Source organism: Corynebacterium sp. HMSC29G08 (assembly GCF_001806875.1).
GTDB lineage: Bacteria > Actinomycetota > Actinomycetes > Mycobacteriales > Mycobacteriaceae > Corynebacterium.
This window is the reverse complement of record NZ_KV786253.1, coordinates 761-58431: the sequence shown is the minus strand read 5'-3', so window position 1 is coordinate 58431 and position 57671 is coordinate 761. Positions and strand designations below refer to the sequence as shown.

The 57671-nt window shown below is 61.0% G+C and carries 50 protein-coding genes (1 of these 50 cut by a window edge); 27 read left to right on the top strand and 23 right to left on the bottom strand.

Annotated features, from left to right (window positions below):
- From HMPREF3101_RS06840 to HMPREF3101_RS06830, 3 genes are all read left to right on the top strand, one after another.
- Positions 1 to 392 carry the 3' end of an exodeoxyribonuclease III gene (locus HMPREF3101_RS06840; protein WP_070463832.1) on the top strand. The gene continues 511 nt to the left of window position 1, outside the view, so only the last 392 of its 903 coding nucleotides appear in the window; the start codon falls outside the window, past its left edge; it ends in the stop codon at positions 390 to 392.
- Between the two features lie 635 nt (positions 393 to 1027).
- Positions 1028 to 2131: a biotin synthase BioB gene (gene bioB / locus HMPREF3101_RS06835; RefSeq protein ID WP_070463816.1), complete on the top strand. Its 1104-nt coding sequence runs from the start codon at positions 1028 to 1030 to the stop codon at positions 2129 to 2131.
- On the top strand, positions 2131 to 2334 hold the full coding sequence (locus HMPREF3101_RS06830) for a biotin synthase auxiliary protein BsaP (RefSeq protein WP_052205284.1): 204 nt from the start codon (positions 2131 to 2133) through the stop codon (positions 2332 to 2334). Before bioB ends, HMPREF3101_RS06830 begins: the two co-directional genes overlap by 1 nt.
- Here the strand turns inward: HMPREF3101_RS06830 and HMPREF3101_RS06825 are convergent.
- From HMPREF3101_RS06825 to HMPREF3101_RS06800, 7 genes are all read right to left on the bottom strand, one after another.
- Positions 2331 to 3014, bottom strand: a complete 684-nt coding sequence (locus HMPREF3101_RS06825) for a hypothetical protein (protein WP_070463815.1) — start codon at positions 3012 to 3014, stop codon at positions 2331 to 2333. The two genes, HMPREF3101_RS06830 and HMPREF3101_RS06825, sit on opposite strands and share 4 nt — an antisense overlap.
- Positions 3011 to 3685, bottom strand: a complete 675-nt coding sequence (locus HMPREF3101_RS06820) for an ATP-binding cassette domain-containing protein (RefSeq protein ID WP_070463814.1) — start codon at positions 3683 to 3685, stop codon at positions 3011 to 3013. The genes HMPREF3101_RS06825 and HMPREF3101_RS06820 overlap by 4 nt, the downstream gene beginning before the upstream one ends.
- Positions 3682 to 4035, bottom strand: a complete 354-nt coding sequence (locus HMPREF3101_RS06815) for a GntR family transcriptional regulator (RefSeq protein ID WP_070463813.1) — start codon at positions 4033 to 4035, stop codon at positions 3682 to 3684. The genes HMPREF3101_RS06820 and HMPREF3101_RS06815 overlap by 4 nt, the downstream gene beginning before the upstream one ends.
- Before the next feature lie 98 nt (positions 4036 to 4133).
- Positions 4134 to 5927, bottom strand: coding sequence for an acetyl/propionyl/methylcrotonyl-CoA carboxylase subunit alpha (locus HMPREF3101_RS06810; protein ID WP_070463812.1), 1794 nt, complete (start codon positions 5925 to 5927; stop codon positions 4134 to 4136).
- 16 nt (positions 5928 to 5943) lie between these two features.
- Positions 5944 to 6105 carry a hypothetical protein gene (locus HMPREF3101_RS12140; RefSeq protein WP_168160172.1) on the bottom strand — a complete coding sequence of 54 codons (162 nt, stop codon included), beginning with the start codon at positions 6103 to 6105 and terminating at the stop codon, positions 5944 to 5946.
- Positions 6106 to 6128: 23 nt separating this feature from the next.
- Entirely contained in the window at positions 6129 to 15167 is a 9039-nt protein-coding gene (locus tag HMPREF3101_RS06805) for a type I polyketide synthase (RefSeq protein WP_070463811.1), read from the bottom strand.
- A gap of 31 nt (positions 15168 to 15198) precedes the next feature.
- Positions 15199 to 16830, bottom strand: coding sequence for an acyl-CoA carboxylase subunit beta (locus HMPREF3101_RS06800; RefSeq protein WP_070463810.1), 1632 nt, complete (start codon positions 16828 to 16830; stop codon positions 15199 to 15201).
- 100 nt (positions 16831 to 16930) lie between these two features.
- Between HMPREF3101_RS06800 and HMPREF3101_RS06795 the strand changes: the two genes are divergently transcribed.
- From HMPREF3101_RS06795 to HMPREF3101_RS06785, 3 genes are all read left to right on the top strand, one after another.
- Positions 16931 to 17329, top strand: coding sequence for a holo-ACP synthase AcpS (locus HMPREF3101_RS06795; RefSeq protein ID WP_070463809.1), 399 nt, complete (start codon positions 16931 to 16933; stop codon positions 17327 to 17329).
- Between the two features lie 182 nt (positions 17330 to 17511).
- Positions 17512 to 18519, top strand: a complete 1008-nt coding sequence (gene trpS, locus HMPREF3101_RS06790; RefSeq protein WP_070463808.1) for a tryptophan--tRNA ligase — start codon at positions 17512 to 17514, stop codon at positions 18517 to 18519.
- Positions 18520 to 18646: 127 nt separating this feature from the next.
- The gene (locus HMPREF3101_RS06785; RefSeq protein ID WP_070463807.1) at positions 18647 to 19732 is read left to right on the top strand and encodes a YhjD/YihY/BrkB family envelope integrity protein; all 1086 of its coding nucleotides are present in this window, start codon (positions 18647 to 18649) and stop codon (positions 19730 to 19732) included.
- 10 nt (positions 19733 to 19742) lie between these two features.
- On the opposite strand, the gene HMPREF3101_RS06780 is transcribed toward HMPREF3101_RS06785, so the two are convergent.
- Genes HMPREF3101_RS06780 through HMPREF3101_RS06760 form a run of 5 tightly spaced genes read right to left on the bottom strand, consistent with a single transcriptional unit; the run spans position 19743 to position 24734 of the window.
- A complete protein-coding gene (locus HMPREF3101_RS06780; protein ID WP_070463806.1) occupies positions 19743 to 20984 on the bottom strand; it encodes a D-alanyl-D-alanine carboxypeptidase family protein in 1242 nt (413 codons plus the stop codon).
- On the bottom strand, positions 20985 to 22100 hold the full coding sequence (locus HMPREF3101_RS06775; protein WP_246816683.1) for a TRIC cation channel family protein: 1116 nt from the start codon (positions 22098 to 22100) through the stop codon (positions 20985 to 20987).
- A gap of 4 nt (positions 22101 to 22104) precedes the next feature.
- The gene (locus HMPREF3101_RS06770) at positions 22105 to 23343 is read right to left on the bottom strand and encodes a hypothetical protein (RefSeq protein ID WP_070463805.1); all 1239 of its coding nucleotides are present in this window, start codon (positions 23341 to 23343) and stop codon (positions 22105 to 22107) included.
- A gap of 42 nt (positions 23344 to 23385) precedes the next feature.
- Positions 23386 to 24456, bottom strand: a complete 1071-nt coding sequence (locus HMPREF3101_RS06765) for a C40 family peptidase (RefSeq protein WP_246816682.1) — start codon at positions 24454 to 24456, stop codon at positions 23386 to 23388.
- Complete coding sequence (locus tag HMPREF3101_RS06760; RefSeq protein WP_070463804.1) at positions 24453 to 24734, bottom strand: hypothetical protein; 282 nt, start codon at positions 24732 to 24734, stop codon at positions 24453 to 24455. The genes HMPREF3101_RS06765 and HMPREF3101_RS06760 overlap by 4 nt, the downstream gene beginning before the upstream one ends.
- A gap of 105 nt (positions 24735 to 24839) precedes the next feature.
- Here HMPREF3101_RS06760 and upp point away from each other — a divergent pair, with 105 nt between their 5' ends.
- The 4 genes from upp to HMPREF3101_RS06740 all read left to right on the top strand — a co-directional run bounded on the left by upp (position 24840) and on the right by HMPREF3101_RS06740 (position 28701).
- On the top strand, positions 24840 to 25475 hold the full coding sequence (gene upp / locus HMPREF3101_RS06755; protein ID WP_070463826.1) for a uracil phosphoribosyltransferase: 636 nt from the start codon (positions 24840 to 24842) through the stop codon (positions 25473 to 25475).
- A gap of 88 nt (positions 25476 to 25563) precedes the next feature.
- Entirely contained in the window at positions 25564 to 25962 is a 399-nt protein-coding gene (locus tag HMPREF3101_RS06750) for a helix-turn-helix domain-containing protein (protein WP_070463803.1), read from the top strand.
- Positions 25963 to 26068: 106 nt separating this feature from the next.
- On the top strand, positions 26069 to 27253 hold the full coding sequence (locus HMPREF3101_RS06745) for an amidohydrolase (RefSeq protein ID WP_070463824.1): 1185 nt from the start codon (positions 26069 to 26071) through the stop codon (positions 27251 to 27253).
- A gap of 41 nt (positions 27254 to 27294) precedes the next feature.
- The gene (locus HMPREF3101_RS06740) at positions 27295 to 28701 is read left to right on the top strand and encodes an NAD(P)H-quinone dehydrogenase (RefSeq protein WP_070463802.1); all 1407 of its coding nucleotides are present in this window, start codon (positions 27295 to 27297) and stop codon (positions 28699 to 28701) included.
- Here HMPREF3101_RS06740 and HMPREF3101_RS06735 read toward each other — a convergent pair.
- A complete protein-coding gene (locus HMPREF3101_RS06735; RefSeq protein ID WP_070463801.1) occupies positions 28676 to 29956 on the bottom strand; it encodes a short-chain fatty acyl-CoA regulator family protein in 1281 nt (426 codons plus the stop codon). The genes HMPREF3101_RS06740 and HMPREF3101_RS06735 overlap by 26 nt on opposite strands.
- A 216-nt stretch (positions 29957 to 30172) precedes the next feature.
- On the opposite strand from HMPREF3101_RS06735, the gene prpD reads away from it, so the two are divergent.
- The 9 genes from prpD to HMPREF3101_RS06690 all read left to right on the top strand — a co-directional run bounded on the left by prpD (position 30173) and on the right by HMPREF3101_RS06690 (position 42398).
- The gene (prpD, locus tag HMPREF3101_RS06730; RefSeq protein ID WP_070463800.1) at positions 30173 to 31684 is read left to right on the top strand and encodes a 2-methylcitrate dehydratase PrpD; all 1512 of its coding nucleotides are present in this window, start codon (positions 30173 to 30175) and stop codon (positions 31682 to 31684) included.
- On the top strand, positions 31684 to 32604 hold the full coding sequence (prpB, locus tag HMPREF3101_RS06725; RefSeq protein ID WP_070463799.1) for a methylisocitrate lyase: 921 nt from the start codon (positions 31684 to 31686) through the stop codon (positions 32602 to 32604). Before prpD ends, prpB begins: the two co-directional genes overlap by 1 nt.
- A gap of 14 nt (positions 32605 to 32618) precedes the next feature.
- Complete coding sequence (locus HMPREF3101_RS06720; RefSeq protein WP_070463798.1) at positions 32619 to 33764, top strand: bifunctional 2-methylcitrate synthase/citrate synthase; 1146 nt, start codon at positions 32619 to 32621, stop codon at positions 33762 to 33764.
- Positions 33765 to 33940: 176 nt separating this feature from the next.
- Positions 33941 to 37369, top strand: a complete 3429-nt coding sequence (locus HMPREF3101_RS06715; protein WP_070463797.1) for a pyruvate carboxylase — start codon at positions 33941 to 33943, stop codon at positions 37367 to 37369.
- Between the two features lie 115 nt (positions 37370 to 37484).
- A complete protein-coding gene (locus HMPREF3101_RS11740; RefSeq protein WP_083280130.1) occupies positions 37485 to 38357 on the top strand; it encodes a siderophore-interacting protein in 873 nt (290 codons plus the stop codon).
- Between the two features lie 208 nt (positions 38358 to 38565).
- The gene (locus HMPREF3101_RS06705) at positions 38566 to 39444 is read left to right on the top strand and encodes an ABC transporter substrate-binding protein (protein WP_246816681.1); all 879 of its coding nucleotides are present in this window, start codon (positions 38566 to 38568) and stop codon (positions 39442 to 39444) included.
- Positions 39445 to 39469: 25 nt separating this feature from the next.
- Positions 39470 to 40534 carry an iron chelate uptake ABC transporter family permease subunit gene (locus tag HMPREF3101_RS06700; RefSeq protein ID WP_070463795.1) on the top strand — a complete coding sequence of 355 codons (1065 nt, stop codon included), beginning with the start codon at positions 39470 to 39472 and terminating at the stop codon, positions 40532 to 40534.
- The gene (locus HMPREF3101_RS06695) at positions 40531 to 41589 is read left to right on the top strand and encodes a FecCD family ABC transporter permease (RefSeq protein WP_070463794.1); all 1059 of its coding nucleotides are present in this window, start codon (positions 40531 to 40533) and stop codon (positions 41587 to 41589) included. Before HMPREF3101_RS06700 ends, HMPREF3101_RS06695 begins: the two co-directional genes overlap by 4 nt.
- Complete coding sequence (locus tag HMPREF3101_RS06690) at positions 41589 to 42398, top strand: ABC transporter ATP-binding protein (RefSeq protein WP_070463793.1); 810 nt, start codon at positions 41589 to 41591, stop codon at positions 42396 to 42398. The genes HMPREF3101_RS06695 and HMPREF3101_RS06690 overlap by 1 nt, the downstream gene beginning before the upstream one ends.
- On the opposite strand, the gene HMPREF3101_RS06685 is transcribed toward HMPREF3101_RS06690, so the two are convergent.
- On the bottom strand, positions 42395 to 42874 hold the full coding sequence (locus HMPREF3101_RS06685) for a GNAT family N-acetyltransferase (RefSeq protein WP_070463821.1): 480 nt from the start codon (positions 42872 to 42874) through the stop codon (positions 42395 to 42397). The two genes, HMPREF3101_RS06690 and HMPREF3101_RS06685, sit on opposite strands and share 4 nt — an antisense overlap.
- 60 nt (positions 42875 to 42934) lie before the next feature.
- On the opposite strand from HMPREF3101_RS06685, the gene HMPREF3101_RS06680 reads away from it, so the two are divergent.
- Positions 42935 to 43825 carry a chymotrypsin family serine protease gene (locus HMPREF3101_RS06680; protein WP_070463792.1) on the top strand — a complete coding sequence of 297 codons (891 nt, stop codon included), beginning with the start codon at positions 42935 to 42937 and terminating at the stop codon, positions 43823 to 43825.
- Positions 43826 to 43843: 18 nt separating this feature from the next.
- Here the strand turns inward: HMPREF3101_RS06680 and HMPREF3101_RS06675 are convergent, their stop codons facing one another.
- The gene (locus HMPREF3101_RS06675) at positions 43844 to 45607 is read right to left on the bottom strand and encodes an acetyl/propionyl/methylcrotonyl-CoA carboxylase subunit alpha (protein WP_070463791.1); all 1764 of its coding nucleotides are present in this window, start codon (positions 45605 to 45607) and stop codon (positions 43844 to 43846) included.
- Between the two features lie 55 nt (positions 45608 to 45662).
- Positions 45663 to 46511, bottom strand: coding sequence for a sulfurtransferase (locus HMPREF3101_RS06670; RefSeq protein WP_070463790.1), 849 nt, complete (start codon positions 46509 to 46511; stop codon positions 45663 to 45665).
- A 271-nt stretch (positions 46512 to 46782) separates the two neighbouring features.
- Between HMPREF3101_RS06670 and HMPREF3101_RS06665 the strand changes: the two genes are divergently transcribed.
- The gene (locus HMPREF3101_RS06665) at positions 46783 to 47844 is read left to right on the top strand and encodes a Cj0069 family protein (RefSeq protein WP_070463789.1); all 1062 of its coding nucleotides are present in this window, start codon (positions 46783 to 46785) and stop codon (positions 47842 to 47844) included.
- Positions 47845 to 47924: 80 nt separating this feature from the next.
- On the opposite strand, the gene HMPREF3101_RS06660 is transcribed toward HMPREF3101_RS06665, so the two are convergent.
- The gene (locus HMPREF3101_RS06660; RefSeq protein ID WP_070463788.1) at positions 47925 to 48638 is read right to left on the bottom strand and encodes an RAD23 family protein; all 714 of its coding nucleotides are present in this window, start codon (positions 48636 to 48638) and stop codon (positions 47925 to 47927) included.
- Between the two features lie 2 nt (positions 48639 to 48640).
- Positions 48641 to 49051, bottom strand: coding sequence for a DUF3151 domain-containing protein (locus HMPREF3101_RS06655; RefSeq protein WP_070463787.1), 411 nt, complete (start codon positions 49049 to 49051; stop codon positions 48641 to 48643).
- 100 nt (positions 49052 to 49151) lie between these two features.
- Between HMPREF3101_RS06655 and HMPREF3101_RS06650 the strand changes: the two genes are divergently transcribed.
- Positions 49152 to 50012, top strand: a complete 861-nt coding sequence (locus HMPREF3101_RS06650) for a DUF4282 domain-containing protein (protein ID WP_070463786.1) — start codon at positions 49152 to 49154, stop codon at positions 50010 to 50012.
- Positions 50013 to 50274: 262 nt separating this feature from the next.
- Here the strand turns inward: HMPREF3101_RS06650 and HMPREF3101_RS06645 are convergent, their stop codons facing one another.
- Genes HMPREF3101_RS06645 through HMPREF3101_RS06630 form a run of 4 tightly spaced genes read right to left on the bottom strand, consistent with a single transcriptional unit; the run spans position 50275 to position 52978 of the window.
- The gene (locus tag HMPREF3101_RS06645; RefSeq protein WP_070463785.1) at positions 50275 to 50865 is read right to left on the bottom strand and encodes a Maf family protein; all 591 of its coding nucleotides are present in this window, start codon (positions 50863 to 50865) and stop codon (positions 50275 to 50277) included.
- 24 nt (positions 50866 to 50889) lie between these two features.
- The gene (locus HMPREF3101_RS06640; protein ID WP_083280129.1) at positions 50890 to 51087 is read right to left on the bottom strand and encodes an acyl-CoA carboxylase subunit epsilon; all 198 of its coding nucleotides are present in this window, start codon (positions 51085 to 51087) and stop codon (positions 50890 to 50892) included.
- 10 nt (positions 51088 to 51097) lie between these two features.
- Positions 51098 to 52531, bottom strand: coding sequence for an acyl-CoA carboxylase subunit beta (locus HMPREF3101_RS06635; RefSeq protein ID WP_070463784.1), 1434 nt, complete (start codon positions 52529 to 52531; stop codon positions 51098 to 51100).
- Positions 52532 to 52564: 33 nt separating this feature from the next.
- Entirely contained in the window at positions 52565 to 52978 is a 414-nt protein-coding gene (locus HMPREF3101_RS06630; RefSeq protein ID WP_070463783.1) for a DoxX family protein, read from the bottom strand.
- A gap of 190 nt (positions 52979 to 53168) precedes the next feature.
- Here HMPREF3101_RS06630 and HMPREF3101_RS06625 point away from each other — a divergent pair, with 190 nt between their 5' ends.
- Positions 53169 to 53891, top strand: a complete 723-nt coding sequence (locus HMPREF3101_RS06625) for a biotin--[acetyl-CoA-carboxylase] ligase (protein ID WP_070463782.1) — start codon at positions 53169 to 53171, stop codon at positions 53889 to 53891.
- 11 nt (positions 53892 to 53902) lie between these two features.
- Positions 53903 to 54361, top strand: a complete 459-nt coding sequence (locus tag HMPREF3101_RS06620; protein ID WP_246816679.1) for a hypothetical protein — start codon at positions 53903 to 53905, stop codon at positions 54359 to 54361.
- Between the two features lie 43 nt (positions 54362 to 54404).
- Here the strand turns inward: HMPREF3101_RS06620 and budA are convergent, their stop codons facing one another.
- A complete protein-coding gene (gene budA, locus HMPREF3101_RS06615; protein WP_083280131.1) occupies positions 54405 to 55124 on the bottom strand; it encodes an acetolactate decarboxylase in 720 nt (239 codons plus the stop codon).
- A gap of 67 nt (positions 55125 to 55191) precedes the next feature.
- Here budA and HMPREF3101_RS06610 point away from each other — a divergent pair, with 67 nt between their 5' ends.
- Genes HMPREF3101_RS06610 through HMPREF3101_RS06600 form a run of 3 tightly spaced genes read left to right on the top strand, consistent with a single transcriptional unit; the run spans position 55192 to position 57374 of the window.
- Positions 55192 to 56385, top strand: a complete 1194-nt coding sequence (locus tag HMPREF3101_RS06610; protein WP_083280128.1) for a 5-(carboxyamino)imidazole ribonucleotide synthase — start codon at positions 55192 to 55194, stop codon at positions 56383 to 56385.
- A gap of 4 nt (positions 56386 to 56389) precedes the next feature.
- Complete coding sequence (gene purE, locus HMPREF3101_RS06605; RefSeq protein ID WP_070463778.1) at positions 56390 to 56890, top strand: 5-(carboxyamino)imidazole ribonucleotide mutase; 501 nt, start codon at positions 56390 to 56392, stop codon at positions 56888 to 56890.
- Positions 56883 to 57374: a YdcF family protein gene (locus HMPREF3101_RS06600; RefSeq protein WP_070463777.1), complete on the top strand. Its 492-nt coding sequence runs from the start codon at positions 56883 to 56885 to the stop codon at positions 57372 to 57374. The genes purE and HMPREF3101_RS06600 overlap by 8 nt, the downstream gene beginning before the upstream one ends.
- Positions 57375 to 57671: the final 297 nt, after the last annotated feature.

Sequence of the window (57671 nt, the reverse complement as noted above, 5' to 3'; positions counted from 1 at the left end):
ACCACAAAAAGTCCGGCTTTTTGCCGCACGAGCGCGCCTTCATGGATTCCGTCTTCGGCGCCTTCCCAGATAGCGAAGCCCAGGATCTGGACCTGAAATCGGTTCCCGGCTGGGCGGGTGCGGTGGAGTACGTCTCTGAGCTTCCGGCACGTGTGGCCTGCGAGAACCCGAAGTGGTTCGACGTGGCGCGCCGCCTGAACCCGGATGATGCGGGCTATTCGTGGTGGACCTTCCGCGGCCAGGCGTTTAACAACAACGCCGGCTGGCGTATCGACGTCCAAGCCGCCACCGCCAACATGCTCGAACGCGCCCAGCGCGCCTGGGTGGACCGGGTTGCGACGGTGGAGGAGCGCTGGTCTGACCACTCGCCGGTTGTGGTGGAGTATCGCTAGCTTCGGCTGCTTTGCTCTGGCCTTTTAGCCTTCTGGCTCCGGACCTCGGCTTCGGCTTCGGCTTGGCGGTCCAGCCGGACCTCGGTGCCCTGGCTGGCCGGACCTCGGGGGGACCTTTTTTGGATTCCGGCAGCATGTTGCCAAACCGGGGATATCTGCCGCATTTGCCAGCTGGCCCACAGGAATCGGAGTGCCGCGCCACACTGGGCCTCGCCGTATTTCGTTGCAACTCGCCGTACCTCGCTGCTCCGATCGCTGTCTCACGCGGGGTCTACTGGCAGGGGTCTACTAGAGGGCTACTGGCAGGGGTCTACTAGCAGACAATGTAAAAATCGCGATGAGTCAAGACAACTGACCTGGGGAAATGTAGGGCCGAAATCGTTATCTGCTAGGAGTGTGCCCTTGCAACAGCCTGAACCTGGCAATCACCTTGCAATTGCGGCAACTATCCCCGGTTTGGCAACATGCTGCCGCAATTCAAGAAAGCTCCCCCACACCCCAGCGCCCCCAGCGTCTCAGCGCTCCAGCGCCCCAGCACTCCGCGACCAGGCCCGCCCAAAAGACAACTGCAAAGTCATCCATGAATTTCGCCATTCCCTGAACACCGTTCAAGTAACGCGCTACACTTCGTGTGCATGACTGCGACAACTACGACAGCCACCACTGAAACGGAAACCAAAGACATCCTCGACATCGCACGCGAGAAGTGCCTCGAGCGCGGCGAGGGCCTGAAGCAGGACGAGATTTTGCAGGTTCTGCAGATTGAGGATGAGCGTCTGCAAGAACTCCTCGACCTCGCCCACCAGGTGCGCATCAAGCACTGCGGCGTGGACGTCTCGCTGGAAGGCATCATCTCCTTGAAGACGGGCGGTTGCCCCGAAGACTGCAGCTTCTGCTCCCAGTCCGGCCTCTTTGAATCCCCGGTGCGTGCCGTCACGTTGAACATTGCTGAGCTGGTGGAGGCTGCGAAGCAGTCGGAGAAGATGGGCGCAAGCGAGTTCTGCATTGTTGCCGCTGTGAAGGGTCCGACGGATGCCCTGCTTGAGCAGGTGGCCGAGGCTGTCACCGCCATTCAGGAGGAAGTAGACATTTCGATTTCTGCGTCGCTTGGCATTCTGACCCGTGAGCAGGCACACCGCCTGGCGCAGATGGGCGTGACCCGCTACAACCACAACTTTGAAACTGCCAGGTCCTTCTTCCCGAACGTGGTGACCACGCACACTTGGGAGGAGCGCAAGAACACACTGGAGTACGTGCTGGCTGAGGGCATGGAGACCTGCTGCGGTGGCATTATTGGCCTAGGCGAGACGCTGGAGCAGCGCGCTGAGTTTGCCGCGCAGCTGGCGGAGATCCGCCCGCATGAGGTGCCGATGAACTTCCTGGACCCGCGCCCGGGTACTCCGTTTGCGGATCGTCCGCTGGTGCCGCAGGGTGAGGCGCTGCGCGCGGTGGCGGCATTTCGCCTGGCTATGCCGTCGACGCAGTTGCGCTTCGCGGGTGGCACGGAGCTCGCGCTGGGTGATGACGGCACCGAGCAAGGCCTCCTCGGCGGCGCCAACGCCATCATTGGTGGCAACTACTTGACCACGTTCGGGCGTCCGATGGAAAAAGACCGCGACGCGGTGGACCGTGTCATGGAGGGCGGGGCGAAGCCAGGGTTGAGCCTGAACATCACTCCGGTGGGACAGAAGCAGAACTCTGGGCACGGCGCGCTGTACGACACGTTGAAGTCCCTGTAATGAAAATCCCGGATTCAACGGAACTGGCCGACGCTGTGCTCTCGGGCGAGATCGCCTGGCCGCTGGACCCGGCGCGGCCGTATGATGCGCCGCGGATTTGTCCGCTGTGTGAGCGTCGCATGGTGGTAAAGATCAGCCCGATGGCGTGGGAGGCTGCGTGCTCCCGCCATGGGCTGCTGCGCTCTGAATGGTTGGAGCGTTAGGGTACGAAGCGTTTCGTGCGCGAGATTACTGCCGTGGATACGCCAAGGGTAAAGAGGCATGCCGTAAGCAACCCGGGGGCGGCGGCGGTGAACCAATCACCCACACGGGATTCGACGGCCCAATACAGCGCCACTGTGAGGGCAAAGGTGACAAAGCCGCCGACGAGGGCGCGTCCCGCACCGAAGGTGGTGTAGGCAAGCCCTAACGCCACCCCGGCAAAAGCCGCGACGAAGAAGAACGCGATGTGCAGCAGCACCGTCATGGTCATCGAGGTGGCGTCTTGCCCGGCGCTGACCATGACGTAGGGGTCGCCGTTTGTGTCGGTCCACGGGACGTCCTGGCCGTTGGTGAACAAGAACACGTCATAGGCCTGGTAGTACGGGTTGTTGTGCTGGTTGAGGATTGATGAGGCTGCGGTGAGCACCCCAAGTGCCACAGCCACAGACAGCGCGGTCAGCGTTGCAGAATTCATCCAGGCGGAAAAGCTTGCGCCCAGCTGGTTCAGTCCCGGCCAGTGCAACGCGGCGAACGCAAACAGGACCAAAACGCATACGCCGCCAAACAGTGTCCACGCGGCGCCGTCACCCGCGTAGTTGCGCCCGCGGGGGATCAGGTAGAGCAATACCACAAGCGGGGCGAAAAATGTGGCTGTTTTTAAAGGGCTGAGGAAGAGTTTCATCGCGGCATCCTTTCGGTTGCAAGCAGATCAATAAGTTCGGTGTCGTCGGGGTAGGTGCAGGTCAGGTCGGTTGCCACGGGCTGTGCAAACACCGCTTTCGCCATCGGGCCCAGTGTGGACTGCTCGAGCGTTCGGTGGCGTGCCGCCAATTCGGCGATTGCGTCGGTGGGGCCGGTGATGGTGGGGAAGAGGTAGCGTGTGGCGTCGATAAGCAAGGGCTCCGACACCTCCTGATCAAAGACCTGGATGACATGGGTGGCTAGGCCGGCGAAGTCCTCGGGGCGGTGCGATGCCATCACCACGCTGCGCTGCTGGTTTTCCGCGATGTAGTCGATCAGCCGCTGGCGGATCTGTTTGCGGGTGGTGGTGTCGATGCCGTCAAACGGCTCGTCGAGAAGCAGTAGGTCCTTGCCTATGGCCAGGGCCACCTCAATGGTGAGGAGGCGACGCTGCCCAACGGAGAGATCCCTGATGCGGGCGTTGGGCAAGTCGAGCTCCACGTGCGGGTAGATCGCCGCGACTGCGCGCAGGTGATCGTCCACGGTTGCGCCCGCAAACTTCGCGTCCGCACCAGCCGGGACAATCGCTGCGTGCGGGCCCATGAGCGTGTGTAGGTAGTGGGTTTTGCCGGCGGCGTTCGGGCCGACCAGCGCATAGAAACCGGGATTCATTGGGTGCGCTCCTTTTCAATCATTGCGGTCAGCTCCTCGGAGGTGATGCCGAGCTGGTTAGCCTCATGGACAAACGGTTGGACAAAGTCGCGGGCAAATGCTTCACGACGTGTACGTAACACCTGCTCACGCGCACTCTCCAACACAAACATGCCGAGCCCGCGGCGCTTCTCCAGCAGGCCCTCGTTGAACAGTTCGGTGAGCGCTTTGGCAGACGTTGTTGGGTTGACGGAGTGATAGGCGGAGAGCTCGTTGGTGGACGGCACCCGGTCGCCGGGGGCGAGGGTGCCAGCGCCGATGAGGTCACGTAACTCATCGGCAATCTTTTGGTATATGGGTTTACCACTCATGTGGGTAACCATAAAACGGGGAAGCCCGGCGCGTCAACCCCCAATTTTTTGACGCGCTGGGCCAAGCCGGTTCAGTCGCGGAAGCTGCAGTTCAGCGGCTACTGATCAGCGACGATATCTAGCAGCGCCGCGCCCTTATCCACGTGGCTGCCGGCCTCCACAGCGAGGTTCTTCACAATGCCGTCCTTGTGGGCCTTGACCGGGTTTTCCATCTTCATGGCCTCCAGGATCACCACAACGTCGCCGGCCTCAACGCGCTCGCCTTCGGAAACCTCGACCTTGACCACGGTGCCCTGCATCGGCGCTGCCAAGGTATCCGCGTTCGCGCCACCCTTGGCGCCGCCGGAGCCACCACGCCCGCGGCGCTTGCGGTCACGTCGACGCTGCGCCACCGCGCCCAAAAGCAGCGATTCCGGCAGCGTAATCTCAATGGAGCGGCCATTAACACCGACGGAGACCGTGCGGCGGCGGTGCTCGTCGCCATCCTCCGAACCAGCATCGTCCGTGTCGTACGGTGCGACGTCCGGGTCCCACTCCTCTTCAATCCAGCGGGTGTAGACGGTGAATTGGTCGTTGGGTGCGGTAAACGCGGCGTCGTCAAGCATCCGCTCATGGAACGGGATGACCGTGGGCACGCCTTCGATCTTGAACTCCGCCAAGGCACGCTTAGCGCGCGCAATTGCCTCGTCCCGGGTGCTGCCGCGGACAATCAACTTGGCCAACATGGAGTCGAACTGCCCGCCGATGACGGTGCCTTCCCTAATGCCGGAATCCACGCGCACGCCCGGGCCCGAGGGCTCCACGTAGCGGGTGACCGTGCCCGGTGCCGGCATGAAGTTGGTGCCAGCGTCCTCGGCGTTGATGCGAAACTCGATGGCGTGGCCAGTAGGCTCTAGGTCCTGCTCGAAGCGCAGCGGCTCGCCCGCGGCGATGCGGAACTGCTCAACAACCATGTCCACGCCGGTGGTCTCCTCCGTCACGGGGTGCTCCACCTGCAGGCGGGTGTTGACCTCCAGGAAGGAAATCAGCCCGTCCTCGCCCACGAGGTACTCCACCGTACCCACGCCCACGTAGCCGGCTCTCTTGGTAATCGCCTTGGCGGAGGAGTGGATGCGTTCGCGCTGCTCGTCGGTAAGAAATGGTGCCGGGGCCTCCTCGATGAGCTTCTGGAAACGGCGCTGCAGCGAACAATCGCGGGTACCGCCAACAATGACGTTGCCGTGCTGATCAGCCAACACCTGGGCCTCAACGTGGCGGGCGCGGTCCAGGTAGCGCTCCACAAAGCACTCGCCACGCCCAAACGCGGCCTGCGCCTCGCGGGTGGCGGATTCGTAGAGCTCACGGATCTCACCACGGGTGCGCGCCACCTTCATGCCGCGACCACCGCCGCCAAACGCCGCCTTAATAGCCACCGGCAGGCCATGCTCATCCGCAAACGCAACCACATCATCGGCATTGGCCACCGGGTCCTTGGTACCCGGGGCAAGCGGCGCATCCACGGCTTCTGCCAGCGTGCGCGCCGTGACCTTGTCACCCAAGTTCTCAATCGCGCGCGGCGGCGGACCGATCCAGGTCAGCCCCTCTGCAATCACGCGCCGGGCGAACTCGGCGTTCTCACTCAAAAACCCATACCCCGGGTGGACCGCATCCGCACCGGTATCCCGGCACGCCTGCAGCACCTTCTCAATGTCCAGGTAGCTCTGCGCGGACGTCTCGCCGCCGATAGCCACGGCTTCATCGGCCATCTGGGTAAACGGGGCGCCCTTATCCGGGTCCGCGTAGATAGCCACGGAGGAAAGCCCGACGTCACGCGCCGCGCGGATGATGCGCACCGCGATCTCGCCGCGGTTAGCAATCAGCACTTTGTTGAACGGGAAATCATGCTCATGCATATATGCGCTCCTTTGCTTAGTAGTACGTGACGTTTCCGAAACCAGCGCCAAAACCCTCATCGGCACTGTCGCCGACCGTGGCCACGTGCCAGGTCTGCGCCTGCGCAATGACAGCGCTCAGCGCCGCCAGCTCGTCGTGGGAAAGCGAAGCGTCATTGGTGTGAAACAACGGTGTCATGGTGTCTCTCCTTAAACAGGGCCTTAAACAGTCGGGTAGGTGCCGTCAGCGTTGAGACGGGCGGCGGGGTTGAGTAGCAGGGCAATCTCATCGTCGTGATCGTTTACGCCAGCAAAGCGACGGTTTTCCACCGGGGTGAACAGCTCAGCGCGGCCGAGCATGCCAGCCTCCAGGCGGCCAGCGCCGTCCACACGGCGCTTGGTGGCCTGGGCGCGCCAGGCGTCGGCGTCGATACCCTCACGCACCAGCGCGGCCTCGAACACACCCGGGTGGCCGAGCACAACCAGCGCGCCGACGTGGCCGAAGCCAAGCGAGGTCAGCGCCGCCGCCTTCACCTGGCCTTCACCCAGCGCAAGCGGGGAGCGCAGCCACACCAGGTTCTTCGCCTTCGGCGCAATCAGCGGATCCACGCAGTCCAGCGATGCGTTCGGCGGCAGCGCACCGGTAGCCAGCACGTCAATCAGCCCGCCGATCTGGAACAGGGCGGCACCAGCCTTGGAGTGGCCCGTCAGCGTCTTCTGGGAGATCACGTACATCGGCGCATGCTCGTTGCGTCCAATGGCCGGCCACAAAAGCGAGTGCAGCTCGGACTCATTCGGGTCATTGGCATTGGTGGAGGTGTCGTGCTTGGACAACACGTTGACGTCGTCAGGCGAAAGGCCCAGCGAAGCCAGATTCTTAGCCAAGCGGGAGGACTCACCGCCACACGCGGCAGCCAGCACACCTAACCCAGGCGCCGGGATGGAGGTGTGCGCGCCGTCGCCAAAGCTGGAGGCGTACGCAACTACAGCATGCACCGGCAGACCCAGCTTGGCGGCAAGGGAGCCGCGGGCAAGCAGCAGGGTGCCGCCACCTTCGGCCTCAAGGAAGCCGCCGCGGCGACGGTCATTCGCACGCGAGATGAAGCGGTCATCAATGCCCTGGGCAGTCATCTTGGCGGTCTCGGCGGTGGCGTTCATGTCGCCGAAGCCCTGGAGGGACTCCACCTGCACGTCATCAATACCACCGGCGATGACAAAGTCCGCCTTGCCCAGCGCGATCTTGTCCACAGCCTCCTCAACACTCACTGCGGCAGTGGCACACGCGCCGACCGGGTGAATCATGGAGCCGTAGCCGCCAACCAGCGCCTGCATGGTGTGCGCGGCCACCACGTTCGGCAGTGCCTCCTGCAGGATGTCGCTCTGGCGCTCCTCACCAATGAAGCGGGAGACGAACACCTTGTGCAGTGACTCCATGCCACCGATACCGGTGCCCTGGGTGGTTGCCACAAAGGAGGGGTGCACCGCCTGCATCAGCTCGCCCGGGGTGAAGCCTGCGGTGATGAACGCGTCCACAGCAGTGACCAGGTTCCAGGCGGCCATGCGGTCCATACCGTCGGCCATTTGCGCCGGAATACCCCACTTGGTCGGGTCAAAATCATCCGGGATTTGGCCCGCAACGGTGCGAGACAACGTCGCCTTCTTCGGCACGTACGCGTTTGCACCAGCCAGGCGGGTCACGGTCCACTCACCGCCAACCTGCTTGACCACAGTCTTGTCCGGATCGGCAGCCTCGTGGTCGCGGGCCTCGGCTTCCGTTGCCACGCTAAACGTGATGTCGCGGTCCAGATAGACCTGCTCCAGGTCTACGGAGCCCTGGTCCGTCAGGAAGTACTTGTCCGTCAGGGTGCGCACACCACAGCGTGCCACCACTTCGGCGCGGAAGCGCTCGTAGATGTCTTCCTCCGCAACCTCGGCACCGTCGGCGTCGTACCAGCCCGGCTTCGGGTCCTCGGACCAGGTGATCAGGCCCATCATCCAGGCCAGCTCCAGCACGCCCGCGGCGGTCAGCTCCACGCCTCCGGTGCGCTCGATGCCGTACTCAGCCTCGCGGCGGGTGCGGCCAGAGCCCCAGCTGGAGATCTCGCCCACGCCCACAATGACCACCATGTCATCCAGCGAGCAGGTCACATCCCCAACCTTGGCGGGTAGCGGTTGCAGCGGGTTCGACACATTCGGCAGAGCTCGGACGGTTGCGGGGCTTTCGCTTGTCGACGCCTCCGTGACCTCCCCACCACGCACCGACCGCGCCAGTTCCGCAATCGAAACCCCAGAGTCCGCCAGACCACCGGTTAGGTCCAGATCAAGCGGAGCCTGCTTCGCCTGCTCGCGAGACTCCGGTGATGCCAAGCTCATCAGCTGCGTGGAGATCTCCTCCGGGCTCCACACGTGGATGCCCGCAGCTTCCGCGGCCGGGACGAGGGCGTCGTTGCCGCCCATCAAGTGGGTACCAGCAACCCAGCCGATACGTGCCTGCGCCAGGGTGACGCCGTCTGGCCAACCGGTTTCGGCAGACCACTTGTTCACAATCGCATCGAGTGCGGCCTTGACCTCGCCGTAGGCGCCGTCGCCACCAAAGGTGCCGCGGTTCGGCGAGCCCGGAAGCACCACGTGTGTACGCGTCGCCGGGTAGTGGTCACCGCGCTGCGCCAGCTCGGACAAGCCAGCGATGGTGCGCTCCACCGACCACAGCAGCAGACGCGCCTGCGTCTCCGCGTTGCCGCCGACCTCTGCCAGCGAGCCGGACACGGACGGTGCTGCGAACGGGAACGCGAGCGTAGGCGTCAGCGCAGGCTTGATCACCTTGACGTCCTTGCCCACCGTCTCTTTCTGCTCCGCACCAATCCACGCGATCAGTGCGTCAATGTCGCGGTAGGACGACAGGTTCGCCGGCACCAGCCACAAGCTCGCGCCCACCGAGCCGTGCTCGGCGTAGAGCTTGCGCGCAAACTCCTTACGCGCTTGCCCAACGTTGGAGGCGGTCATGATCACGGTTGCGCCACCTGCCAGCAGTCGCTCCACTAAGGCGGTTGCGATCGAGCCAGGTGCGGCACCGGTCACTAGCGCAACGTCGTTCGCATACGGCTCATCGGCCTTGCCTTGGGCGGCGTCAGCGATTGCGCGCAGCACATCCGCGCGGTCCGCGCCGGTGTTTTGCGCGTACCATTCGGCCTGCTGGGCGATGGTTTCACCTGTGCCGGCAAAGCGCGCCGGGTCCAGCTCACACTGGCCAAGAGCCACGCGAACGAGGTCTTCGCGGGCTTGGGCCCAGCGGTCGTCGAAAAGCACAGCCTTGCGCTCATCAAACACTGGGGTGACCTGCTTGACCCAGCTTGTGCCGAGCTCTGCCTCGATGGTTTCCACAATCGTGGTGTCCGGTGCGAGGATCTCTGCGGTCTCATCCTCAACGCCCAGCTTGGCAAGCAGCGTGCGCGCCGTTGCCACCAGCGTGTCGGTGACCTCATCCTTGTAAGCATCCAGGGCTGCGGAATCAACCACGCCGCCACCGGAGCTGCCGCCTGCTTGCGCCTGGCTCACCGCCACCCCATGCCTTGCCGCAACATTTTGCACAGCCTGATCAATCAGGGCGCTGATCTCCGCCTTGGAACCTGCCGATGCTGGCAGAGTGGCCAAGGAGCCGCCGCGGACCGAATCTTCGGTCCGGGTGCCAAGCAGAATCTCGGCCTCAACATGCGGCGTCCACGATGCCGGCAGGCCCCACGCGGAAGCCAGGTGATCTGCAACGAACACCGGCTTCAGGCCAGCGCCGCCAAGCAGCTGGCGCAAACGAGTACCCACGGCCTCAGACAGGACAGTGCCAAACGGGGTGTAGCCCGGGGCAGCGGTGTTGACGCGCTGGTATAGCGTTGCCACATCCGCTTCCGCCGCGCCATCGATGGCGGGTACGCCCAGCTCGGCGGACATGTCCATGAGCAGCTGGTTGCGTCGGGAAGAAACACCACCAGTGAGCTCCTCAATCGTGTCAGAATCGTTGATCTGCTCTGGGCGGATCTTGTTCTGCACAGCAAAGAGCACGGTAATAGCGTCCGCAGCGGCAAACGCCAGGTCCTCGGTCGGCTCGGAGGCTGCAGTGGCCGGGACGGGAGCTGGAGCAGCGGCCGGGGTTTCAGCGGCCGGTGCAGCTTGGCTGTCAGCGGTCTCAGCTGCGGAGTCTGCCGGTGCTGCCTCTTCAGCCTCAACCTCTGGCTCAGGAGCCGCAACCACGTCATTGAGCATGACCGCGTCCTGGCTGGACTCAACGTTGAACACCGGAACATGGATGCCCACAACGTCCATCTCGCGCTTGGCCAAGTTGGTCAGCGTCGGGGAGGACGCCAAGCCAACCTCAATGATCTGCTCTACGCGCGGCAGCAGGAAGTCCTGGGTTTCAATCCAGCGCACCGGGGAGGCAAACTGCCACGCCAACAGCTCAATCAGCAGCGTGCGCGCAAGCGTATTGCGGTCCGTGTTCTCCGGGGTCAGCCCCTTCAGGCGCTCAGATGGCACCTCCGCCAACACTGCGTCGATGAAGTCCTGGGTCAGCTCGAAGGGGCGGGCAACCAGGTTCGGAATGTAGCGGTCAACCAGCGTGTCCACGTCGATTTCCGCAGGCAAAAGCTCATCGAGCTTCTCGGCGAAGTCCGCCACACCGCTGCGCAGCACGCGCGAGTGGAACGGCACGTCCACGCCCGGCACCGTCACGTACGCACGCGGGGTAATCGCGTTCGCCTTCTCCTTCAGCGCAGCCAGGCCACGCTTCGTACCGGCGATGGAGTACTGCTGGCCCTTGATGTTGTAGTTCACAATCTCAAGGAACTCGCCGGTGTCCTCCGAAAGCTGGGCAACGTAGGCCTCAACCTCTTCGGGGCCTACACCAATCATGTTCGGACGCAGCGCACCCATACCGTAGTCGGAGTTGCCCTCAGCGTCCCTCGGTACCAGCGAACCCATCGCAGAGCCGCGCGAGTACACAATGTCAATTACCGCTTCAAGCTCGAAGATGTTGCCCAGGGAGGCAAGTGCCGTGTACTCACCAAGCGAGTGGCCTGCGTAGTACGCTCCAGAGCCCAACGCATCCGCCTCACGCAGACGCTCTGTCTGGGCGTACGCCACCACAGCGAGTGCCACCTGCGTGAACTGGGTCAGGTGCAGGACGCCGTCCGGGTGCTTGAACTCTTCGCCGCGGACAATAAGGTGCGCCGGGTTTTCATCCACAATGCGCTGGATGGAGAAACCGTGGTTGGTGCGCGTGTGGCGGTCCGCACGGCGCCACACCTCACGTGCTGCTGCAGACGCCTCGCGGTCGCCCTTGCCCATGCCCTCGGTCTGGATGCCCTGGCCCGGGTAGACGTAGGCGGTCTTCGGCTGCGCCAGAAGCGCCTGGCCACGAGACACCACATCGCCGTTAATGCGGCAGGTCACTTCCAATGCCTGGTGGATGCCCTTACGGCCCACGCGCTCTGCGGTGATCTCTACCTCATCATCCAGCTGCACCATGCCGTACATGGAGTAGGACCAGCCGACCACCTTCCCGTGGCGACCAGCGAGGTGCTGGGCGGTGGCAGACAGCCACATGCCGTGCACCAGCGGTGCCTGCAGGTTCACCAACGCAGAGGCGTTATACGAGGTGTGGATCGGGTTGTAGTCACCCGAAACCAGCGCAAACGGAGTCATGTCGGAGGGTGCGTGGACGACTGCGCGGTCCACGAAGGATCGCGGCGTTGCCTCAATGCGGTCGCTGGACTTGCCGCCGCCGTACGCGGGGGCCGGTACCGGTGCTGCGGTGCCGGTAGCGCGGCCGCGGATGGCGAAGCGCTGCATCTGGGTCGCCACGATCTCGCCATCAGAGCTGAGTACGAGCTCCACGGAGACAATGCGGCCAGAGACGGATTCTGCGATGGAGGTGCACTTAGACACCACGTCAATCGTGCGGCCATCGGCAAGCTCGGCCAACGGCACGCGCAGATCAATCACGTGGTCCAGGTGCACAGCGTTGAGCAGGCCCTCAATCACCGGGTAGCCATCCGCCAGTTGGCCGGAGCCAAGTGCGGTGTAGATCGCCGGCCAGCAAGGACCGACCAACACGTCGGGCGTACCGGCAACGTTTTGGCCGCTTCCGTTTTGCCCGGCGCTTCCGCTTGTCGGAAGCGCCGCACCGGTGACTGCGGAGTGCGCCGTGAGCAGCGACGGTGGCAGGGTAAAGGAGGATCGTGCCACACCAAACGGTGCGTCCTCAGTCCGTGCCTCAAGCTCCGGCATGGCAATGATCGCGTCGCCAGCTTCGGACACCGAGCCCACACCGGCCAGGCCCTCAAGCAGGTCGAACACGCTCTGCGGCAGGCGCTCACGCGAGACCACAGGCGAAGCACCCGTAGCAGCACCCGCCGGAATGTCCACCGGAATGGTCACTTCGCGCACGTAGAACGGGCGCTGCTCCTCCGGCAGGTGATCCCATGCGGAGTCAGCGTTGATGCGAATCGTCCACTCGCGCTCACCGTACGGGTTGAGCTCGCTGGTCAGCTCAAACGCGTCATCATCCAGCGCGTACGCCGGGTTTGCCATCAGGTGACCGTGCCACACAAGCGTCGGGCAGGAGCGCAGGTACGCTGCCTCATCTTCGGCGTCACGCAGGCGGGAGAAGCGAGGCTCGGCGGTTGCGCCGGCGCTTATAAGCATCTGCGTCGTGGCGTCCTCAAACCTGCCCAACAGCTCCGCAACCGGCTCGTTTTTCTTGGTAATGCCGGCAACCGCCACCGGCCCCGGGATGATGCGGACCTGGTCAGCCGTGTAACGCTCATCTTGCGCCTGCCACAGCGTGTCCTTGCCAAACCACATCTTCAGATCCCCATCCAGCGCCGGCACCCACGGCATCGGCTTCGGGTAGGCGTAGTGCAGGCCGATCCACCAGGCAGCGTCGCGCGGGGAAACCTTCACCGTGCGTGCCTGCGGATAGTGAGCCAGCAGCTTATCGACGCCCCGCTGCGGCTCCACCTCTTCACCCTCCGGGAAGAGCGTGGCAATCTCGCCGTGATCGGCCTCGTTCAGGCGTGCCTCGATGCGCTGCAGCAACGCGACGAAACGTTTATCCCAGCTGCTGTCCACAAACGGCGCAGCCAGCTCAACGAAGCGCTCCACCCACTGCGCGTACGTCATGTCCTCAACGTCACCGAAGTAGGGCTTCGAGGTCTTCGACAGTGCCTCGATGATCTCCTCGCGGTGCGCCTCATACTCCTCAATATCCAGCGAGGCGATCAGGCGAGAAGCCTTGGCAAAGGAGTTATCCAGATCGTGCAGGTCCGCCAGCAGGTGGGACTGGGAAGACGCCACACCGCTGACACCCTGGCCGCGGCCGACCCAGCCGCCGTTGTGCTCCGGCGGAAGACCTGGGGTATCCACCAGCAGCTGCTTGACGGAATCGGTGGCCTTCGCTTCCTTCGTAGCCATGGCGACCGTGCCCACAAACACGCCGTCTACCGGCATCTTTGCCAGGCCGAACTTCTCCGACCAGGAACCGGTGATCAACTCAGCTGCGCGCTCAGGCGAGTACACGCCACCGCCGACGGTGAGCACCGCGTTGTCGTGCGCACGGATCTCCGCGTAGGTCTCCAGCAGCATCTCTTCCAGGTCAACCCAGGAGTGGTGGCCGCCCGCGTGGCCGTCCTCCACCATCAAAATCACGGAATCTTCCGGGTTGGCCTTCGCAATCTTCAGTACGTCACGAACCTGCTGCGTGGTGCCGGGTTTGAAAGCGATGTAGGGGAAGCCGCCGGCATGCAGCTGTGCAAGCAGCTCCGTCGCCTCCTCAACTTCCGGGATGCCCGCGGAGATGCATACGCCGCTAAACGGTGCGCCCGCTGCGCGCGCCTTGGGCACCATGCGGGTCTGGCCGAACTGCAGGTTCCACAGGAAGCGGTCAAAGAACATGGTGTTGAACTGCGCGGTACGACCCGGCTGCAGGAAGTTGACAAGGGCGTCCTTGTGCTTGGAAAACTCTTCCTCCGAGTACATGCCGCCGCCGGCCAGCTCCGCCCAGTAACCAGCGTTGGCGGCCGCGGCGACGATCTCGCCATCCGCCGAAGTCGGCGTCATGCCGCCCAGGATGATCGGGGACAGGCCTGTTAGGGCAGAAAAACGCGTCTGCGTGTACGTTTTGCCGTCCGGCAGGGTGATCACGCGCGGGGCATATTGGGAGTAGTCCGCTGCGGCAGGCAGGGCTTCGCCCGGTCGTGCGAGCGAGTCGCGTTTGCTCGCTTGCGTCGCGTCCACCACCGGCACCCCCACCCCATTAACCAGCGTCTGCATGATGTTGGCGGTGGCGTTATCCAGCGCGATCAGGTGGCTTGCACCATCAGCGACCAGGTTGCGGACGGTGGCGGTGAAGTCAAACGTGTCAACCAAAATTGCCTGCGCAAGATCACGCGGGGTGGTGGTTGCAAACGTGATGCCGCACTCCTTGGCCCACTTCGCCGCTTGCTCGACAGCCTGCGCGTTGCTTGCCACATGGAAAGGGTAGGCAACGTCCAGGTAATCAAACGTCGGCTGGATCTCAGCGCCGCCGAACTCAACCTCAAGGCGCGCGTTGTAGTCATTCGCACGCGCCTCAATTGCGGCCTGTGCTTTTGCCAACGCCTCCGGCGAACCCGAAAGCGCTACGTGCCTGCGGCCGTTGATCACACTGAGCACCGCACCTGAATCTGCCGGTACGAAGTCTTCGATCTGCTCAACGGTCAGCCCGCGCACCGACAACATCCGGCTGCGCGCATCGGTTGCGCCGTAATCGTTCGTAGCGGCCGCACCCAAGATAAACGCAAAGGCAAGCGCCTTCTCCGCAGCCTTGTCACCCTCCTTGGGATCCACAGCCACCGCGCCGATGATGCCTTGGGAGTGTCCACCGAAGCGCACCTTTTCCAGATCCAGACCAAGCTGGGTCAGGTGCTCCACCGCCGCGACCTGAGCCAACACAATCGCTGGCGCGCTTACTGCAGGAAACGCATCAATTGCCGCAACGTGCGGCTCATTGTCCAACGCCTCACGGATACGTTGCGCCACACCCGGCACCACGGAAGCAAGCGGGCGGGAGACGGGGCCGGTGATCAACGCGGCTTTGGCAAGCAACTGCTCAAGGCGCTTGCGTGCCGACGGCGCCGAAGCCCCCACATCAAACAAAGCCTGCTGCCAAGGGCTGCCCTGGCCAGGAAACACAATCGCAGGGCAGGTGAGGGACTGAATCGGGGTAAGAGTCATTCTGAAAAATCTTTCTGTTTTTAAGCGGGGGTTACAGCGGGATGTTTCCGTGCTTGCGCGCTGGGCGGGCAACAACTTTGTTCTTGTACAGGCGCAAATTCGCGGCAATCGCGGCGCGGGTTTCACTCGGCAAAATCACCGCATCCACCAACCCGCGCTCCGCCGCCTTATACGGGTTGAGCATCTCGTTTTCGTACTCGCGCTCAAAGCTCTTGATCAGCTGTGCAAGCTCTTCATCACCCATGCCGGATTCTTTGGCAGCGGCGATGTCCTTGCGGTTGATAAAGCCCACGGCACCAGCCGCGCCCATCACCGCAATCTGCGCGGTGGGCCACGCCAAGTTCACGTCCGCGCCCAGGCCCTTCGAACCCATCACGCAGTAAGCGCCGCCGTAGGCCTTGCGCATGGTCACGGTGATCTTGGGCACGCTGGCCTCGCCGTAGGCGTAGAGCAACTTCGCGCCACGACGCAAAATGCCATCGTGCTCCTGCGCCGAACCAGGCAGGAAGCCCGGGACGTCCACCAGCATGACAATCGGGATGTTGAAGCTGTCACAGGTGCGGACAAAACGTGCAGCCTTTTCCGCGGAGTCAATGTCCAGACAGCCGGCCAGCACCATCGGCTGGTTGGCCACAAACCCAACAGCCTGGCCCTCGATGTGGCCAAAAGCGGTGACCACGTTCTCTGCGCGCTGCTCCATGATCTCCAGGAACTCGCCATCATCGGTAAGTGCTGCGATGACGTCGCGCACCTCATACGGAGAGTTCGCGGAATCTGGGATCAGAGAATTCAGTTCCTCGTGGTTCTCGGCCTCTTCCGCTGAGATGGCGAAGGGCTGCGCGGATGTTGCGCGCTGGCGGCTATTAGACGGCAGGTATTCCAACAGCTCCGCCACCCAGTCAAGGGCGTCCTGATCATTCTCCGCGACGTAGTGGCAGTTGCCCGCCTGCTGCATGTGAATCCATGCTCCGCCGAGCTCATCTTGCGTAATCTCCTCGCCGGTGACCGTTTTGATCACGTCTGGGCCGGTGACAAACATCTTGGAGGTCTCATTGACCATGACCACAAAATCCGTCAACGCGGGGGAGTAGGCGTTGCCGCCTGCGCAGGCGCCCATGATCACGGAGACCTGCGGCACCACACCAGAGGCCTCGACGTTGTAGCGGAAGGTCTTTGCAATCCAATCCAGGGAGACGGCGCCATCCTGGATGCGTGCGCCGGCACCTTCGTACAGACCTATCAGCGGGCGGCCGGTGGTGACGGCAAGCTGCTGGATCTTGGTCATTTTCTCGCCGTAGACCTCACCGAGCGCGCCGCCGAAGACGGTGCCGTCCTGGGAGAAGATACACACCTCACGGCCGTCGATGGTGCCGAATCCGGTGACAATGCCGTCAGTGACTGGGCGTTTGGCCTGCATTCCGAATTCGTGAGTGCGGTGGCGGGCGAGCTGGTCGGTCTCTACAAACGAGCCTTCATCCAGCAGGTAGTCAAGGCGCTCACGTGCCGTTAGACGGCCAGCTGCGCGTACTTTATCCAGCGGTTTTGTACCTACCGGCTCTTGAGCTTCGGCACGGCGCTGTAACAATTCCTCGTTTCTTTGCGACGTGGTTGGCAAAGGGGGCGGTTCCGGCAAAGTAGTTTTGCCTACAAAAGTATCTGGCATACGGGCATACTAAACCTACGGAACCGTAAGTTCCGAATCCGTAGCCAAATTCACAGAAAAAGAGCAGCTTAATTTGAGCTTTGGAACCGAGTATTCAGGAATGTTTTCAGCGCATATCGGGACCGACCTGGTCCACATCCCAACCTTTGCTACCCAGCTTGAGCAGCCGGGATCAACGTTTTCGCGGGTGTTTACAGACCGCGAACTGCGAACCTGTGCGGCAAAGGCGGACCGTTCTGCGTCACTTGCCGCACGGTGGGCGGTGAAGGAGGCGTACATCAAAGCGTGGTCACAGAGCTTGTATGGCTACCCGCCAGTTATTGCCGTTGATGAGGTGGACTTTGCGGAGATCGAAGTGGTGGCGGATGCCTTTTCGCGCCCTTCGGTCGAGCTGCACGGTGAAGTTGCCAGGTTGGGGCCGATGGTTGCCAGTGTTTCTTTGAGCCATGATGGTGACTACGCGACGGCCACCGTTTTAGTCGGCGGGGGCCACAGCTGACGCCACTGAAAACAAATGCGAAATCTTTCAGCGTCCTGCGGTTTTAAAGTCCCATCCGTAACAAATCGATTTGTTTGCAATGGGGCTGGTGGGGCGCGTGGGGTTAGCGCTGGTGAACACCCTCTGGCGACACCTCCGGCCTTGCCGCACCCGCGCAAGTGCTGAGGGATAGACTGGCTTGCATGTCTCAACAGCGCGTTCTCTCTGGAATCCAACCCACCGCAGACTCCTACCACCTGGGCAATTACCTGGGTGCGTTGAAGCAGTGGATTGACCTGCAGGAAAACTATGACGCGTTTTACTTCATCCCGGACCTGCACGCGATCACGGTGGAGCAGGATCCGGAGGAACTTCGCCAGCGCACCATTGCTGGTTGCGCGCAGTTGATTGCGCTGGGTATTGACCCGGAGAAGTCCACCCTGTTTGTGCAGTCGCACGTGCCAGCACACGCAGAGTTGACGTGGGTGCTGCAGTGCCTGACCGGCTTCGGCGAAGCCAGCCGCATGACGCAGTTCAAGGACAAGAGCGTCAAGCAGGGCCAGGACCGTACCTCGGTGGGATTGTTTACGTACCCGATGCTGATGGCTGCAGACATTCTGCTGTACTCGCCGCAGCTGGTGCCGGTGGGTGAGGATCAGCGTCAGCACTTGGAGCTGACCCGCACTTTGGCGGAGCGTTTCAACGCCAAGTACGGCGAGACGTTCGTGGTGCCGGATGGGTTTATTCCGGAGGGTGCGGCGAAGATTTATGACTTGCAGGATCCAACGTCCAAGATGAGCAAGTCCGGTGCAAACCCGAAGGGTTTGATCAATCTGTTGGATGAGCCGAAGACGTCGGCAAAGCGCATTCGCTCCGCCGTTACGGACACTGACGGGGTCATTGCCTATGACAAGGAAAACAAGCCTGGCGTGTCCAACCTGTTGGTCATCCAGTCGGCGCTGACCGGCAAGTCCATCGAGGGCCTTGTCGCAGGATATGAGGGCCAGGGCTATGGTGCGCTCAAGGTGGATACGGCGGATGCGCTTGAGGCGTTTACTACGCCGCTTCGTGCCCGCTATGAGGAGCTGATGAGCGACCGCGCTGAGCTGGAGGCAATCCTGGCTCGCGGCGCGGATCGTGCACGTGAGATTGCGGAGCCATTGTTGGCTAGCGTCTACGAGAAGGTCGGCTTCCTCGCACCCCGCGGCTAGCGCCGAAGCCAGCGCACGGCTCACACGCTGGCCGTCTGACCCGATCTACTTCGGCGTTTTCCTCTACGATCGTCCTTTGGCAAGAAACACGCCAGAAGAAACACGTCAAAGGATGGAAGGGACGCCGATGGCAACATCGACATCGACGCGTAAGGAATACACCGACGAGTTCGGCATTGAGCGCGCCAAAAAGCAGGAGCACAACTCCAAGGTTGAAGAGCTTGAGGAGAAGGCTCCGGCTGTTGGCCATATGATGCGCATGCAGGAGCGTTTCGGCGCTGCTGGCGGTAACCAGTTCGCCGCGGGCATTACGTATTTCTCTGTGCTTGCGCTGTTTCCGCTGTTGATGCTGCTGTTTGCCGGTATGGGCTTTTTCTTAAACGCTCGTCCTGATTTGATGCAGGAAGTGCAGCGCCAGGTCACCGAGTCGATGGACGGTGACCTCGGGGAGATGGTCAATAGCCTGATCAGCACTGCTATTGATCAGCGTGGCGCTGTTGCCGGTGTTGGTTTGCTCACCACGTTGTGGTCGGGTTTGGGTTGGATGAACAACCTGCGCGTTGGTATTTCGGCGATGTGGAATTTGGACGCGAATGAGGGCGGCAACTTCGTGGTGAAGAAGCTGTGGGACCTGGTTGGCTTGGTGGTCCTGATCGCCTTGTTCATCGTGGCGTTTGGTGTTACCGCCATTGGTACGTCTGGGTGGACGACGGATTTGATGGCCCACTTCGGCCTTGGTAATTTCCCGGGGTCGCGTTCTGTGGTGTGGCTGGTAGGCATCACGGTTGGCATTTTGGCCAACTTCATTGTGATGACGTGGATGATGATGTTCATGCCGCGCACCAAGGTTCCGGTGAAGTCTGGTTTGAAGGGCGCGCTGCTTGGCGCGGTCCTGTTTGAGCTGATCAAGCAGTTCGCTACCGTCATCATTTCTTCGGCTACCGGCAACCCGGCTGGTGCGATCTTTGGCCCGATCATCGCGCTGATGGTGGTGCTGTACCTGATCTGGCGTGTGGTGCTCTACACCGCTGCGTGGACGGCTACCACGGAGGAGTCGCTGAAGGCCGCCCCAGCCCAGGTGCCGCCGCCGGCTGTGATCAACGTGCGTGCGGCTGCGGCAGATGCGCAGCGCAACAAGGCAAAGCCGAACCCTGTGGGTGCGGCACTCGGTGCTGTTGGTCAGCGCATTGTCGCGCCGTTCAACCGCAAGTAACCGCAAGTAATTACCGGCGCTTGCGCTTGGCTCCCAGGCGCAAGCTCAGCCACAGCGCGATCAGCGCAAGAAGCAGCACGCCGCCCACGATCAGGATGGGCAGGCCGTACCCGTGAAGCTCAGCGGGAACGCTCGGCGCCTCCGAGGCCGGGCTCGGGCTAGGGGTAGGCACAGCCGTGGTGGTGGCCTGTGAAAGGGGCTCAAGCTTATCCACGCCCCCGCGCACCCCATACGCCGCATGCAACAACATCTGCGCCTGCTCCCATGCGCGATGATCCCAGGCTGTGGTGTCGAGCACCACGGCAACAAGTCTGCGGCCCTCGTGGTTCACGGCGCCGACGAAGGTGTGGTTCGCATCATCCGTGTAGCCGGTTTTGCCGCCGATGCCGTCCGGGTCGTTGAGGTAGAGCCTGTTGTCATTCCACAGCTGGAAGCCGGGCAGGTCGTCGAAGCCGGGGAAGTCGTAGGACTCTGTATCGGCAATCTTGGTGAAGACGGGGTTGGAAAACGCCTCACGGTAGGCCAGGCCCATGTCCCACGCAGAGGTGGACATGCCGGCTGCATCGAGGCCGGAGTAGGAGGCGGCGCGCGTGTCTGTCATCCCCAGCTTCGCCGCCAAGTCGTTGACCTTGCGCAGTGCTGCCGTATCCCCGCCAAGCGCCTGGGCGAGCGCATGTGCGCAATCATTGCCTGAGTTGAGAATCAGGCCGTAGAGCAGGTCGCGCACGGTGTAGTCACCGCCAGCGCCAATGCCGGCGGCGGAACCTTCCTGGCCGGCAGACTCCGCGGACACGTCGACCTTGGCGTCCAAATCCAGCTCTTCAATCGCCACCAACGCAATCAGGACTTTGATAATGCTGGCGGGGCGGTAGCGGCCGTGCGGGTCCTTCATCGCAACGACCTCGCCGGAGTCCAGGTCCGCCACCAGCCACGCGGAGGCAACCACGTCTTCGGGAACCTTGTAGCCGACAGCGGCACTGACCCCGCACGGACCGTCGTACGTCACAGGCAGTGCCGCAGGTGTTGTGGTGGCACGCTCTGAAGTACTCACCGGCTCACGGGGTGCCGTTTCGTACGGGCAGTCGTCCGTGTTAGGTGCATGTTCGCGGCTGGGCGGGACGAAATTTCCCGCCTCGTCGAAGTAGCCGGTAGTGGTGGGGGTTGGGGTTGTGGGGGTTTGCGCTGGCGTCGATAAGCATCCAAGGCTCACACAGCACACCGCGACTGCCAAGCTCAACCCCACACGCTTCATCTAGTTGTCTTTCTCCTTGTAGCGGGCCACGAGGCGTTCGATGAGTTCGTCGGTCAACGCGTCGTCGGCAAGAATGATGTCCAGCATGTCAACATGTGCAGCCGCAGCTTTCGCAGGGTCGGACTGGGCCGTCTCATCGTTGTAGGAGGTGCCGTCAAGGTCCACACCAACACCGTCCAAGAGCCGTTCGCGGTCCTTCGGCTTCTGCTCCGCGTCGATGTTTGCGTCGATGGCAGGGAACTGGCTGGTGAACTCGTCGAGGAATTCATCCGCAGCGATGCGCACTTCCGCCCGATTCTTGCCCTTGAATACCTCGGCTTCTACACGACGCTCCAACGCCTTCTCCATCTGCCTATGCCGCCACGCACGCAGTGCCTTCGGCTCCAACTCGCGAGCCACCGCACGCGAGCGGTTCTCCGCCTTGCGAGCAATCGTTGCCACCTGCGACACCGTCGCATTCACCGTGGCGTTGACGGGGGCGAAATCCGAGTCCTGGCTCAGCTTCCATTTGCCGTAGTAGCCAACAAGGAACAACGAGTAGCTGGCCAGCGGCCCCAATGCCATGCCGAGGGCAAGGAAGCCCGTGGCGTCTCCAATAATCAGGATCACAGCACAGACCACGGCCGGAACTACTGTTGGCTGATTGCCGCCAAAGACGCTGGGCTCACGGCCTGTGACCACGTCGCGGATCATGCCGCCGCCGGTGGCGGTAAACACGCCCATCATGATCGTGGGCAGCACCGGCAAATCGTAATAAATAGCTTTCGATGCGCCGGTTGCGGCCCACAGCGCAGAGATCATTGCGTCGCCGTGGGACTGCATGACTTCCCATGCACGACCCTTGAAGTAGGTAAAGCGGGCGATCAGCGCACCGGTAAACGCCAGGATTAGGTACTCCGGCTCGCTCATGGCGGCGACGGTGCCCTGGTTGATGAGCACGTCGCGCAACATGCCGCCGCCCAGTGCCGACAGCATGGCGATGAAGAAGAACCCGACGATGTCATAGCCGCGATGACGCGCAAGCGTGCCGCCGATAATGCCCATCAACAGCACGCCGGAAACATCCATCCAGCGGTAGATGGAACTGATCAGCGGGTCTACCTGATCTACTGCCACGGTGTTAGAACTTGGAGAAGCGCTTGATCAGCTGGTCTTCCATCTCCGTCCAAGCTTGCGCCTTATCCTTAAACGGCGGGGACGGCACGTAGCCTGCGGCTTCGGTGGAGCCAAGCATGTATGCCAGGTAATCCTGCATCCGCGGATTGGCAAGCAACAGGGAGTTCAGCGAGTCATCATCAGCCCAGTCAGCGGCGTCTGCCAAAAGCTCGTAGGCCTTGCCCATCTGTTTGGTGTCCACTGCGTCCACACTCTTGGAAATATCCTCGCTCAGCCCGCTGAAGGAGTACGCGTTGTCCGGGTGGACTTCCACCTTCAACTCGCCAGCGTTCGCCGCGGCAATGACGTCGGCCCAGGTGGATACGTTTGCCAGGTCATGGTCGTCGTGCTCCAGAATCCAGCGGCCGAGGTGCTTCGGGGTGGGGAAGGAGAAAATCTCGCCGTACTTGCCCAAAAACACTGGCTTGCCCGCCAGGTAGGTGCGCAGCGTGTACACGGTCTTGCCCTGCACGGTGATCTTCACCGGGTCGATGCCTGCGCGGCCCCAGATGGAAGAGTCGTATGGATCAGCAGCTTGGAGCATCTCCTGCTTCTGCGCTTCAGCCTCCTTCGCGGCAGCTTCGCGGGCCTGGGTTGCGGCAGCAATCGCCGTTGCAGCTGCGGACACAGCAGCAGCATCAAGGCTTTGCGTATCGACGACACGCACCACCCCATCCAGCGACTCAACCACTGCTTCCCAATTCTTCAGCACCACGCGGCCCACGCCGGACCATTCCTCCATGCCGTTTTCGCCCGCGTAGTGCTCAGAGCCACGGTTGACGTTGTTCAAGATGGAGTGCGACGCGAAGAAGATTTCTGCCTGCTCCGCGCTGCCCACCTGGGCCAGTGAGCGCGAAATCTGGAACACACGCGACAGCGCGGAAACGTTGGCATGGCTTGGGCGACCAGCCAAGAAGTCCGGCGCGCCGACAATGTCGTAGTACTGCTTCTCCGTAGGGACGACGCGTGCGTCGCCCTGGGATTGGAACAGTGCCCACTTCGGGTGGTCGCTCAAGTCATGCTTTGGCGTGGTCTGCAGGTACGCTAGCAGCTCCTCGGGGCAGTGGAAGGCGAGGACCGACGTGTCGTCGCCCAAAAACGCCTGCCACTCGGTGCCCTTTTCCTTCCAGGTGGGTGCCCACAGCGTGTAGACATCCCCCTTGGGCAGGGACAATTTCACGGGAAGAATCGCGCGGGTGCTCATGCACGCAGATGTTACCGGTCTCACCACCTATGTTGTCACTTACTACCCCGTGGGGCGCCAGAAGCCCATAAACGGCATGCCAATGTTGTCCGTGCGCACCGGGTTCATCTGTACCGGGCTGCCAGCTTCCACCATCATTCCGTCACCGGTGTACATGGCTACGTGGCCGGACCACACCACCAAATCTCCTGGTGCGAGCTCCTCGTATGACACTTGGCGTCCTACGCGTTGGTCTGCGGCAACTCGCGGAATCTCCACACCGGCCTGGTGGTACGCCCAGGAAGTCAGTCCCGAGCAGTCGAAGCCGCCGGGTGCGGACCCGCCCCAGCTATAGGGCGTGCCAACCTGTGACTTCGCAATCTCCGCTGCTGCGGCACCGGCGGCGGAAGGCGCACCCGCAGCGGGTGTGGGCTCGGCGTAGGCGGCCGCGTTGTTTACTGTAGGAGGTTCGCTTGGCGCAGCGAGCACGGTGGCACCCAGGGCGTTGCCGGCGTGGCGTTGCAGCTCCGCCATGGCCTGCTGGGCCACAGTGCTTCCACCGGGGACCGTGACAGCCAATGCAGCCTGGGTGTCACTGGCAAGTTCTGCGGCGAGCCCACCGAGGGCTGCTTCTAGCCGGTCGAGCTCTTGCTTCGCGCGCTGTAACGCCTCTTTAATCAAGGTGGCTACGGCAATGCCAACGCCAACCGGTCCAAGCACAGCGCTGGCCCCGAGAACGCGCACCCCTTTGTTCACCACATCCATAGCAATGCGGGTAAGTGTTGCGGCGGTCGCTGCGCACTGCAGGCTTGCTTGCGAGATCTTGTCACTAATCTGCCCCCGGAATGCCTCAAGCGCGTGCACCATCTCCACGTGCTTGCCGGGGTCAGCGCCAACCAGCTGCGCGAGCGCGCCAAAGGCGTCAAACCCGGGGATTTGAAAACCCGGAAGGGTAGGGATCAGCTCTGGCCTGCTAGCCAGAATCTGTAGGCCAGCGGCGATAGGATCCATCGCCGCGGCGGCGAACATGTCGGTTCTTTGCCAAGGCGAGGATTTCGGTCCAGGCAGCAACCCCGTCATCTCGTATGCGAGTGAGCCAAGCGTGTCCAGTGTTTCAAGCGTGTTCAGGCTCATAGCAGTCCTCCTAATCCTTTGCTGGTGTTGCCATCCACGGTGTTGGCCGCGGTGACAGTGAGGTCCATAAACGCGGCGACACGACGGGCTTCATCACGCACCTGCTGAGCGCGAGTCTCCGCAGCAGAAGCGGCCGCAGCGTATGCCTCATGAAAAGCGGTGAAGGGGTAGAAGGATGGAAAGGAGGTGCCGGGAAGTGGGTTAAGCGCCGCGGCATCAGCGCGAAGGGAATCGGTATGTGAAGTAACTGTGTGTGAATCAAGTGCAAATGTGTCCATGTCTATTTAGACCGACAAAATGCGCCCCCGGTTCCCTCGGTGCGGAAAAAGATTTCCCGCACAGGAAAATCGCACAGGAAAGCAGCACGGCCTAGCATGGTGGCTATGCAGATCACGGTTATCAACCACCCATTGGCGGCCTCTCGCTTGACTATCATGCGTGATGAACGCAGTGACAACGTTGCATTTCGTACCGCGCTTGCGGATCTCGGCGCCATGCTCATCTATGAGGCAAGTCGTGACCTTCCGGTGGAAACCTTTAAAACCAAAACTCCGGTGGCGGTTGCGCAAGGCACTCGCCTTAAAAACCCACCGATCATCGTGCCGATTATTCGTGCCGGCCTGGGCATGATCGACCCAGCGCTGTCCATGATCCCGGACGCGCAAGTGGGCTTCATCGGCATGGCACGTGATGAGGAGACACACGAGCCGGTGCCTTACCTGGAGGCACTGCCGCATGATCTGGCAGGCCAGCCGGTCTTCCTAGTTGACCCGATGTTGGCCACCGGTGGTTCCCTCATCCACGCCATTGACCTGTTGTTGGAGCGAGGGGCGGACGATATCACCTGTGTGTGCATGGTGAGTGCGCAACAGGGCGTGGACAAGCTGAAAGCTCATGGTGGGCCGGTGAAGCTGGTTACGGCAACGATTGACCCTGACCTGAATGAGCAGGCCTACATCGTGCCTGGTCTTGGGGACGCGGGCGATCGCCTGTACGGGCCGCGCAACATCGACCTGTAGGTGGATCTGTAAAACGCTGGCGATGATTCCGCTCCGCGGCTACGCTATTGAGCATTCACATGGAGGGGATGCCAAGGGGGCTTAGCTGATGGCGGAATCACTGCCGGATTCTCACTGGAAGCCGTATGCGCTTGGTGTGGGGCAGCGGGTGCGTCTGCTTCGCATGATGCGGGGGCTGACTCAGAAGCGGCTGGCGGAGATCTCGGGAATTTCACGCTCGCAGATTTCTAACTTGGAGCGCAACGAATACAACGGGTCTAAAGTTGCAGACCCCCAGGTAAGCACCGTGTACCGCCTGGCTGCAGCGTTGTATGTGCCGCCGGCCGCGCTGCTTCCGGGCGTTGGCGTTATTTATGACGGCAACTATCCGGAGGGCGCAAGCCAAGTAGAGATTGCCATGCGTTGGCCACGAGGGCCGCAAGACACCGCACGCTTTGCAGAGGCCTATCTCAGGTTGGGGGCGCGGACAAACATCGCACGATTCTGAGCACGATTCTGAGCACGGTTTTCAGCGCTTCACACGCTGGCGTAGACTTCTGCCGCAGAACAGTTGTTGCAAGCAGGAGGCAGTAAGGGTGTCAGAGGCGGATACAGTGTCGATCTCCGCGAGCGTCAACGCGTGGTTTGCGCAGAACCAGGAGCGCGTGATCGGTTGGCGTCGGCACTTACACTCGCACCCAGAGTTGTCCAACGAAGAGGTGGAAACCACCGACTTCATCGTAGGCGTGCTTGCAGAATACGGTCTGAAAGCAGTGCGTTTCCCCGGCACCGGCTGCTACGTTGACATCGGCCCGGACACTGGCAAGCGCATCGCGTTTCGCGCTGACATCGACGCCCTCGGCGTGCCGGAGCAGACTGGCCTTGAGTTCGCCTCACTGGTTCCCGGCGTCTCGCACGCGTGTGGCCATGATGTACACACCGCGGTAGTGCTCGGCTTGGCATGTGCACTTTCTACTATCGACGTCCCGTTGTCCATCCGCTGCATCTTCCAACCAGCAGAGGAAGTCATGGGCGGCGGAGCACTCGACGTTATCAAGTACGGAGGATTGAAAGGCGTGTCCTCCATCTTCGCGCTGCACGTGGAGCCGAAACTGCGCGTAGGCCAGGTCGGTGTGCGCGCCGGTGCGATTACCTCCGCCGCTGACGTGGTGCGCCTAGAAATCGAAGGGCCGGGCGGACACACCGCGCGTCCGCACATGACTGCGGACGTGGTCTATTGCCTCGGCGCGATAGCTACCCAGCTGCCGGCGTTGCTGTCGCGCCGGGTTGACCCGCGCACCGGCACGGTGATGGTCTTTGGCCACATTGAGGCAGGAGATGCCCCGAATGCGATTCCGAAGCGCGGCAGGATTGACGGCACGATCCGCACCGCGGACATCAGCATTTGGCGCGGGTTGAAAGACCTACTCACGGACTTGATTGACATGATTGTCGCGCCGACGGGCTGCACCTACCATTTGGACTACGTCCAGGGCGTTCCACCGGTGCTGAATGATGATGCGGCGACGTCGCTGGCGGTAACTGCCGCGCGTTCCATTGACCCGCATGCGGTGGTGACTTCACCGCAGTCCTCGGGTGGGGAGGACTTTTCCTGGTACCTCGAACACGTACCGGGCACGATGATTCGCCTTGGCGCCTGGGACGGTACCGGGGTGAAGCCGGACCTGCATCAAGGAAACCTCATTATTGATGAGCAGGCCATCGGAGTGGGCGTGCGACTGTTCGGAGCAATCGTTGAACAGTACAGTGCGGCTGCCGTCGCTGGCGCAGGTATGTAGACTAGCCACCGTTTTGGCCGGTTATTTAGGGAGTTAAACACTTGAGCAAGAAGATCGTCATCATGGGCGGGGGTCCGGGCGGCTACGAGGCGGCCCTTGTGGCCTCCAAGTACGGTGCGGACATCACGCTGGTAGAGGACGAGGGCGCTGGTGGTTCGGCGATTCGGAAAGACGTCGTGCCGTCCAAAAGCTTCATTGCAGGCGCCAACATCAAAACGGACCTGCGCCGCGCGGATGCGATGGGGCTCAACCACACCTTGGGGGATGCTCAGCTGGCGCTGACCGCTTTGAATAACCGTGTTGTGGCGCTGGCCTCTGAGCAGTCGCGCGATATTCACAGCCAGCTTGAGCGTGCCGGTGTACGAATTCTGAAGGGACGCGCACGCTTCTCCTCCGAGCAGGCAGGCCACACCACCCACCGCGTGGTGGTGGAGCTGGAAAGCGGTGAAGAGGTGCGCCTGGACTGCGACATGGTCTTGGTGTGCACCGGCGCCCACCCGCGCGTGCTTAAGGGAGCGGAGCCGGACGGTGAGCGCATTTTGAACTGGCGCCAGATGTACAACCTGATCGAGATGCCGACGCACTTGATTGTGGTTGGTTCCGGCGTGACCGGCGCGGAGTTCGTTTCCGCATACGCTGAGCTGGGCGTTGAGGTGACCATGGTGGCCTCGCGTGACCGTATTCTGCCGCACGACGATGCGGATGCCGCAGATGTGCTCGAGACCGTGCTGCAGAGCCTTGGCGTGCACTTGGAGAAGGATGCGCGTGTGGAGTCAGTGGAAAACACCGGCGATGGGGTGGTTGTGCGCACCACTGACGGCCGTGAGATTCGTGGTTCGCACGTCATGATGTCCATTGGTTCCATCCCCAACACCGCAGATTTGAACCTTGAGGCGGCTGGTGTGGAGACCACCCCGTCTGGCCACATTCACGTGGACCGCGTGTCACGCACCAACGTTGCGGGGATCTACGCGGCTGGTGACTGCACGGATCTGATGCCGTTGGCCTCGGTCGCCGCGCAGCAGGGCCGCATCGCCGTTGACCATGCCTTGGGTGAGGGTGTTGCGCCGATCCGCTTGAAGACGGTGGGTAACGCCGTGTTCACCCGCCCCGAAATCGCGGCGGTGGGCGTAACAGAGCAGCAGATCCGCGACGGCGAGATTGAGGCAGACATTTACAAGCTGCCGCTGGCAACCAACCCGCGCGCCAAGATGCGTTCACTGCAGCACGGCTTTGTCAAGATTTTTGCGCGCAAGGGCACTGGTGAGGTGATCGGTGGCGTGATTGTGGCGCCGACAGCATCCGAGCTGATCCACTCCATCACCATTGCGGTAACCAACAAGCTGACCGTGCGCCAGCTGTCGGACTCGATGGCGGTGTACCCGTCGCTGTCTGGCTCTATTACGGAAGCGGCCCGCCGCCTTATCGCTCACTCCGACCTGGACTAACCGGAAACGCCCGCTGCGGGCACTCATTACGCGGACACGTCTCACACCCTGGCCCAATCGGGGTGGCAGAGTCGGGGGAGAGATCCAATCCGTCCGCGTACACCAGGCGTTCGGCGTGGTCTGTGTCGCAGCCCAAGGCCACGGCGTTTTCTTGCCGTGGTGTTCCAAAACCCGCCGCGGGACCTTGCACCATGCGCGCCACCCACAGGTAGGTGCGTCCATCTGGCATTACCGCCACCTGGCGGGTGACACGGTTCGGGGTTTCAAAGGCGCGGTGTACCACCCACAGCGGGCAGGTCCCGCCGCGTTGGGAGAAGTGAAACGACGTGGTGGATTGCCGCTTGGAAATGTTGCCGGCGCGATCTGTACGCACAAACGCAAACGGCACGGCACGCGAGCCTGGGCGTTGCAAGGTGCCGAGGCGTTGGCAGGTGGATTCAAAGCCGGTGCCAAAACGAGCGGCAATCATGTCAATGTCGTAGCGTGTGGCTTCGGCCGCTGCCAAGATCTCGCCGTATGGCATTGTTACTGCGGCGGCAAAATACTGCGCCAGGCCGTGTCTGCCCAGGCTGTAGGCGTCGGGGTCGGTGATGGGGGCCAGGTGAGCGTCGATAAGCGAAATGTGCCCAATCAGCGCATAGTGGTACGACAGCTCGAAGCACTGCTGGGCTTCTGTCAGCCCAGTGCGCAGGCGTATCTCGCGGGAGGCGGTATCCAGCATTGAACGAGGGCCTTGTGCGTACTGGTTGAAGCGGACGGTGTAGCCGTAATCACGATCAAATGCGGCAGCAAGGCGAGTCAGGCGTAGCTGGCGTGAGGGGGCGTGGAGCGCGAAGTGCTCAGCCGCCAAATCCAAGTCATCAAAATAGTTCTCATTGCGCTGGAAGAAGTCGCGCACTGTGGCGTGCGGGCTGAGTGCCGCCGAGGTCAAAAGCGTGGGGATCTCACGCACGGCGTCCGCGATGCGCGGGTAACGGATAGCAAAGTCTGCAAGCTCGTCGTCCGAAAGGCCAGGCAGGAGCTCAGCGAGTTCACCAATGGTGCGCTGCTCGGAGTCTTGGGAGAAAAACGAGGCATCTAACCCGAAGACGCGGGTGAGTTGCAGAAGTACAGAGACGGTCAGCGGGCGCTGGTCATTTTCCAACTGGTTGAGATAGCTGGTGGAGATGCCAAGTTTTCGGGCCATCTCAACCTGCGTAAGTGAACGAGATGTGCGAAGCGTGTGAATCCGTGCCCCCGCGTAGTGCTTGCTCATAGTCTGTGCTCCTCTGAATACTGCCCGCCACCTGCTGATTTACAAAGTTTACAACAAATGCAAATCAGCGCCACAATTTTTCACAAACCAGAGCATGACGTAGCGCACACTTTTCCTCCTAGTATGAGCTGTAGCACCCGGACGGATGGCCGGGTTGTTTCACCGCATAAAGGCGCAACTAACGCGCCACAGGGCGAAAAGGAGTTGAAGCGCACGATGATCCAACACGAAGTACGGACACATAAGTCCGCAGAAGAGTTCCCGATTGAAGAGCACCTGGCGTACAAGATTGCTCAGGTTGCCGCTGACCCGGTTGAGGTTCCTGAGGACACCAAGGAAATGATCATCAACCGCATCATCGACAATGCGTCGGTAGCGGTTGCCTCCTACGGTCGTCGTCCGGTGGCTACTGCCCGTGTCATGGCTGAGGCTCACCCGGTGCAGGAAGGCGGCGCCCAGGTCTTCGGTGTGGACGGCGCTTACTCCGCAGAGTGGGCAGCCTTTGCAAACGGCACCGCTGTGCGTGAGCTGGACTACCATGACACCTTCCTGGCAGCCGAATACTCCCACCCGGGTGACAACATCCCGCCGATCCTGGCAGTGGCGCAGCACAAGGGCCTGGATGGCAAGGCACTGATCCGCGGTATTGCTACCGGTTATGAAATCCAGGTCAACCTGGTGAAGGGCATCTGCCTGCACGAGTGGAAGATTGACCACGTGGCGCACCTCGGCCCGTCGGCCGCAGCAGGTATCGGCACCATGCTGAACCTGGACGTGGACACCATCTACCAGGCAGTTGGCCAGGCGCTGCACACCACCACCGCAACGCGTCAGTCCCGCAAGGGCCTGATCTCCTCCTGGAAGGCATCCGCACCGGCGTTTGCAGGCAAGATGGCCATCGAGGCTGTTGACCGTGCGATGCGCGGCGAGGGCGCACCGGCCCCGATCTGGGAGGGTGAGGACGGCTTCATCGCATGGATGCTGCACTCCCCGGAGCGCACCTACATCGTTCCGCTGCCGGCACCGGGTGAGGAAAAGCGCGCCATCTTGGACACCTACACCAAGGAGCACTCCGCGGAGTACCAGGCACAGGCACCGATCGACCTGGCTCGCCGCATGAAGGCCACGATTGAGGAGCAGGGCAAGACCACCAAGGACATCGAGTCCATCGTGTTGCACACCTCGCACCACACCCACTACGTGATTGGTACCGGTGCGAATGACCCGCAGAAGATGGATCCGTCCGCATCGCGCGAGACCCTGGACCACTCCATCATGTACATGTTTGCTGTCGCGCTTGAAGATGGCACGTGGCACCACGTCGACTCCTACACCCCGGAGCGTGCGAACCGTCCTGAGACCGTTGAGCTGTGGCACAAGGTCTCCACGGTGGAGGACCCGGAGTGGACCCGTCGCTACCACTCGACCGACCCGGCTGAGAAGGCATTCGGCGCCAAGGCTGTCATCACCTTCAACGACGGTTCCGTGATTGAAGACGAGATGGCGGTGGCAGACGCTCACCCGCTGGGTGCACGCCCGTTCGTTCGTGAGAACTACATCAAGAAGTTCCGCACCCTTGCTGAGGGCATTGTGGCACCGGAGGAGCAGGAGCGCTTCCTGGCTGCAGTGCAGAATCTGGAGAACCTGACCGACCTCAGCGAGCTCAACATTGTGGTTAACCAGGCTGCACGCGATGCAGCTCCCGAGATTCCGGAAGGCATCTTCTAATGTTTGCACCCGAGAAAACTCCTCACGAGCGCCGAGTAGCGCTGCGTGAATCCCTGACCAGCGAGACGATTACCAAGCTGCCAGGCGCGTTCAACCCGCTGACGGCACGTTTGATCGAAGACATCGGCGCTTTTGAGGGCGTCTACGTCTCCGGCGCGGTGGTGGCCAACGACCTGGGTCTGCCGGACATCGGCCTGACCACCTTGACTGAGGTGGCAAACCGCGGCGGCCAGATCGCACGTGCGACCAACCTGCCAGTGCTGATTGACGCTGACACGGGCTTCGGTGAGCCGATGAGTGCGGCGCGTACCGTCGCAGAGTTCGAGGCTGCAGGCCTGGCGGCACTGCACCTGGAGGATCAGGTCAACCCGAAGCGTTGTGGCCACCTGGACGGCAAGGAAGTTGTGCCGCGTGATTTGATGGTGCGCCGCATTACCGCCGCGGTGCGCGAGCGTCATGACGATGCGTTTGTCATCTGTGCGCGTACAGACGCGGCCGGCATCGAGGGCATTGACGAAGCTATCGAGCGCGCGAAGGCATACGCCGACGCTGGCGCGGACCTCATCTTCACCGAGGCGTTGTACTCGGAGGAAGACTTTGCAAAGTTCCGCGAGGCCGTTGATACGCCACTGCTGGCAAACATGACTGAGTTTGGCAAGACCGACCTGATTCCGGCACCTCGCCTGGAAGAGTTGGGCTATAACGCAGTGATCTGGCCGGTGACCACCTTCCGCATCGCTATGGGCCAGACCGAGGCGATGCTGCGAGACATCGCGCAAACCGGCACCCAGGAGCCGTGGCTGGACAAGATGCAGCACCGTTCCCGCCTGTATGAGCTGGTTCGCTACGACGAGTACAACCAGTTCGACCAGTCCGTCTTTACCTATTCCAAAGACACCTACACCCAGACCTTCAAATAAGGAGTGACCGAGAAATGACTGAGCAAGAAATCCGCAAGGGCCTCAACGGCGTTGTCGCTGACTACACCGCAGTATCCAAGGTCAACCCGGAGACCAACTCCCTTTTGTACCGCGGCTACCCGGTTCAGGAGCTGGCTGAGCACTGCACCTTCGAAGAGGTCGCCTACCTGCTTTGGAATGGTGAGCTGCCGACCCCGGAGCAGTTGGAAGAGTTCCGTGGCGGTTGCATGGAAAACCGTGACATTGATGAAGAGCTGATTCAGGTGATCAACTTCATGCCGAAGGACTGCCACCCGATGGACGTGCTGCGTACCGCAGTGTCCTACCTGGGTGCTGAGGACCCGGAGAAGTTCACGAAGGACTCGGACCACCTGCAGTCCATTGGCCGTAAGCTGCTGGCAAAGCTGCCGACCATCGTGGCTACGGATATCCGCCGCCGCCAGGGCAAGGAGTACATCGCCCCGAGCAAGGAGAAGGGCTTCTCCGAGAACTTCCTCTGGATGGTGTTTGGTGATGATGAGAAGTCGCCAGCGAACATCCCGTCCGACATTGAGGCGTTTGAGAAGACGATGATTCTCTACGCTGAGCACTCCTTCAACGCTTCCACCTTCACGGCGCGCACCATTGCCTCGACGATGTCTGATGGCTGGTCCGCTATCACCGGTGCTATCGGCGCGCTGAAGGGCCCGCTGCACGGTGGTGCGAACGAGTTCGTGATGCACCATATGGAGGAGATCGGGGACCCGGCGAAGGCTGAAGAGTGGTGCCTGAACAAGCTCAAGAACAAGGAGCTTGTCATGGGCTTCGGCCACCGTGTGTACAAGAAGGGCGACTCCCGCGTTCCTACGATGGAGGCCGCATTCAAGAAGCTTGCTGCTGAGCACCCGGAGAAGGACGCGCAGAAGTGGGTTGAGATGTACGACATCATGGCAAAGACCATGCATGACAACACGTCCATCAAGATCCGCCCGAACCTGGACTTCCCGTCCGGCCCGGCGTACTACATCCTTGGTTTTGACATTGAGTTCTTCACCCCGCTGTTTGTGATGTCCCGCATCACCGGCTGGACTGCGCACATTATTGAGCAGTTTGAGAACAACTCCCTGATCCGCCCGCTGTCTGCGTACAACGGTCCGGAAGAGCGTCACCTTGAGGCGTAATTAGAGCTTCAAGCTTGACGACGTTTGCGTGAACCACCCCCACCTCCCTCCGAAGTGGGGGTGTTTGCGTGCGGAGAGCGAACTTTTTCTCCAGTTCCTAGGTGATACCAACCCGCACTCCGATACTATTTGATACATACTTGCAGTCATTTGCAGCAATTGCGAAAGGAAAAGCGATGAATCCGGACACGCTTCCGCTGAACGAACTTCCCACATTTAAAAAGATCTTGGTGGCTAACCGCGGTGAGATCGCGGTGCGCGCGTTTCGCGCCGCCTTTGAAACAGGTGCGAAGACCGTTGCGGTCTACCCACGTGAGGACCGTAACTCGTTCCACCGCCCGTTCGCGGACGAAGCGGTTCAAATCGGTGTTGAGGGCCAGCCTGTCAAGGCGTACCTGGACATTGAAGAAATCATCCGTGCGGCAAAACAGACCGGCGCGGATGCTGTGTACCCCGGCTACGGGTTCCTGTCTGAGCGTGCGGACCTTGCCCGCCGCTGTAAAGAGGAGGGCATCAAGTTCATTGGCCCTACCGCTGAGACCCTTGATTTGACTGGTGATAAGTCTGCCGCTGTCCACGCTGCTCAGCGCGCTGGCTTGCCTACGCTGCAGGACTCGGAGCCGTCTTCGGACCCGAAGCAGTTGGCTGAGTATGCCAAGGATTTCCAGTTCCCGGTGTTTGTGAAGGCAGTTGCGGGTGGTGGTGGCCGCGGCATGCGCTTCATTGAGAAGATCGAGGATGTAGAGAAGCTTGCAGCTGAGGCGTCGCGTGAGGCGGAGGCTGCTTTCGGTGACCCGAATGTCTACATCGAGCGCGCCGTGATTAACCCGCAGCACATTGAGGTGCAGATCATGGCCGACAGCTACGGCAACGTGGTCCACCTCTTTGAGCGTGACTGCTCGGTGCAGCGCCGCCACCAGAAGGTGGTTGAGATCGCTCCTGCGCAGCACATTACGGATGAGCAGCGTCAGCGTATCTGCCAGGACGCGGTGAACTTCTGTAAGGAAATTAAGTACGAGGGTGCCGGTACCGTCGAGTTCCTTGTAGATGAGCAGGGAAACCACGTCTTCATCGAGATGAACCCGCGTGTTCAGGTGGAGCACACCGTGACTGAGGAAGTCACCGGCATCGACATTGTGAAAAACCAGATGTACATTGCCGCCGGCGCGAAGCTGGAGGACGTGCACCTGACCCAGGACCTTATTGAGGTCAACGGTGCTGCGCTGCAGTGCCGTATCACCACTGAGGATCCGCACAACGGCTTTAGGCCGGATTCTGGCACCATCACTGGCTACCGTTCCCCGGGTGGTGCGGGTGTGCGTTTGGACGGCTCGGTGGCCGTTGGTACCCCGATCACTCCGAACTTTGACTCGCTGCTGGTGAAGATGACCTGCCGTGGACGCAACTTCCAGGTTGCTGTGGACCGCGCGCTGCGTGCTCTCAATGAGTTCGCCATTGACGGCCTGTCCACCAACATTGGCTTCCTGCGTGCGCTGCTGAGTGAGCCGGAGTTCCGCAACGAGCGTGTGAACACGAGCTTCATTGCAAACCACCCACACCTACTGGACGCTCCGAACGCTGCGGATGACGCCGGCAAGATCCTGAACTACCTGGCTGAAGTGACCGTGAACAAGCCGAACGGTCCGCGCCCGACGAGCATTCAGCCCTCCAAGAAGCTGCCGAAGCTGGACTACCCGGACACCCCGCGTGGTTCCCGCGATGATCTTTTGGAGCTGGGCCCGAAGAAGTGGGCGGAGAAGCTGCGTAACCAGACTGCCCTGGGGGTTACGGAGACCACGTTCCGTGATGCGCACCAATCTCTGCTGGCAACGCGTATCCGTACCAACACCCTGGTTGCTGCAGCTAAGCACGTTGGCCACCTGACCCCGCAGCTGACCTCGGTGGAGGCATGGGGCGGCGCCACGTTCGACGTAGGGATGCGCTTTTTGCATGAGTCCCCGTGGATGCGTTTGGACGAGCTGCGTGAGGCAATGCCGAACGTGAACATCCAGATGCTGCTGCGTGGCCGCAACACGGTGGGCTACACGCCGTACCCGGATTCCGTGACCCGTGCGTTTGTGCAGGAGGCCGCAACCTCCGGCATTGACATCTTCCGTATTTTCGACGCGCTCAATGACGTCAGCCAGATGCGCCCGGCAATTGATGCAGTGCTGGAGACCAACACCACCGTCGCTGAGGTGGCCATGGCGTACTCCGGCAACCTGCTGGATCCGAATGAGGATCTGTACACGCTGGATTACTACCTGAAGCTGGCAGAAGAGATCGTTGAGGCTGGCGCCCACGTACTTGCCATCAAGGACATGGCGGGACTTATGCGTCCGGGTGCCGCTGCGAAGCTGGTGACCGCGCTGCGCGAGCGCTTCGACCTGCCGGTGCACGTGCACACCCACGACACCGCTGGCGGCCAGCTGGCTACCTACCTGGCTGCCGCAAACGCTGGCGCTGACGTAGTGGACGTGGCCTCTGCGCCGCTGGCAGGTACGACCTCCCAGCCGTCTATGTCTGCTCTGGTTGCTGCTTTTGCGAACACGGAGCGTGACACGGGTATCTCCCTGCAGGCGGTCTCTGACATGGAGCCGTACTGGGAGGCTGTGCGCCAGGTCTACGCGCCGTTTGAGTCCGGCATCCCGGGCCCGACTGGCCGCGTGTACAAGCACGAGATCCCGGGCGGCCAGCTGTCCAACCTGCGTACGCAGGCGAAGGCGCTGGGCCTGGAGGATCGCTTCGAGCTCATCGAGGACTATTACGCAGGCGTGAACGCCATCCTTGGCCGCCCGACGAAGGTGACCCCGTCGTCGAAGGTTGTGGGTGATCTTGCGCTGCAGCTGGTGGGCCAGGGTGTGAGCCCGGAGGAGTTCGCCGAGAACCCGCGCAAGTACGACATTCCGGAATCCGTGATCGGCTTCCTGCAGGGTGAGCTTGGTACGCCTCCTGGTGGCTGGCCGCTGCTGCGCGAAAAGGCCCTGGAGAACCGTTCCGTGGTTGACCACACGGTTGATGTGCCGGAGGAGCTCGTGCCGGACCTGGAGGGCACCGACCATAAGAAGCGTCGTGTGGCTTTGGACAAGCTGCTCTTCCCGAAGCAGTACAACGAGTTCCTGGAGCACAAGCGCACCTACGGCATCACTGACCAGCTGGGTGACAAGACGTTCTTCTACGGCCTTGAAGAGGGCGAGGAGACGATGATCTACTACGGCGAGATCGACGCGAACATCCCGCCGCTGGTGGTCCGCCTGGATGCGGTTGGTGAGCCGGATGAGAAGGGCATGCGCCAGGTCATCCTCACCGTCAACGGCCAGGTCCGCCCGATGCTGGTACGTGACCAGAACGCTGAGTCCACCGTGGCTGAGGTGGAAAAGGCAGATAGCTCCAACCCAGGCCACGTAGCAGCGCCGTTCGCCGGCGTAGTCAACGTGACCGTCAAGGTCGGCGACGAGGTTAAGGAAGGCGACCCGGTTGCCACCATCGAGGCCATGAAGATGGAAGCCGCGATCTCCGCGCCGAAGTCCGGCACCGTTGAGCGCGTTGCCCTGTCGCAGGCCACCAAGGTGGAAGGCGGCGACCTGGTAGTGGTTATCGCCTAAGCGCCGTTTGCTTCATGACGTTTGCGTCGGTCTCTCCTTGCCGGGGAGCCGGCGCATTCGCTGTATAGTCAACAACTCGGTGTAAATAAGGGCAGGGTAACCTAAGATTCTATCTATGGTCTTAGATCCCTCCACATTTTGCACAACCGAACTGACTGATAGGCCGCAGCGTGAGTTGGGCGAGATTATCACGGTACGTGTTGCGAAAGTTGAAAAAGTTGCTCCCGACCTGCTAGAGATTACTGTCACTGCGCCTGCTCTGCGGGAACATCGCCTTATTGGGCCGGATGAATTCTTTGGTCTTCTGATCCCTTCCCCGGGCCGAGAATACGTTCCTGTACCTCGTCCGACGAGTGGTAATCTGCGTGGCCATCTTGCTCAGCTCTCTGATGCTGAACGGCCAGAATTGCGCTGGTATACGGTGCGGCACCTTGATCGCCGTGTCGGAGCTCTCGCATTCCAGGTGGTGACTCATGGCGTGACCGACCCTGCTGACCCTGCAATTGGTCCAGCTCTACGCTGGGCGCTCGGCGCGAGTCCGGGTGATATTTGTGGGATTTCTCCGACGAATGGTCTCTGGTGTCGGCACTACGCGGCAGGCTCTGGTTCGCAGTTGCTGATCGCGGATCCCACGGCGGCACCCTCAGTTGTTGCGGTGCTCGAGTTTTTGCAGAGTTTTCATCCTGATGAACTGCGTAGTACTGGGGTGATTCTTGCCGCCCCATCACTCGATAGTTTTGAACCCGGCATAGGGGGAAAATGGGCCTCCCGGTTGGGGGTATTTCATATGGTGACGGCACCACAGGAGGAGCTTTTGGTAGCTGTTCTGGACAGGTTACGAACGCTTAATCCGGCTGGGTATGTGTGGTGCTGCGGCGAACGGGCGTTTGCGGCGGGGGTCCGCAGGTTTAGTGTGTCTGAATGGGGGATGGACCCACGGGATGTGACGTTTAGCGGGTTTTGGATTGAGGGTCAGGCGAGAGGCTAGACAGGGCCAGGGGTAAGGGTAACTTTACCTAACCTACTTGCCATGTTAGGCTTGCCTAACTCGATCTGTAGTTCAGGTGTGTCTCGGCTATCCCTCTATTGGAGAAAGGTCTCCCATGCGTATAAAACTCGCCGCGATCCTTACTGTCATCGCTGGCTTGGCACTCACAGGGTGCAGCCCTTCATCTTCTTCTAGCAACGAACCCGCGGTGAGCAGTACTAGTTCCGCACCTGATGCGGCAGTGTTCGCCCACCCGAATATCGAAGGTCTAGAGATCGAGTTTGCTAAGCAGCCCGAGAACATTGTCATGGACTGTTATGCGTACTCCACGCTCAACGAGTATGGCTTCAAGCCGAGTGCGATCTTCGGCTACCAATGTGACGACCCGACTGTGATGGACGGCGTAGACACAACCGGAATTGAGCAGATTGGCACCGATGGCGAAATCGACTTGGAGAAGCTTGCTCAATTGAAACCTGACGCGATTGTCGGGCTTGGGACTGCTGATGGGTGGCAATGGTTTAAGGAGGATGTTAACGCGCAACTCACCCGCGTAGCGCCGTTTGTACCCTTGCCGAGCGGCGACACTATCGACGAAGGGATTGCAAATGTGCGCGAACTCGCGGACTTCCTAGGTGCGGATCTCGGTGATACGAACATCACGCAGGCCGACAAGGATTTCGAAGCTGCGAAGAAGAACTTTACCGAGGCTGTTTCGGAAAAGGAGCTGACATTCCTGCTGGCCAGCCCGACGCAAGAGATGCTGTACACGCGAGCTGGTGGGCCACACGCGCTACTGCTAGAGCAGCTGGGTGCAACCCTTGTAGGCCCGACTGAGGGGCACGAGGGAGGTCCGTGGGCGTGGATCGCCTGGGAAGAGGCTTCGCAGTACCCAGCTGACGTCATGCTTGTTGAACAGTATGACGAAGCCAACCCTTTCACTGCTGAGCTGTGGGACGCTCTGCCTGCCGTGAAGGCCGGGCAGCTCTACGGCTGGAACTCCAAGGGTGCTCTTACCTCCCGACACTACGCAGATTGGCTTGATGGACTCGCCGAGAAGGTGAAGACGTTTAACAAGGTTGTTTAGCGCCACTCGATTTCAACAAAGATCAATGGCAATCACATTGGCACCCGCACACCCCCCTGGCAGCAGCGCAATACCAGCAACGCCGACCAGGCATCCTCTTGCGTACCGGTTCGTCGGCGCTGGCATACTGCTGATTCTGCTTGCTTTTACGTTGGTGTTCAGCCTCATGGTAGGGGCACGCGCAGTAAGTGCGGGAGAAGTGTGGCAGTTTCTCCTGACGCCTGATTCAGCGGACCCCATCTCACAGGTGGTTTGGCAATCCCGCGTTCCTCGCACCGTTTTGATCTTGGTCGCGGGAGCAGCGTTTGGAGTTGCTGGGGGTTTGATGCAGGCAGTAACGCGAAATCCCTTGACAGATCCAGGAATCCTTGGTGTCAATGCTGGGGCTTCGTTGGCTGTTGTTGTCGGTATTGCCTACTTTGGCATCACAGAAATCAACCGCTACATGTGGTTAGCGTTTAGCGGCGCGGTAGTAACCTCCCTAGCTGTGTTCCTTATAGGAAACACCGGGCCTATGCGTGGCAACCCGATTCGCATGACGCTCTCAGGAGTAGCTATCGGTGCTGTCCTTGGCGGATTTACTTCGGCTGTCTTGCTTACTAACGCTGACGTGCTGAAGAAGATGCGCGGATGGTCTGCTGGTACTACTGCGAACCAAGCGCTAGAAAATACGCTGTCGATCGCACCATTCATCATGTGTGGGTTAATGCTCGCACTCGCACTCACGAAGTCGCTAGACGTGCTCGCACTTGGCGACGCTGCGGCGGTGGGCATGGGGGCGAATCCAAACCGAGTGAGGCTCATTGCGCTGCTGGCGATTGCTTTACTAGCTGGTGGCGCAACGGCGGCAGCAGGTCCGATCTCGTTTCTCGGTTTACTAGCGCCACACTTAAGTCGGATGATTGTTGGCCCGCATCAAGGGTGGATCATGATCTATTCAATTCTTCTTGCCCCAACCATAATGGGGTGCGCCGATGTACTTGGCCGAATCATCGTGCAGGGGGAGATGCCGGTCGGCGTTGTTACGCCGTTTATCGGAGCGCCCCTGCTTATCGTGCTGGCACGTCGCCTCCGGGTGGCTGAGCTATGACGCCATCCCAGCAGCTTGACTACGGACGGAAGATTGTCCGTCTTGGTCCTCGTGATTGTCCTGTTGTTGTCACTGATGTCCGCGCACTTGTAGTCACTACCGTCCTTCTTTTTTGTGCAGGTGCATGTGGTGTTTTTGCGCTCTTCACAGGGTCGGCGGCAGTTGGCGTTGTTGAGGTATTCGACGCGCTTCGCGGGCGAGGCGATGAGTTCACCACAATGGTGGTTGTGGACTGGCGTGCCCCACGAGTGCTGATGGCACTTGTTCTCGGGGCTGGCCTGGCCCTATCCGGTGCCCTCTTCCAAAACCTCACCAATAATCCGTTGGGATCGCCGGATGTCATCGGATTCCAAACGGGTTCCTATACCGGGGCGCTGATCGTACTTCTCGTCCTCCGGGGTGGTGCTCTGGAAACCTTGCTTGGCGCACTTGCCGGAGGGATAGTGACTGCTGTCGCCGTGTTTCTGCTTGCTTCGAAAAATGGCTACGCGCGAGGGGTGCGGCTAATCATCGTCGGAATCGGCGTAAGCGCGATGTTGGCAGCAGTAAATACTTGGTTGTTGCTCACCGCGTCGGTCGAAGACGCGATCATGGCAAGCTTATGGGGCGCAGGCAACCTTTCTGGTACTTCCTGGAAGCAACTTATGCTTGTGGTTTCTGGCACTGCAGTATTCATAGTGGGAACGGCATTTCTTGCGCGCCCGCTGCAGCTTACTCAGATGGGCATTCCTTTTGCCACGGCGCTTGGGCAGAACGTCCGAGTTGTGCAGATCAGCGCGATTATTGCAGGCATCGGTCTCACCGCACTTGCTACCTCCACTGTCGGTCCGATCTCATTCATTGCACTCGCCGCTCCCCAGATCGCTCGTCGCCTTGTGCGCTCGGACGGTCTTGCGTTAGCACCTACTGCAGCGACCGGCGCCCTCTTGCTCATCCTTGCAGACACCGTCGCTCAACGCATTTACCCGACGTCTCCGCTGCCCGTAGGCATTGTCACAGTGTCCATTGGCGGTATCTATTTCCTCCTACTGTTGCTTAGGGAAGGACGAAAATAATGGCCCGTCTTTGCACAGAAAATGCAACGTTGGCTTACTCCGACACCGCGGTGATCTGCCGTGATGTGACTATTCAGATTCCGGATGATGAATTCACCGTTATCGTCGGACCGAACGGATGCGGTAAATCGACGCTGCTGAAATCCCTGACGAGGCTTATTGCGCCGGTTTCCGGAGTGACCCTTTTGGACGGCAAGTCTCTCCACAGCCAACCCACAAAGCAGGTAGCACGGCAAGTCGGGCTTTTACCCCAAGGTCCAGTCGCGCCAGACAGTATCCGCGTGATCGATTTGGTTTCCCGAGGAAGATACCCACACCAGAGTCTGTTTCGGCCTTGGTCGCAGGAAGATGAACGCGCCGTCAGCGCTGCGATGGATGCGACGGGAGTGAGAGAACTCTCTGGCAGATTTGTTGATGAGTTGTCGGGTGGCCAGCGTCAACGTGTGTGGATGGCAGTGGCGTTAGCACAAAACACACCGATTCTGCTGCTTGATGAGCCGACTACGTATCTGGACGTTCGACACCAACTAGAGTTACTCGAGCTTTGTCGCGAATTGAACATGCGCGATGGCTACACCCTAGTGGCGGTACTCCATGACCTCAACCAAGCAGCCCGCTACGCCGATAACATAATTGCCCTGAAAGAAGGAGAAGTTGTTGCGGTGGGGCCGCCTGCTGATGTCATCACAGAGTCACTTGTACGTGAAGTGTTTGGGGTGGAGGCAAGGGTCATTACTGACCCAGAATCAGGCAGCCCACTTATGATCCCGCGTTGGGGGAGTGGCGTTGCCGCAGGTGTAGGCACCTAGATGTCGAGGAGCATGACGTTTTCGGCGTCCGGGTAGTCACGGAAGCCGAACGCTTCGTAGCGGTGGCGCGCACGTGGGTTGTTGGGGTCAACCCACAACGCAAGCTGCGGCGCGCCCTGCTCACGAGCAAGCTCCGCTACCGCCTCCAGCAGGCGTGCTGCTAGACGGTTGCCTGCGAAACGGTTTTCAACCGCAATCGCCAGCTCCGGAACGTTCGGGGCAATGTTGGCGTAGCCGTCAGTAGGCGTTTCCCAGTAGCGCAGCCACGTGCCGCCTGCGGGTGTGCGGTACTCATCAAATGCGATAATGCCGCCGTCACGCATAGGGTCCCACGCGTCGATGTAGGAGGTGACGCCGGACAGCACGTCTTGACCAATCGCAGCAGTCTCATCGCCGAAGACCTCAGTGAGATAGTTCAGGCGTAGTAGGTACGTACGGTCAGATTCTGTGGCTCGCTTAAACGTGAATTCAGGCATGCGCACCATCGTATTGCTTCGTATTGGTAGCGGTGGCGGCGGGGTTGTAGGGTTTGCGCTATGCAGCAAAAGATGATGGCCGTGGCAATAGCTTCTGCAGCTTCTGTGTTGGCGGCTGTGGCTGTGCCTGTCGCACCTGTCGCACAAGCTGACCCAGTCACCGTGCGTCAGGGCGACCGAATCAGGGTGGGGGAGTCTTCCCAGTGCACGCTTGGCTACATTGAGCAATCCCAGTCGGTTCCGACTGGCTACACCGCTGGACACTGCGGCAAGAATCGCACTGAGAAGGTGTACGTCCAGTCCGGTGACCAGTGGGTGCTGGTCGGTGCAACAGTGCGTTCAGGGAACTACAACCCGGAGCACACTGGCAATGATTGGGCGATGATCTTGTTTAATCGCAACGCCCGGTTGGAGGGCAACCCGCTTTCCGGCGACGTGAGGTCGAGCATCGATGAGCTGAAGCGTGGCGACAAGATTTGTTTCGCCGGGGCTACGACACCGACTGCGCGCTGCGGCGACTTCATCGGCACGCTCGGTGGCAACATCTACTGGGAAAATACGGGCGCGCGCCCGGGGGATTCAGGTGCGCCCGTATGGCGTGAAGGCGGTGGCTTCCTCGGTGTCCTTGCGGGCCAGAACATTGTGAGCACCTCGACGCAGGAGCAGCTGGTAGCACTTCGGGCATCCATTACTGAGGACGCAGAGACACCTTCCGAAGAGGAAGAAATGCGACTGATCGCCGGTCCCGATAAGAAAGACGGCGCCAAGGCTATCTCGGTGAAAACTCCAGTTGTGGTGCCAAATGGCGCGGCGCCCGCGCCGGCTGGCGATACCGCTGGCGGCTCAAGCAACCCGGACACGATCGCGATGGCGCTTATCGCCATCACTGTTGTGCTTGGTCTGGTGCTGCCTGGGATCGCCCAGGCAGCAAATATTCAGCTGCCGTTCTAGTCCAGCCCGGAGGACGCGCTACTTCAACTCCATCAGGGCTGCGCCCTTGTTCACCTGCGCGCCAGCCTCAACGGCAAGGGCGGTGACGGTGCCGGACTTGTGTGCTTTGACCGGGTTTTCCATCTTCATGGCCTCAAGAACCACAACTACGTCGCCTTCAGCAACCTCGTCGCCTTCGGCCACGTTGAGCTTGATCACAGTGCCCTGCATGGGGGAGGCAACCGCATCGCCGGAGGCGGCGACCTTGGCACCAGCGGCGCGGCGCCGCTTCTTACGCCCGTTGCCCACTACTAGCGACGCCGGCAGCGCCACCTCAATACGGCGGCCACCAACCTCCACGGCAAAGCGCTGCTTCTCACCGGGCTCTTCAAGGTCCTCGCCAAGATCCAGGTTTTCGGCCGGGGCGAGCTCGCCCGTCCATTCCTCTTCGATCCAGCGGGTGTAGACGGTGAAGTTGTCGTCGGGTGCGGTGAACGCGTCGTTATCAAGCATGGCCCCATGGAAGGGGATCACCGTGGGGATGCCGCCCACGATGTACTCGTCCAGCGCTCGGCGGGCGCGCTCAATGGCCTGGGTGCGGTCCTCGCCGTAGACGATCAGTTTGGCCAACATAGAGTCGAACTGGCCACCAACCACGAAGCCAGCGCGCACACCGGAATCAACACGCACACCAGGGCCAGCCGGCTCCGCGTACGTGGTGATCGTGCCCGGGGCAGGCATGAAGTTCTCCGCCGCGTCCTCACCGTTAATGCGGAATTCAATGGCGTGGCCGCGCGGGGTCGGATCCTCCGTGAAACGCAGCTTCTCACCGGCTGCGATGCGGAACTGCTCACGCACCAAGTCAACGCCGGTGGTGGCCTCCGTAACCGGGTGTTCCACTTGCAAGCGGGTGTTGACCTCAAGGAATGACACCAAACCGTCAGCACCAACGAGGTACTCAACTGTGCCCGCGCCGTAGTAACCAGCCTCGCGGCAAATAGCCTTGGCGGACTTGTGGATGCTCTCACGCTGTGCGTCGCTTAAAAACGGCGCCGGCGCTTCCTCAATGAGCTTCTGGAAACGACGCTGCACCGAGCAATCACGCGTACCCATCACCACAACGTTGCCGTGCTTATCCGCTAATACCTGGGCCTCAACGTGGCGGGCGCGGTCCAGATAGCGCTCCACAAAGCACTCACCGCGGCCAAATGCTGCGACAGCTTCACGCTTTGCGGATTCGAACAGCTCTGGGATTTCCTCGCGGGTGTAGGCAATCTTCATGCCACGGCCACCGCCGCCAAAGGCAGCCTTGATAGCCACGGGCAGGCCGTGCTCATCCGCAAACGCCACAACCTCGTCGGCGTTGGCAACTGGGTCCTTCGTGCCCGGCGCCATTGGCGCGTTCACACGCTGCGCAATCTGGCGTGCAGTGACCTTGTCACCCAGCGCGGCAATGGACTCAGGCGAAGGCCCAATCCACGTCAGGCCAGCATCAATAACCTTCTGGGCAAACTCGGCGTTCTCAGACAAAAAACCGTAACCCGGGTGAATTGCATCCGCCCCGGAATCCGTGGCAGCCTGCAAGATTTTGTCCATATCCAGGTAGGACTCCGCCGCGGTAGTGCCGCCGAGGGCAAACGCTTCATCGGCCAAGGCAACAAACGGGGCATCCGTATCGGGCTCCGCGTAAACGGCCACAGAGGCAATGCCTGCGTCTTTTGCCGCACGAATAACACGCACGGCGATCTCGCCGCGATTAGCAATCAGGACTTTCGTAAGCACCTTAGTTAGATCGGTAGACACGCATCTTCCGTTTCATTTCTTAGCGGTTAGAACTACCAATCATATCGCTCACGGCCTAGGCCTTAGCTACGGGCACGCGGACCATGTTGCCCCATTCCACCCAAGAGCCGTCATACAGCGAAATGTCTTCAAAGCCCAAGATGTGCTTCAACACAAACCACGTGTGCGCAGAACTCTCGCCACTTTGGCAGTACACCACGGTCTTTTTCTTCGGGTCGAAGTCCTTGTAAATGGCCTCGATGTCTTTGCGGGCTCGGAACAGTGAGTTGGGAAACACCGAACGGCCCCAAGGCACGTTCACGGCGCCTGGGATGTGGCCGTGGCGGAAGGTGCGCTCGGTCATGTTGGAGCCGTCGTAGAGTTCTTTCACGCGTGCGTCGATAAGCTGGATGCCCTCAACCCCACCCAACAGGTCAGCCGCAAAGGTGCGAACTGGCGCATCGTTGCGCTGCGGAACAGGGTAGGTGGACGGGGTGCATTCCGGCACCACGAACGACGTGTCACGCTCTTCGCCCATCCAGGCGTCACGGCCACCGTCAAGCAAGCGCACGTCTGGATGGCCGTAAATCTCAAACACCCAAGCCGTGTATGCCGCCCACCAGTTCGCGCGATCACCGTAGATCACCACCGTGTCATCACGGGAGATGCCGCGCTGCTCCATGAGCTTGGCAAACGCCTCCGCATCCACAATGTCACGAATCACCGGATCATTAAGGTCCCTGGTGAAGTCAATGCGCATGGCGCCAGGGATATGGCCAATGTCGTAGAGGTATGCGTCCGCATCACTTTCAACAACCTTCAACCCGTCCATACCCAGGCGTGCGGAAAGCCACGCCGGCGAAACAAACTTCTCGGGGTTGGAAAACTGCTGAAATTGGGTGCTTGTGTCTAGTTCAATTCCCACGTTGGGGTCCTCCTCGGGCGAACTGCAGCGGCTTGGGCGAAGCTCGCGCGAACGAAAAAATGCTGTAAAAATGCTGTTACGCCAAACCCTACCTTCGTGCAAGAAGCAACGGGCCCAAGATGGGAAAAATTGGTAAGATCTAACCCTTATTAATGCGGGTAGCGGGGTGGTGTGAAGTTAAACACTAAATGCCGTACTAAGTCGGCTAATACACCTTGGGCGCAATAAGGTCATACATGAAACATGTTGATCTACTCCGAAGGGGAACGTAGTGAAGAAGGCAATTGTAGTTTTTGAGGTCGAGGGCGGCTCCGACAAGTACATTGACGGCCACCGCAAGGACACCATGCCGATTGTCAATGCGATCAAGGACAAGGGCTGGCACGCTGAGGTTGTCTTCTTCCGCCCTGAGTGGTCCGAGGACCTGTTCAAGTACGTTTCCGAGAACTTTGATGCGTACATCTCCCGTGTGAACCCGGGCAACATCCCGGGCGGCGAGAAGGGCTACTTTGACCTGCTGACCCGACTGTCTGAGGCTGGCCTGATTGGCATGTCCACCCCGGAGGAGATGATCTCCTACGGCGCGAAGGACGCCCTGGTGAAGCTGAACAAGACGGACCTGGTCCCGTCTGACACCGCCGCGTACTACGACGTGGAGACCTTCCACAACACCTTCCCAACCTCCCTGTCCTACGGTGAGCGCGTACTCAAGCAGAACCGTGGCTCCACCGGCTCCGGCATCTGGCGCGTGCGCCTCGCGGATGAGGAGGCTGCAGCCAACGTTACGCCGGGCACCGCGCTGCCGCTGGACACCAAGCTGCGCTGCACCGAGGCTGTGGACAACCACACCGAGGTCCGCGAGCTGGGCGAGTTCATGGACTTCTGCGACCAGTACATCGTGGGCGACAACGGCATGCTGGTAGACATGCGCTTCATGCCGCGCATCGTCGAGGGTGAGATCCGCATTCTGCTGGTTGGCCCGCACCCGGTGTTCGTTGTGCACAAGAAGCCGGCTGAGGGCGGCGACGCGTTCTCTGCAACCCTGTTCTCTGGTGCGAAGTACACCTACCAGAAGCCGGAGGAGTGGCAGGACCTGGTGGACATGTTCGCCGACGCCCGCCCGGTCATCGCTGAGAACCTTGGTGGCGACAACATTCCGCTGATCTGGACCGCGGACTTCATGCTTGCGGACGATGACGAGACCGGCGAGGACACCTACGTACTCGGCGAGATCAACTGCTCCTGCGTTGGCTTCACCTCTGAGCTGGACATGGGCATCCAGGAACTGGTTGCAGAAGAGGCAATCGGCCGTGTGGAGGCAAAGTTCGCCTAAGGGCTTTCTGCTTACCGACGTCTCGTGCGTCCCCCCCCCACCCCGCCACCACTGACGGTGGCCGGGGTGGTTTTTTGGTGCTAGTCGTAGGTGCCGAGCATGTAGAAGCCGCTTTGGTCGCTCCATCGTTGATAGAACTCCGCTACGTTGCCTTCGGTGGCGGCGATTCCGCCGCTTTGGGTTTGAATCCGCACGGTGTATTGGGCGGTGAACCCTTCGGCGGTGGAGCGGGTACGTTCGCTCCAGGTGAATTCCAGCACCTTATCTTCGACGAGCTGGATGGAGTCCACACGGCCGAAGATGTGCATGTCTATCTGCGGCTTGCCGTAGGAGTAGAACGCAACACCGTCGGTAATGGAACCGGCGGTACCCGCAGGCCCGTTGACGTCGCCAAGTTGGCCGTCGAAGACGATCCAGGACAGTGGCGCGCAGGGGTCGTAGTGGTTTTCAATGTTGTCGATCCAGAAATTGTAATCACTGCCATCGGCCGCAGGCATCCGGCCCGGTGCGGTGCCGGTCTCGTACTGCTTGCGAGGGTCCTTCGGAAGGTCCGCGCAGGTGTCGTCCGGCGGTGTGCTGGTTTCCGGCGGCGCCTGGGTTGAGGTTGTGGTGATGACCTCTGTCACGGTTGGTGTTTCGGGTGCCGCTTCCGGTGCTGCGCCGACGGAGGTGAAGATCGCCTCTGTGGAGCTGTGCTGCTCGGGCTGTCCGGTACTGTCTGCGCCGCACGCGGCGAGTGCCAGCGGCAGGATCAGTGCAACGCAGACAACTCCTGTGCGGGTGCTGGCTGTCATCTTTACGCCTCGGGGCTGTCTAGAAGCGTCGCTACGCTTGCCGGGTCAGCGTCTGAAAGCATCTGGCGGCAGCGATCGTATTCCGCTTCATCGCCGATGCTTTTCGACGCCAACGCCAACATCGCAATCGCCTTCAACACCGGCACATTCGCTTCGTGCGACGCCGGGACCGGACCCCAGCCCTTCCAACCGTTGGCACGCAGACGGTCAAGGGAGCGGTGGTAGCCGGTACGTGCGTAGGCGTAGGCAACAATCTGGTTTCCCTGGGCCAGTTCGCGCTCGGCGCGAGCCGCCCACAAAGCAGGGGAGTCAGGGTGTGCGATTGCCGTTGCGTCATCCAGCAAATCTTTACCGTGAGCTGGGTCTTCAGGCAGGTGTACTGGCGGGGGAGCAAGCATATCGTTGAATTCCATGGCCTCACGTTACCGCGCAAAGGCAGGCAGAGGGGTGCAGAGGCGTCTAGAGTGGGGGATCGAGAACTTTTCAACGATTAAGGAACGATTAAGGAGAGTCATGTCCAACCCGTACAACCCGTACAACCCGAATGGTGCAGACGACCAAAACGACAAGCCAGATTTCACCGCTGAGCCAGCTCCGGAGACCTCCAGCGAGCAGACGACTGAGTTTGGCAGCACCTCTAGCAGCACCTCTAGCAGTTCTGACTCTGCTGCGTCTGAGTGGGGCACTCCTTCCCAGTCTGCTGACTCTTCCCAGTCGCAGTATGGCCAGGGGGGCTACACTCCGTATGGCGAGACCCGGTACGGGCAGGGTGGTTACGGCCAAGGCGGTTACGGCCAGACTCAATACGGGCAAGGCGAAAACCAGCAGCAGGATTACTCCCCGCAGCAGTACCAGGCGCAAGCTCAAGCGCAGGGTCAGGGGCAGTACGGCCAGTACGGCTACCAGCAGCAGGGCCAGTACGGTCAGGGTGACTACCAGCAGCCGCAGTACGGCGCTGGTTACCCGCAGGGCGGCTACCCGCAGGGTTACGGTCCGCAGGGTCAGTATGGTGTGCCGTCGAGCAACAACGGTCGCAAGAAGCCTGGCGACGGCTTCTTCCAAGCCCTGTTTGATTTCTCCTTCAGCCGCTTCATCACTATTGACTTTGCCAAGGTGATTTATGCTATCTTCCTGGGCCTCATTGCGCTGGCTTGGGCGGGTGGCCTGATCGCGTCCCTCGTCGGATTCAGCGAGGGTGTTGGCGAAGGCTTCCTGGGCCTGATCGTTTACTTAATTGTGGGCACCGCGTTGGCGCTGTTCGCTACGGTTGGTGCGCGCCTGAGCTTGGAGTTCTACGTGGCCACCGTGAAGACCGCGCAGAACACCTCCCAGCTTGTTGAGCTTGAGCAGGACAAGGCTGACTCCAACTCCTAGGTGTGAAGCTTTGGAGGACCCGGCCGTGTGGTCGGGTCTTTTTCATGAGCGGAGGTGGTGGGTACTGGGGGTTCAGCATTGGGGGTACTTTTTTGAATTGCGGCGAATATCTGCCAAACCGGGAATATCTGCCGCGATGGGTCCCAAACTGGCAGTTTCCTGCGAGCTGAGGCAACTATTCCCGGTTTGGCAACATGTTGCCGGAATTCCGAAACGACCTCCCCGCCCCGCAAACCCACATAGCGTGGCTCTGGGTCCCGGCTTACGTCCAGAAATCCGAGGCGTCGAGTCCGAAGCGGTAGAGGCAGCGACGCAGCAGCGGCATGGATAAGCCGATGACGCTGGTGGGGTCGCCGTCGATCGAATCGATGAACCAGCTGCCGAGCGCCTCCAAGGTAAACGCGCCCGCGCAGCCAAGCGGCTGGCCGGAGTGCGCGTAGGCAGCAATGTCGGCGTCGGAGACCTCACCGAAACGAATCGCGGTGGAAACCGTGTCCACCACCCACTCATCGCGGATGCACACCGCGTGGCCCGTTAACAAGTGTGCGGTTTTGCCGCGCTGCGCTTTCCAGCGCTCGATCGCTTTTTCGGGGGTGTGCGGTTTGCCCAGCAACGTGCCGTCTAAAAGCAGCATGGAGTCACACCCAATGACCACGTCATCTGGAAACTCCGGTGCAACCACCTCGGCCTTGGCGCGGGCAAGGGCGCTGACAATATGGTGCGGTTCAGCGCCTGCAAGCTGAGCGATCAGCGCGTCCTCATCAATGTTGGCCGGGCGAAGCACAGGACAGACCCCACCTTGCTCAAGCAGCATGCGCCGTGACGGAGACTGCGACGCTAGCACCAACCGCATTTAGAAACACACCTAGAAATGCACCTAGAAATACACAGCGCTATCAAACGCGTGCGGGTTAAACAGCGGGCCGCGGTAATTGCGCGGGGCAGGAGTACCCCACCCGTTAGCGTCCGCAGGAGCCGCAGCCGAATTTTTGGCCTTCAGCTCCTCTAACACCTGCACCAACGCAGCCAGCTCGTCCCCAGTGGGATTGCCCTTTAAAACCTCAATGTCCATCATGAACACCCTCCTACAGCGGCATGTTGCCGTGCTTTTTCACCGGCGGGTAGACAACCTTACGCTCCAGTAGACGCAGGCCTTCAAGGACTTGGTTGCGGGTCTGGGACGGTTCAATCACCGCATCTACAAGACCACGCTCAGTAGCCACGTACGGGTTGAGGTTCTCAGCCTCGTACTCGGCGGCGTCGGTGCCGATGGCCTCGGCAGCAGTTGCGGCATCCGCCAGCGCGATCTGCGCAGTCGGCCACGCAAACACCAAGTCAGCGCCCAGGCCCTTCGAACCAAGCAGCGCATATGCGGTGCCCAATGCCTTGCGGGTAATCACGGTCACCGTACCCACCTGGGCCTCTGCGAACGCAAAGGCAAGCGCCGCAGCGCCGCTCAGGGAATTGTCTGCGCCTGCGGGGACAACGGCATCCGCACAGTCCACAAACTGCACCAGCGGCAGGTTGAAGCCGTCGCAGGTGCGGATGAAACGCGCAGCCTTACGCGCCGCGGCACCGGTCAGGGTGCCACCATCAACCTGCGGCTGCGTGGCTACAACGCCAACGGCACGGCCACCGATGTGCGCCAAACCGGTAAGCACGCTGCCAGCCGTCTGTGCGCCAAGCTCGAAGAAATCACCGTCTGTGACCGCGTTAATGATCTCGCGGACGTCATACGCCTGCGTGTCATCATCCGGCATGAACGTATCCAGATCCCGCTCGGGATCCAGCGCAGAGTCCTTCTGCGCATCTGTGCCCAGTGGAGACGTAGCAACATTGTTCAGCGGCAAAAACGCCAGCAGCTCACGTACCTGAGCAATCGCCGCAGCATCGGAATCCACCGTCAGGTGTGCCTCGCTGCCATCGAGGGAAGCGCCAGCCACCTGAATCACGAAATCTGCCAGCGGCACCGTGGTTGCCGGAAGCGACGCTGTATCACCTGCTACCACGGCGATCTGCGGCACCAGACCAGACGCCTGGGCGGCTGCACGCAAAATCTTCGCCTGCATGTGGGCCGTGACAATACCCTCCTGGAAACGCGGACCGACCGAGTCGTAGATGCCGATAACCGGCACGCCGGTCTTCGTTGCCAACTCGTAGAGTTTCAGGATTTTTTCGGCGTAGACTTCGCCCATCGCACCGTCGAAAAGCGAACTGTCCTGCGAAAATACGAATACGCGGCGGCCGTGCACAAGACCGTAACCAGTGACCACACCATCGGTGGCAGGCTTGGTGCGGTACATCTTGTAGGCCTCGACCCGGTGGCGGGCCAGCGCGTCAGTTTCCACAAAGGTGCCGCTATCCAGCAGCAACTCAACTCGCTCGCGGGCGGTGGCGCTGCCGTTTGCGCGCACGGCATCGATCGCCTCCTGGCCGGCAGGGACCTGCGCCTCGGAGAGGCGATCGCGCAAATCCTGGATGCGACCGGCGGTGGTGGTCAAATCGGGTTTGGAAGTCATGGGGACCTAGTTTAGTGCCACAACTGCCTACGCCTAATCAGGGCGAGACGGTTGTGTCACACGCCACGCAGCTTGGATGAGCGGGATCTGCAGCGGAAGGCGAGCAATGCCAGCGGCTTGCTGGTACCACGGCTTCTTGCGCCACTTCCAGCTCATGCAGAAATTTGCAGGCCACACCGCGGACAAAAGCGCGGCGCTGAAGTATCCGCCCGTCCGGCGCATCGCGGCTGACCTGCGCACGTGATCCGGGTTGCTGCGCGGGCCGAGTGCTGGGGAGGCCAGCAGGACTGCGGCGAGCAACTCGGCGGCACCCGAGGCGTATGTATACGTCCGTGCAGAGCCTGGAAGCTGCGGCGGGACGATGCTGTCGAACGGCTCCGGCTTGAGGAAATGGAGCACACCGGAGCCAACGAAAAGCGGGATGAGGGCGTTTGAAGGGATCTGCATACGCACATCGTACGCACAGTTGAGAACAGGTGTTCAGGATTTGAAAGAGGTGTGTTGTGTGCACCCTTGCACTGAAATCCCACTAGCGGCGAGTGAGATTTTGGGACAAAGAACGTCCCTGAGGCACTGCAGGCGTGGGACCCGCGTTGTACTCTGGCATAGCTGGCGGCGCGTCGTAGGCTTGGAAACCATGAGCGTGAAAAACCTCCAGCGAATCCAGGAAGCAGTGTCGCAGTATTGGCCTGATGTGCAGTGGGTTGAAACCACCGGCTCCACCAACGCGGACATGCTGGATCACGGCACACCCGGCAGTGTGCTGATTGCAAACGAACAGACGGACGGCAAGGGCCGGCTTGGCCGCCACTGGGTGTCCCCCAAGGGCGCCCAGCTGGCTATGAGCATGGTGCTTGAGGTCCCGGAGCCGGCACCGGCGTTCGGGTTGCTGTCCATCGCGCCGGGTGTGGCAGTGACGGACGTGCTGCCGCAGGCGCAGCTGAAGTGGCCGAATGACGTGCAGATTAAAGGCAAGAAAATCGCAGGTATTTTATCCGGCCTGGACTTTCCAAAGGTTGTTGTGGGCATTGGCATCAACCTGAACATGAAGGAAGACGAGCTGCCCACAGACATGGCAACCGCACTGAACCTTGAGGGTATCCACGTTGATTTTGATGACTTCACCATTGCGGTACTGAACGCCATGGGGCGTCGCTTCCAGCAGTGGACGCAGCGTGACCCACAGCTGTTGGAGGACTACCGCAAGGTGTGCTCCACCATCGGCCAGCCCGTGCGCATTGAGCTGCACAACGGTGAGGTGGTTGGCACCGTTGACGGTGTGAATGATGAAGGCGAAGTGATCATTGACGGCACCGCGTATGCCGTTGGGGACGTGCACCACCTGCGACCAACCAGCTAACATCTACCCGCGTGGCACGACAGGCGCACAAACAGGTGCAGTTCAAAGTGGGTGAGGACGAAGTGGTCCTTGCCGACGTCACTGCGCCCGTCAGCGACCTCATCTTCCCACTCCTTGAGCTGATCCTGATTACAGGTATCTGCTGGATCGCCATCGGCTGGATGGACGTCACCGCCATTGTCCCCTTAGTGGCGCGCAACGCCATGGTCATCCTGTGGTTGGTCTTAGGCTTTTGGCGCTTTGGCCTGCCGGTGATCCGAGGACGCCGCCGCCGCTTTGTGGTCACCGACCGCAGGGTCTTGGCCCGTGGGCGTACCGGCAAGGTGGACTCGATCCCGCACTCCCAAATCCACTCGGCGCGCCGGGCAGATGGAGGCCTGAACCTGGCGGTGTACGGGTTTCCACGCCCGATCCGTTTTGATCAGGTTGGCAAAGCCCGCCAGGTGGAGAAGCTGATCAACTCGCTGTAGCCAGCCGATAAAGGCACCTAAAGGCACCTAAAACCTAAAGGCACTAGTCCTTGATTTCTGTGGTGTGCAGCTGCTCATCCAGATCTTCCGGTGACAAGTTGCCGCCTTGGAACGCCGCGGTGACCGGCAGGTGGAGTTCCATGTCGGTGCCGGGGCACAGTTCAATAATTGCCTCGTCAATGGTGTAGTCGAGGACGTGGCCGCCTTTCTCGTGGGCGTCATCAAGAAAATGTACATGGCAGCCCGGGATACCGATGCCTTTTGCATAGCTTGGGGTGCGGAAACCTCCGATGGTGCCGTTGATGTTGGTGAAGTGGTGCTCCGTGTCGTCCCCAACTGCCTCCGACATCGGGCGGTACGGCTTTTCCTGCCTGGCCACGGTGCGGGTGACTACTTCAGTAAACCGGCCGGTGATGCGCACGGCGTAGAAGTAGTTGCGGCTGGGCTCTAGCGAATCAACAAACTCCGAAAGTTCAGCGCGACGCATGCCACGCGGGGCGTCGACACGGATGCGCGGCACGAAGTTGGTGACCACGGTAAACGGCGTGCGCTGGTCTAAATCCGCAATGCGTGCTTTGCCGTCGGAGGTTAGCTGGTGGCACACGCCGTCCAGAATCAGCATCTCCCCATCGAGCGCATCGAAGGTGCCAAGGCCGAAGTTGCCTTTGCTCAAGATGTCGCCGATGGTCAGCTCGCCATCATAGATGCCGTCTAGCAGGGCAGTCATAAGCGAGTTCTGGAAAATCGTGTGCCGTTGAATCATCTCTGTCATAGGTTCGAGCCTACGTGGCGGGGGGACTACAGTGGTGGGGGTGACTAACACGTACGGGATGCCGGTAGTAGCCATTGTGGGCGACGGGCAGCTGGCCCGCATGATGCAAACGGAAGCAATTGAGCTGGGGATTGGCACCCGCCTGCTGGCGGGTAGTAACGAAGCCTCCGCCGCACAGGTAATCGCTGATGCCCGCCTGGGCGATTACACCTCGCTGAAAGACCTGCAGGAGGCCACCGCAGGCACGGATGCGGTGACCTTTGACCATGAGCATGTACCGAATGAGCATTTGCAGGTGCTCATTAGCGCCGACGTGAACCCCGAACCACGCCCCGCCGCACTGATCTACGCCCAGGACAAGCTGGAGCAACGCACCCGCCTGCGTGACCTGGGTGCGCCGGTGCCGGAGTTTGCGGCGATTGCCTCGGTGGATGACGCCAAAGCGTTCTGGGATGTAGTCGATGGTGCGGTGTGCCTCAAGGCCACTCGCGGTGGCTATGACGGCAAGGGCGTGTGGTTCCCGGACACGTTGGATGAGTGCCTGGAACTGGTCGAGGAACTGCTAGGCCGCGATGTTCCGCTGATGGGGGAGCGCAAGGTGCCGTTTGACCGCGAATTGTCCGCCATGGTGGCGCGCCGCCGCTCCGGCGAGGTAGCTGCTTGGCAGGTTGCGGAGTCCATCCAGGACGGCGGTGTGTGCCGAGTGACCATCGCGCCCGCGCCGGGCATTTCTCCGGAGCTTGCCAAGCGCGCAGAGGACTTGGCGTGCCGCATTGCTACTGAGCTGGACGTGACCGGTGTGCTGGCCGTGGAACTGTTCGAGGCTGGCGGCGAGATCTTGGTCAACGAGCTGGCGATGCGCCCCCACAACACCGGCCACTGGACGCAGAACGGGTGCGTGACTTCCCAGTTTGAGCAGCATCTGCGCGCGGTACTGGATTGGCCGTTGGGCAGTACGAAGCCCACCGCGCCGGTGACGGTCATGGTGAACACGCTTGGCGGGGAGACTGACCCGGAGATGCCGATGGGCCAGCGTGTGGCCGCGGTGATGGAGAAGTACCCGCAGGCCAAGATCCACCTCTACGGCAAGCAGTGGCGCCCGGGCCGCAAGATGGGCCACGTCAACGTTGTTGCCGATACGGTGGAAGCCGCACGTGCGGTGGCGGAAGACGCCGCGAATTACATCATCAACTCGACATGGCTAGATGACCATGCCGATAGCCATGCCGCTGAGCAGGCAGGGGAGGAGTAACACAATGCAACCGCTCGTAGGAATCATCATGGGGTCCGACTCTGACTGGGACACCGTTTCACCTGCCGCTGAGGTGCTGGCAGAGTTCGGCGTGCCGTTTGAGGTGGGCGTGGTTTCTGCCCACCGCACGCCGGAGAAGATGCTGGCGTATGCCAAGTCTGCGCACTCCCGCGGACTCAAGGCGATCATCGCCTGTGCAGGCGGTGCAGCGCACCTGCCGGGCATGGTGGCTGCCGCAACGCCGCTGCCGGTCATCGGCGTGCCACGCGCGCTGGCAGATCTGGACGGGCTGGATTCCCTGCTGTCCATCGTGCAGATGCCCGGCGGCGTACCAGTTGCAACCGTATCCATCGGCGGCGCGAAGAACGCTGGCCTGCTGGCGGTTCGCATTCTGGGCGCGGGTGATCCGGCGCTGATGGAGAAGATGGCGCAGTACCAGGAGAACATGGCCCAGGAAGTAGAGCGCAAGGACGAAGCGTTGCGGAAGCGTCTGCTGGGTGAGTAACAGCTCTACAAACCCGATTGTGGTGCTGGGCGCTCGTGTTGCTGACGGGCGCCCTTCGCCCATGTTGGAGTCCCGCCTGGCACGCGCGCTAGAGATTTACCACGCCAACCCGCGTCCCGTGGTGGCAACCGGCCACGGCGAGGCAGAAGTGATGGCAGGCTGGCTTGCCCACCACGGCGTTGCACACGAACACATCGTGATTGAGCCGGATGCCACATCGACCAACGAGAACCTGGAGAACTCGTGGGCGCTCTTTCCTGATGCCACGCTGCTTACCGTGGTGACCTCTGAATTCCACGTGGCACGCACACGCGTGTGGGCCTGGCACTTAGCAATCCCCGTTGAGGTGATCGGCGCGCCCATGCCTGCGGGGTCGCCGAAGCGGAAAGCAAAAAACTACTCGCGTGAAGTGATTGCTGTGCCGCATTCACTTGCGCGAGTAGTGTGGCGCCGCCTCATGCACAAGACGCAAGGCGGGCGCTGACCAAGCGCTAGACAGGTTTAGCGGTAGACGGGCTTGGCGGCAGACAATGCCATGCCGCCGTCGGCAACGGACTGGCCGATGATGTGATTGTTCTGACTTGGCTCAAATAAATATCCAGAAGTCGGTGCTGCAGGATCAACCCCCAGACCTTTATGTTGACGCGGGGTTTCAACACCTAGCTGTGTGTGGTGTCAAGTTGTGGTTGGTTTTGTTTTCCGCGGCGCGGAATATCTTCAACCTCAACTAGATGGTTTTCCGCGAAACGGAAAGCCTGACCCCAAACCAGGCACGGTGGCG

Coding starts and splice junctions, on each gene's coding strand:
- bioB (WP_070463816.1), top strand. CDS start 1,028: ATGACTGCGACAACTACGACAGCCACCACTGAAACGGAAACCAAAGAC.
- HMPREF3101_RS06830 (WP_052205284.1), top strand. CDS start 2,131: ATGAAAATCCCGGATTCAACGGAACTGGCCGACGCTGTGCTCTCGGGC.
- HMPREF3101_RS06825 (WP_070463815.1), bottom strand. CDS start 3,014: ATGAAACTCTTCCTCAGCCCTTTAAAAACAGCCACATTTTTCGCCCCG.
- HMPREF3101_RS06820 (WP_070463814.1), bottom strand. CDS start 3,685: ATGAATCCCGGTTTCTATGCGCTGGTCGGCCCGAACGCCGCCGGCAAA.
- HMPREF3101_RS06815 (WP_070463813.1), bottom strand. CDS start 4,035: ATGAGTGGTAAACCCATATACCAAAAGATTGCCGATGAGTTACGTGAC.
- HMPREF3101_RS06810 (WP_070463812.1), bottom strand. CDS start 5,927: ATGCATGAGCATGATTTCCCGTTCAACAAAGTGCTGATTGCTAACCGC.
- HMPREF3101_RS12140 (WP_168160172.1), bottom strand. CDS start 6,105: ATGACACCGTTGTTTCACACCAATGACGCTTCGCTTTCCCACGACGAG.
- HMPREF3101_RS06805 (WP_070463811.1), bottom strand. CDS start 15,167: ATGACTCTTACCCCGATTCAGTCCCTCACCTGCCCTGCGATTGTGTTT.
- HMPREF3101_RS06800 (WP_070463810.1), bottom strand. CDS start 16,830: ATGCCAGATACTTTTGTAGGCAAAACTACTTTGCCGGAACCGCCCCCT.
- HMPREF3101_RS06795 (WP_070463809.1), top strand. CDS start 16,931: ATGTTTTCAGCGCATATCGGGACCGACCTGGTCCACATCCCAACCTTT.
- trpS (WP_070463808.1), top strand. CDS start 17,512: ATGTCTCAACAGCGCGTTCTCTCTGGAATCCAACCCACCGCAGACTCC.
- HMPREF3101_RS06785 (WP_070463807.1), top strand. CDS start 18,647: ATGGCAACATCGACATCGACGCGTAAGGAATACACCGACGAGTTCGGC.
- HMPREF3101_RS06780 (WP_070463806.1), bottom strand. CDS start 20,984: ATGAAGCGTGTGGGGTTGAGCTTGGCAGTCGCGGTGTGCTGTGTGAGC.
- HMPREF3101_RS06770 (WP_070463805.1), bottom strand. CDS start 23,343: ATGAGCACCCGCGCGATTCTTCCCGTGAAATTGTCCCTGCCCAAGGGG.
- HMPREF3101_RS06765 (WP_246816682.1), bottom strand. CDS start 24,456: ATGAGCCTGAACACGCTTGAAACACTGGACACGCTTGGCTCACTCGCA.
- HMPREF3101_RS06760 (WP_070463804.1), bottom strand. CDS start 24,734: ATGGACACATTTGCACTTGATTCACACACAGTTACTTCACATACCGAT.
- upp (WP_070463826.1), top strand. CDS start 24,840: ATGCAGATCACGGTTATCAACCACCCATTGGCGGCCTCTCGCTTGACT.
- HMPREF3101_RS06750 (WP_070463803.1), top strand. CDS start 25,564: ATGGCGGAATCACTGCCGGATTCTCACTGGAAGCCGTATGCGCTTGGT.
- HMPREF3101_RS06735 (WP_070463801.1), bottom strand. CDS start 29,956: ATGAGCAAGCACTACGCGGGGGCACGGATTCACACGCTTCGCACATCT.
- prpD (WP_070463800.1), top strand. CDS start 30,173: ATGATCCAACACGAAGTACGGACACATAAGTCCGCAGAAGAGTTCCCG.
- prpB (WP_070463799.1), top strand. CDS start 31,684: ATGTTTGCACCCGAGAAAACTCCTCACGAGCGCCGAGTAGCGCTGCGT.
- HMPREF3101_RS06720 (WP_070463798.1), top strand. CDS start 32,619: ATGACTGAGCAAGAAATCCGCAAGGGCCTCAACGGCGTTGTCGCTGAC.
- HMPREF3101_RS06715 (WP_070463797.1), top strand. CDS start 33,941: ATGAATCCGGACACGCTTCCGCTGAACGAACTTCCCACATTTAAAAAG.
- HMPREF3101_RS11740 (WP_083280130.1), top strand. CDS start 37,485: ATGGTCTTAGATCCCTCCACATTTTGCACAACCGAACTGACTGATAGG.
- HMPREF3101_RS06700 (WP_070463795.1), top strand. CDS start 39,470: ATGGCAATCACATTGGCACCCGCACACCCCCCTGGCAGCAGCGCAATA.
- HMPREF3101_RS06695 (WP_070463794.1), top strand. CDS start 40,531: ATGACGCCATCCCAGCAGCTTGACTACGGACGGAAGATTGTCCGTCTT.
- HMPREF3101_RS06690 (WP_070463793.1), top strand. CDS start 41,589: ATGGCCCGTCTTTGCACAGAAAATGCAACGTTGGCTTACTCCGACACC.
- HMPREF3101_RS06685 (WP_070463821.1), bottom strand. CDS start 42,874: ATGCCTGAATTCACGTTTAAGCGAGCCACAGAATCTGACCGTACGTAC.
- HMPREF3101_RS06680 (WP_070463792.1), top strand. CDS start 42,935: ATGCAGCAAAAGATGATGGCCGTGGCAATAGCTTCTGCAGCTTCTGTG.
- HMPREF3101_RS06660 (WP_070463788.1), bottom strand. CDS start 48,638: ATGACAGCCAGCACCCGCACAGGAGTTGTCTGCGTTGCACTGATCCTG.
- HMPREF3101_RS06655 (WP_070463787.1), bottom strand. CDS start 49,051: ATGGAATTCAACGATATGCTTGCTCCCCCGCCAGTACACCTGCCTGAA.
- HMPREF3101_RS06650 (WP_070463786.1), top strand. CDS start 49,152: ATGTCCAACCCGTACAACCCGTACAACCCGAATGGTGCAGACGACCAA.
- HMPREF3101_RS06645 (WP_070463785.1), bottom strand. CDS start 50,865: ATGCGGTTGGTGCTAGCGTCGCAGTCTCCGTCACGGCGCATGCTGCTT.
- HMPREF3101_RS06640 (WP_083280129.1), bottom strand. CDS start 51,087: ATGATGGACATTGAGGTTTTAAAGGGCAATCCCACTGGGGACGAGCTG.
- HMPREF3101_RS06635 (WP_070463784.1), bottom strand. CDS start 52,531: ATGACTTCCAAACCCGATTTGACCACCACCGCCGGTCGCATCCAGGAT.
- HMPREF3101_RS06630 (WP_070463783.1), bottom strand. CDS start 52,978: ATGCAGATCCCTTCAAACGCCCTCATCCCGCTTTTCGTTGGCTCCGGT.
- HMPREF3101_RS06625 (WP_070463782.1), top strand. CDS start 53,169: ATGAGCGTGAAAAACCTCCAGCGAATCCAGGAAGCAGTGTCGCAGTAT.
- budA (WP_083280131.1), bottom strand. CDS start 55,124: ATGATTCAACGGCACACGATTTTCCAGAACTCGCTTATGACTGCCCTG.
- HMPREF3101_RS06610 (WP_083280128.1), top strand. CDS start 55,192: ATGCCGGTAGTAGCCATTGTGGGCGACGGGCAGCTGGCCCGCATGATG.
- purE (WP_070463778.1), top strand. CDS start 56,390: ATGCAACCGCTCGTAGGAATCATCATGGGGTCCGACTCTGACTGGGAC.